Raw genomic sequence first — 57,331 nt, 5'->3', positions numbered from 1 at the left:
CGAATTCCATGATGCGTTCAACGCTGCCATTGGCCGATACGATAAAAGTTTTAAAATCGCCGACTTTGAAGTACGGACAGGTGGAGCCCAGCCGACGTTCTTGTATCAATTGAGCAAGGATCTGCTGATGCAGGGAACCATTGATACTAATGATGCCAATGTAGATGGCGTGACCCTGATGATTTTTTCGCCGAGCGGAAGCGAGGAAGAGCAACGGCGGATATTGACCGTTTTGCTTGCGACGACTGAGGCACTCAACCCTGATATCCCGGTGGAGGAAAACAAGAAAATCGTCATGGACGTGTTCCATGACTCTATTGCGAATTTCAACTCCAAGCTGGGCGTCCAGCGGATAGTCGGCGACCTGACTTACTCATCGATCACGCTTGAATACACGGGAATGTGGTTCGTTATCACAAAGAGCAACAAGAGCTGAGTGTTCACCAGCACATAAACATCCGCGACCTTTTCATCAGGAAGTCGCGGATTACCAATATCAAATTCCCCGCTATCGCAAAGCGTTTGCCTGGCACCGCCCATCCTTTATGAATGCATCCAATCGGTGTGGGTTCTGATTTTGCTTTTCTGTCGGAGCTGCGGTGTGACGATTCGACTTGCCAGCGATGGCGGCCTGACAGCCGGCCAATTTCTTGGGGTTGTACGCATCCCTGTAGGAGCTGCCGCAGGCTGCGATCTTTTGATCTTGCTTTTGAAAAATCAAAAGATCGCAGCCTGCGGCAGCTCCTGCCTTTGCGTATTTCAATTCTGGATGTTTAACGGTGTTTCGAATTCGCGGAACCTTCCCACAATGTTTTCAGGTTGTCCGTCGGACGTCCGGTCTCTAGCCTGTGTTCGTCGCTGCCAAATCAGCGACCGGGATTGGAAACCCCGACGTGAACCGAGCGCATTAGCGCTTTTCATGACGTATGCTTGCGCACCTTTATTGTGTGCACTCCGTTATGGCGGCTGTGCGCGGGAGACCTTCGGGTCAACCGGGTTCTCCGTTCCCCGGGTTTCCAGCCTGCGTACAGCTGCCACCTATTCGTTCGGAAACCGAATGGGCCAGCTCCACTTCAGGATCGGAGATTCACCATGAAAAAACCAACACCCAACCCGCCAGAATCCGAAGCCACCCCCGACACCACATCCCCCTACGCCTCAGTCGACAGCAAAAAACTCCACGAAGCCGCCGACCGCGCCCTCGATTTCTACCTCAACCCCACCGCCCACATCATGTCCAGCGCCAACGAGCCGGAACCCATGTACCTCGCCAACCCCAGGTACAACAGCGAATCCCTGCTCGCCAACGCCAGCGAAACCCTCGGTTCGGCCAGTGAAATGCTCAACAACTTCGCTGCTTTGCTGCCGCCCTCACACCGCAAGACCGCGCTCGGTATTGCACAAGTCGTGATGCTGGGTGAACTGGCCGTCAATCAAGCCCTCGATCACGTCGAGTTGAAGGATGGCTAATTCCCCGAAGATTCAAAACGATCAGGAAGTAGAAAAGCGCCGTCTGACCTTGGAAGCGTTGGCCGATGTGGATGCTGGTCGCGTTATTGATGATCAAGCAGTGCAGGACTGGGCTGAATCTTTGAGTTGCCCGGAATCACCATCCAAGAGTTCCCCATAACTCAGGAAGGATGGGAAACAAAAAACGCGATCCTCGAAAAGGTCGCGTTTTTGTCGTTAACAAAATAATTACGTTTGATCTGCCGGCATTTTTCGGTCTGCGTTATGGATATTCCTGACGCGCACGCAAAATGCTCAAAATATTTATCCGACCCACCACTTGATAAATGATCAGGTAGTTGGGGGTGCACAACCATCTCGCGAGTGCCGGGCGCTCGACCTATTCGATAGAGGTGTGGATGTTGAGCAAGGGTAACCGTAGCACCTTCGATAGCTTGGGAAAGTCTGTCAGCCGCTACTAAGTTCCGGTCACTGATGTAATCAAGGATTTTCAGGAGTTCAGCCCGAGCTTCGGGCTGCCACTCAACCTGCATCGTATTTTTTACGCTTTGCTTCCATTAGGGCACGCATCTCGACCATAACCTGATCATTTGGAATGCTCGGTCGTGGATCATTCATAGAAGCCTGCACTTTGGCGATCAACCAGCGATCATAGCTCGCAGCTTGCTCTTCAAGGTCAAGATCTGAAACGACTGGGCACAGTGGGTCGATTAAAGACGGGTCGATCATGGCACCTCCGGGTTTAATGCCTCGAAGTCTATTCGGTAAAGCATTTGCTGTCGTCGCTGGCTGGATGAATAGCACGTTGGTCAAGCTCCATGAGGATCAATTTGTCCCGAAGAATCCTAGACGCCGTACTTCCGACGGCCAACCGCCAGAAGTGGTAGGAAAACACCACCGATTTACTAAAAGCTTTCTTTTTTCTGTAGGACTCGGCTGATCTGACAAGCCTCGCGTGTGGTTACGTCAGCCTACAAAAAAACCGCGACCCCCCCCCTTAACCAGAGAATCGCGGCCCATCAACACCCAACCCTTACTGCTGCAAAACACTCGCCTGGTTAGCCGACCCAAACTGCTGAATATTCGCCGTCTGCGTAACCCCACTCTGATCGACATTGGCGATGTTCCCCATCCCCCCCTGGGTCACATACGCCACGTTCATCGTATCCGCCTGCTTAACAGTGATCATGTTGTCGCTGCCATACAGCTGCGCGGTGTACGCCTGGTTGCCAGTCCCGGATTGATCAAACTCAGCACTGTTGCCGGTGCCGTTCGACGAGCCCTGCACCAGGTTGGTAGTCCCGCGCTGGTCGGCGATGAGGATGTTGTCGCTGCCGTTCTGATCAAAATACAACTCGTTGTAGGAATCAGCCTGACTGACCGTGGTTTTGTTGCCGGTGCCAGTCTGGCTAGTGTTCATGATCTGGCCGACCCCATCCTGAGTGAAGTTGGCGATGTTGCCACTGCCGGCCTGGGTGACCGTCGCGCGTTGGGCGCTGCCGAACTGGCCACCCGATTGCGGGCCTTTCCAGTTGCTGGCGTAGACCTTGTTGTCGTTGCCAACGGAGGTGGCGGTCAGCACGTGGCTGTCGCCGTTCTGGTAGGTGAAGTGCACGTTGCCGTTGCCGACTTGATAGAGCGCCAGCGTCGAGTTGACCGACTCGAACTGGTCGGCATAGATCGCGTTGGTATTGCCGATCTGGGTGACGGCGGCGTTGTTGTTTTCGCCGAAGCTTTGGTCGACCACGGTTTCGTTGCTGTCGCCGTACTGGTTGACGGTAGCCTGGCTTGCGAGTTGCGAGTCTTGCCAGATTTCGGTGCCGTTCATGCTGCCGAATTGATTGATGGTGATGTTGCCGCCAGTGCCATTGCGCTGGTCGCCATAGGCGTAGTTGCCTTCGCCGGCCTGGTTGATGCCGATTTGCCCACCGTTGTGGAGGATTTGCTCGGCGGTGCCGTAGTTGGCGGTGCCGTATTGGGTGATCACTGAGCTGTTGCCCACGCCTTCGTAAAGTTGTTCGATGTTGGCTTCGTTGCTGTCGCCGAACTGCAAGGTTTTGCCTTCGCTGCCGTTCTGCGAGTCCTGATAGACGAACGAGAAGTTGCCGGTGCCTTGCTGCTGTTGCAGCGCCTGGTTGCCGGCGCCGAAGCCGAGCGACTGGCTGGCGTGGCTGGTGTTGAACGCTCCGACCTGTTGCTGGGTGATCACACCGTTGTTTTCGAACAGTTGCTCGGCGTAACCGGCGTTGTAGTCACCAACGGCATCTTGGGTGATGACGCTGGTGGCGTTGTCTTGCACGGCAGCGGCGTCGTTGCCTTGACCGAGCTGGGTCTGGGTGGCGGTGCTGAACGGGGCCTGTAGCTGTTTTACATCGGCGATGTTGGCGGTACCGGCCTGGTTCTGGGTGGAGAGGCTGTCGTCGGCCATGGCCTGGGCACTGATCATGACCAGGATCGCGGCGGTGAGGGGCGTCAATTTGAACATGATGATATCTCCAAGGGGTTGCAGTGCTTTAGCGGTATTGCTTGACCGAGACGCTCATGCCGTTGCCCGACTGGGTCACGGCGCTTTGCAGCCCCGCGCCGGCCTGGTCGATGCTGGCGTCGTTGTTGTTGCCGTTTTGCGAAATCTGCGCGCGGTTGTGGCTGCCGTTTTGCGTGATCGAAGCGGCGTTGCCGGAACCGTTCTGGGTGATCAAAGCCATCAGGTCGCTGCCTTGTTGCAGGATGTACGCCTCCTGGTTGCTGCCTGACTGAACGATCCGCCCAAGCAGCGACTGACCGTTCTGAGAGAGCAGGGCGACGTTGGCCTGGCCGATCTGCTCGATCAGGGCTTGCTGGCCCACGGGGGGTGGCAGTTCGCCGAGGTCGATGCTGGTGGGCGCCAGGTCATCGTTCTCCATCAAGTCGTCGGCGCGTACACCCGCACTGGCGCACAAGGCGAGCAGGCAAAGCAGGGTGGCGGTCGGCGTGTTCATGGCGTTGTCCTGTGTTGATGTGGCCGAGCCTTTGCCCCACCCACCGGAAGGTGGGCGGGGCGCAGGGTCAGAGTGTGTTTACCGAGACCGTGCGCACGGTGCCTTGGGACGAACGGATGGTTGCGGTCGGATTAGCCGATGGCACTATCAACGTGTTGGCCAGCGTCAGCCGCCAGCGTCCGGTCAACGGCACCGTGGTCGTGCCCAGCGTTACCAGCCCGGTCGGGGTGGTGACTTGCACAGTGATGGTGTTGCCAGTGGTCACTGAAGAAGTGCCGGTGAAGTCCCAGTTGAAGCGACCGCCGGAACGCGCCTGCACGGTAGAAACGGTGACCGCGAAGTTTTCCGTCGCTGGCCGTGGCGACACTTGCACCGTGACCGTGGCCGGCGTCGACAGGGCGCCTACGCTGTCCCGGGCGATGTAGGTGAAGGTCGTGGTGAACGCCGTGGTCACGGTGGCCGGTGGGGTGTAGTTGATCACCGTGCCGTCGGTGTTGACCGTGCCGCGGCCGACAGCCGGTTGGGTCAGGCTGTTCACTGCCAGTGGTACGTTGCCTTCCGGATCGCTGTCGTTGGCGAGCACGTTGATCGGGATGGCTACCCCTAAAGTGGCGATGCTGTCGGCTACGGCGGTCGGTGCCTGGTTCGGCGCGACAGTAATCGTCACGTTCGCCGGGTTGGCCGAAGCCAGGCCCTTGGCGTCCTGCGCCTTGTAGGTGAAGGTGGTGGTCAGCGGTGCATTCACTACGGCTGGCGGGGTGTAAACCACCGATGTGGTGCCATTGAGGACGACGGTGCCTTGGCCGGCCGCCGGTTGCGTCAACGCGGTGATACCCAGCGGTGTGTCGCCGTCAGGATCGCTGTCATTGGTCAGCAGATTGAGGGTGACTGGCACACCGAAACTGGTGGCGCCTGCGTCAGCGACGGTCAGCGGGGCCTGGTTTTCACCGGTGTCCGGCGCATTGCCTACGACCACGACGGCTTCGGTGTCACTGCCGCCAGCGGCGGACTTCACCGTCACGGTGGCCGGTGGCTGAGTCAGGTCGGCGACGGTGATGCGTTGCAGGGTGCCGGTTTTCGACAGGCGTCCGTAGCCCTGGGCAACCATGTCCGGGATCGCCACTTCATCGGTCGATGTCGCTTCGATCAGCAGGCTGTGGTTGGCCCAGTTGTAACGTGCAGTCTGCACTTTCACCACGTCGGTAAGTTTCGCCGACACGGCGGTTGGACGGGTCGTTCCGGTCGGGTTGGTCGCGGTCACAACCACCACCGGTGGGACTGCGCCAGTACCAAGGCGTTGGCCGAAGAACAGTCCGTTGTTGTCGCCCAACAGATTGGTCTGGCATGGCGTCAGCGGCGGACCAGGGAGCAGCGCGACGCTTTCGCGAAAGCACAGGGTCGAGCTGTTATCAGCCTTGGCAAACACTTCAGCGCGCACGCCCGCGGCGGTGCGACGATAGGTGGCGCGGTCGATTTCGACCTGGGTTTGCTGACGGTTGTCGAGCACTTTGCCGGACAGGCTGAACACTGTGGACTGGATCGTCCCGGCGGGTCCGGTGATGCGCAGGAAGTTGGTGTTGAAGGGGCTGCCGGTCACCGCTTCGTTGAGGTTCGGGTCGCCGACGAAGGTTTCCGTGGCGCCGGTGTCAGGGTTCACTTCGGTGTAAGGGCCGTTGACGCTGCGCAGGAACGGCCCGATTGCGCCACCGACGGCGCCGCTGAAATTGCCCGGCGCACCAATGCCGATGTCGCGAGTGATGTTGATCGCGCGGCGGCCCGGCGTGGTGACATTGACCGTTTCGACGCCGTACGGGTGAGTGATGGTGTAGGTGCCGGCAACCGGGACGTTCACCCGGATACGGATCCGCGCGAAGCTTTGCTGATCACCGTCCGCCGGATTTTCCGAGGCGAACGCCGCTTCGATCCCGGCCACGTAGGCGTCCACGCCATAACCGGCGCCATTGTCGGCGATGGTGGTTTCGGCGAGAAACCAGAACGCTTCCGGCGGCCAGTTATCGGGGAAGATCATCGGCTGGGCATCGTCGTAGATACCCGGCTCAGCCAGCAGAATGCACATGTACGACGGTGGATTGCTGGCCGGTACCCGCGAGCTGGCAGCGCGCGACTGGCAAAGCTCCATCGAGAGCTGGTTTTCGTCCTGATACCACATCGGGAATTTCCCGGTGGCGAAGGTGTAGGGGCCGGGGTCGACGGCGGCCAGTTGCGCGTACGCACTGCCGGTCAGTGAAAGAGCAAGCCCGAGCGCGTTGAGCGCGAAGCGTGGCCACTTGTTCATGATGCCTCCTGATACGGATCTGGGCATGTGAGCGTTCATTGCACGATGACCACTTCTTCGGTATCGCTGCCGCCGTTGGACGACGTCACCAACACCCTGGACGGTGGAATCGGCGAGATCCCGGTGGCCAGGGTTTTCACCGCGCCGTCGCCGCCCAGCGCACCGATGGCGGCGCCGCTGCCGGAGGTGGCGGTGAGTACGGGTGGCGACGTTTCGTCACTGGTCGAAGCGACCACGGTCAGTTGCCCGGAGCTCAGGCTGTACTGGGCGCTCTGGATAATCACCAGATCGGTCAGGACCATCGGCAGGGTGGTCGGCGTGCTGCTGGCGATGGCCAGGTGGTTGTCGGCGATCACTTGCAACGTGGTCGGCAAGGTCGGGTTGAGCGAAGATTGCGCGTACCAGCTGCCGGTGCTGTTGGCTTCGGTCATGTTCAGCACTGGGGTGCTGCTGGTGATTGCTGCGGTGCCGGGCGCTGGCGGTGCGAGGACAAACACGTCTTGCTGGGCCACGGGTGCGCTTTCACCGGCCTTGCGCGAATAGGTGCTGCGCTGCGGGATCATTGGCGTTGGTCGCACCACGGTCGACAGCTTGCCGGAGACGGCAAACGTGGTCGTGCGTAAATCCAGACCGTTAGGCCCTTCGATCCGTACGTAATTGGTGTTGAACGGACTGCCGGTGACCGCTTCGCTGAGGTTCGGGTCACCAACGAATTGTTCGGCGGCGCCGGTCAGCGGGTTGGTCTCGGTGTACGGCCCGTTGACGCTGCGCAGGAACGGCCCGATGTCGCCCTTGAGCGCGCCATCGTAGGTTTTCGGCGAGCCGATGCCGATGTCGCGGGTCATGTTGATCGCACGCCGGCCGGGGGTGTCGATGTTGAACACGTCGACGCCGTAGGGGTGGGTGATCACGTAGGTGCCGGCAGTGGGCACATCGACGCGAATGCGGATTCGCGCGAAGCTGACCTGATCGCCTTCGACGGGTTCTTCAGCGGCGAACGCGGCTTCGATGGCGCTCACGTAACCGAGGTCAATCCCGCGTGCCGCATCGACCAGTGCAGTTTCACCGGTGAACCAGAACGCTTCATCGGGAAAGTTGGTGGGGAAGACAATCGGCTGCGCGTCATCGAACACACCGGGGGTCGGCAGCAGCGAGCACATGTACGAAGGCGCGCCGGGTGCGCTGGGCACCCGAGAACTGAGCGCTTTGGACAGGCACAGCTCCAGCGTGCGACCGTGGGTGTCTTGATACCAACTGGCGAAACCGCCGGTGGCCGGGGCGTATGGGCCGGGGTCAACAGCAAACAAGGCGGCCTGGGCAATGCCCTGGGCCAATGCGCTCACGACCAGGACGGTCGCGGTTTTGGACAGTAAAGGGTGCATGAGTTAAGCCCTCTATCGAAGTACCTGCCCCTTGGGGGTGGGTCAGTTGCAGAGGGCCTGTACACCTTCCATGCCAAGGTCTGGCGAATAGGCTTGAAAGGCTCGGATTAGAGGGGTTTGTCAATAAGCGGTCGGGCGATACAGCATTCGGGGGATAGGGCATGAGTCCCCAGCATTGGGGCCGGTGGGGCACCCCTGTAGGAGCTGCCGAAGGCTGCGATCTTTTGATTGTGAAGATCAAAGGATCGCAGCCTCGTTTCACTCGACAGCTCCTACAGAAGGTTTTTGGTTGATCGGGAAATTGGGGCCCCCGCATCCGGGCAAACACCCAACCGTGGGCTATAACCCTATAGGGAAGTTTCGGGAAGTCGCCGCCATGAACATGCAGTCGAAATCACTTCCAGTCGATGAGAGCAGCCTGCGGCTGGGCTCGCGCAAGCAGCCGTTCAATCTGTTGCGCTGGTTTTCGTTGATCAGCATGGCGGTGATCGGCACAGTCGCCGTTGCGCTCGGTGCGGTGTCGACCCGATTTGTGATTGAGGAGAGCGTGCAGCGCGATGCGTTGCTGACGGCGCAGTTTATTCAGGCCATCGCTTCGGCCGAGGTGCGCCACGTTGCGATTCCCAATGTGCGGACCATGGGCGAATTGCTCGATCCGCGTCAGGACAAGGATTTTCCAGACGTCAATCCGCAAGCACGGGCCGATGCGCGGGGCGAGTTTCTCGATCACATCGAGCATTTGCCGGATGTGATTCTCGCCAATATTTACGCGCCCGACCGGCGAGTGATCTGGTCAACCAACCGCGAGCTGATCGGCACCAGCATTCATGCCGATGAAGACCTCGATCGGGCCTTTAACGAGAAGATTCCGGTGTCGGCCAGCTATCACGGCGTCGAAGAGGACCGCGCCGAGCAGAAATTCGTGGTTCCGCCGCAATACATCTTCATCGAGAACTACATCCCGCTGTTCGACGCCGAAGGCAAAAATGTCACGGCGATGGTCGAGATCTACAAGGAACCCAAGGACTTGATCGCCCGCATGGAGCGCGGCATGGTGCTGATCTGGCTGGCCACGGCGCTTGGCGGCGGGCTGATTTACCTGGGTTTGTTCTGGATCGTGCGGCGCGCGGCGATATTGTTGGCGGCGCAGCAAAAGCAACTGATCGCCAACGAAACCTTCGTCGCGCTGGGCGAGATGTCCTCGGCAGTAGCGCACAGTCTGCGCAATCCGTTGGCGACCATCCGCTCCAGTGCCGAGCTGGCGCTGGAGTTCGATGCCGGGCCGGCGGAGAAAAACATCAAGGACATCATCGGTCAGGTCGACCGCATGTCGCAGTGGGTGCGTGAGCTGCTGCAATCCCTGCGCCCCCTCAACGATGATCCTGAGCCGGTAAACCTGGTGGCCGCGCTGTACGAAAGTCTGGTCGCCTTCGAACAGCAGATCGCCAAAAACCAGATACACGTGGCGTTTCATCCGCAGAACACGCCGATGGTGCTCAGCCAGCCGGTGCAACTGACGCAGATCCTCAACAGCCTGCTGGCCAATGCCCTGGAAGCGATGGACAAGGGCGGCACGCTGACCATTAGCCTCGAACCGGCCGACAACCGCAGCGTCTGCGTGGTGCTCAGCGACACGGGCAAAGGCATGAACGAAGAACAACGCAGCCTGGCCTTCCGTCCGTTCTTCACCACCAAACAGGGTGGGCTCGGCGTCGGCCTGGTGCTGGTCAAACGGATCATGGAACGCTTTGGCGGCGGCGTGACCCTCGACAGCCGCGAAGGTGAGGGCACCACCGTGCGTCTGGCGTTCCAGCTCATCCATTAACGCCCATCGGGTGCCTGTCGGGTTGCCCCCGCGGATGGCGATGAAGTGGGCAGATCTGCTTTCTCGACACTTGCCCCACTATCGGGTGATCGTCCCCATTCGTCGCGTGGCGAGATAGTGGTCTGTTCCGCTAACGTCATGTTTTACAGGTAATTACCGAATTGGCGAGTTAGTTGCAAGGCGTCATTAACGCAATCTCGGCCCGGTGCGCAGCCAATAGCGGCAAAATAGAATCATCAGGCCGTGAGTCACGTTCATTGCCGCCTACACTGATCAGTGATGGCGGCAACGAACGGATTGATGCACAACCTCCAGGGCACGGCCATGCAGCGACAGGAATCACAAAAAATACCTGCGCCGAGCGCAACGGCAGCAGTGTGCACAGGCTGGCGCGGGCAGTTCAATTTGCTGCGCTGGTTTTCGCTGGGCAGTTTTCTGATCATCGCGGCCGTAGCGCTGGGGTTGGGCTATATCTCCACGCGCTTCGTGGTCACCGAAAGCGTGGAGCGCGATGCGCTGCTTACCGCGCAATTCGTCCAGGCCATCGGCGAGGCCGAAATGCGCCACGCCAAAATCAACCCGAACCGCACCATGGGCGAAATGCTCGACCCACGCGAAGACAACAGTTACCCCGACGTCGATCCGGCGGTGCACGCTTCGGCACGCATTGAGTTTCTCGACCATGTCGAACATTTGCCCGACGTTCTGTTGGCCACTGTTTATGCGCTTGATCGCACGATCATCTGGTCAACCAACCCGGAGCTGATCAACGTCAAGATTGAAGACGATGACGAGTTGCACGAGTCGTTCGAAATGAAAGTCCCGGTGTCCTCGAGCTACCACAAGATCGACGACGAGAAGCCTGAGCAGCGACTGTCGCGCGAGCCGAAATACCTGTTCATCGAGAATTACATTCCGATGTTCAATGCCGACCAAAGCAAAGTCGTCGCCATGGTCGAGATCTACAAGGAACCGTCCGATCTGGTCGACCGGATCGACCGTGGATTCGCCTCGATCTGGGCGGCGACCCTGCTCGGCGGCGCAGCGATTTATCTCGGGCTGTTCTGGATCGTGCGCCGCGCCGCAACGCTGCTGCAAAGCCAGCAACAGCAACTGATCAGCAACGAAACCTTTGTCGCGCTGGGGGAAATGTCCTCGGCGGTGGCGCACAGTTTGCGCAACCCGTTGGCAACCATTCGCTCCAGCGCCGAACTGGCTCAGGAAGTCGCCAGCGACGGCGCCCAGCGCAATATAGGCGACATCATCAGCCAGGTTGACCGCATGTCACGCTGGGTGCGCGAGTTGCTGGTGTCGTTACGGCCAATGAGTGACGACGGTGAGGCGGTGGACTTGCTCGCGACGGTCGAAGACACCCTCGGCGCGTTCGAGGCGCTGATTCGACGCAACGGAGTTGTCGTGCGATTCACCCCGCAAGATTGCCCGCCCATCGTCAGTCAGCAGGTGCTGCTCACGCAAATTCTCAACAGCCTGTTTGCCAACGCCCTCGAAGCCATGCCCAAGGGCGGCGTGTTGACCGTGGAGATCGAAACGCTGCAGCCCGATCAGGTAAGCATGATCCTGGGCGACACAGGCAAAGGCATGAGCGCGCAGCAGCAGCAACTGGTGTTCAAACCGTTTTTCACCACCAAGCAGGGCGGGCTCGGCGTAGGTCTTGCTTTGGTCAAAAGAATCATGGAACGGTTTCAGGGGTCGGTCGTCTTGACCAGCCGCGAGCAGGAGGGAACCCGCGTCAGTCTCAACTTTAAAGTGGCATCGGGAGGGGAATATGGAACACAGCATTCTGCTGGTCGAGGATGATGAACTGCTGGCCGACAATATTCAGACCTACCTGGAGCGCAAAGACTTCGAGGTGACCGTCTGCCATTCGGCCGAAGACGCGCTGGAGCAACTGGAAACGCTCATGCCGGATATCGTCCTCACCGACAACTCGTTACCGGGCATGAGTGGTCATGACCTGATCCAGAAGCTGCGCATCAGCGCGCCGGATCTTAAAGTGATCATGATGACCGGTTACGGCAACGTCGAAGATGCGGTGGTGGCGATGAAGGAGGGCGCCTTTCATTACGTCACCAAACCGGTCGCACTGCCGGAACTCAAACTGCTGCTCGACAAGGCCCTGGCCACCGAGCGAATGGAGCGCACGCTGTCGTTTTATCAGGAGCGCGAGGCGCAGAAGTCCGGGGTGCAGGCGTTGATTGGCGAATCGGCGCCGATGCAGTACCTGAAGAACACCATCGGCCAGTTGCTCGACGCCGAACGCCGCATGGCCAACACCGATCTGCCGCCGGTACTGGTGGAAGGTGAAACCGGCACCGGCAAGGAACTGGTGGCCCGTGCGTTGCACTTCGACGGCCCGCGCAGCAAAGGCCCGTTTATTGAATTCAACTGTGCGTCAATTCCGTCGAATCTGGTGGAGTCCGAGTTATTCGGTCATGAGAAAGGCGCGTTCACCGACGCCAAGGATCGCCGTGTCGGTCTGGTGGAAGCGGCGGATGGCGGCACATTGTTTCTCGATGAAGTCGGCGAAATGGACCTGCTGTTGCAGGCCAAGCTCTTGAAGCTGCTTGAAGATCGGACCATTCGCCGCGTGGGTTCGGTGAAGGAGCGCAAGGTCAATTTGCGGGTGATCAGCGCGACCAACTGCAACCTTGAGCAAATGGTGCAGCAGGGCAAATTCCGGCGCGATCTGTTCTTCCGGTTGCGGATCATTTCGATCAAGGTCCCGCGCCTGCATGCGCGGGGCGAAGACATTTTGCTGCTGGCCCGGCACTTCCTCGCCAGCCATGGCAAGCGCTATGGCAAACCGAATCTGCATTTCAGTGATCAGGCCGAAGAGTTGCTGCTCAGTTACACCTGGCCGGGCAATGTGCGCGAGCTGCGCAACATGCTTGAGCAAACCGTGCTGCTGGCGCCGAACGACACCATCGCCGCGCACCAGTTGAACGTCTGCATGAGCCTTTGTGACGAGTTGCCACCGCAACATCAGCATCAGCAGCATCAACATCAACATTACGAACCGGCGCCGCATTACGAGCCGCGTCCGGCCAGCAACATGGAATCAATGAACCTGCCGGAAGTCGAGCGCGACATGGTGCGCAAGATGCTCGACAAGACCGACTGGAACGTCACCAAGTCCGCCCGCTTGCTGGGCCTGAGCCGCGACATGCTGCGTTATCGCATTGAAAAGCTCGGCCTGGCCCGACCGGATAAACGCCAGTGGTGAGTCCAGTCTCACCGTAACTCCGCTGTGCGAACGATGGAACAATGGATACGCACCCTGTAGGAGCTGCCGCAGGCTGCGATCTTTTGATCTTTAAAAATCAACATCAAAAGATCGCAGCCTGCGGCAGCTCCTACAGGAGGTGTTCAGGGCTCGGTCTCAATGCTGCTGGCGGCTGAGGCAAGCCAACAGGCACGTCGGATCCAGCACCTCGTCATTCACATAAATCCCACGCTCGGCATCGTACGTGCGGACAAATACCCGCACCGTCGCATCCGCCACGGTCGGCAGTTGCGAATCACGAAACACGTGGCGATCCGGGATGACCACGAAATCCTGCGGCGCGGTGTCATCAAACGGCCGTGGCGGCTGCGCGGACAACGACGGCGGAGCGGGGTGGGCGAAGGGCTGGTTCGGCCCGTAGTAGATAAAATTGCTGTCCAGCGCGTGCGCCTGTGTGGCGGCGAGCAGACAACCGGTCAACAACAGCCGTTCGAACATTTGCATGGCGGCACCTGCGAGTGCGGTTTTCCCCAAGGCTATTAACTATAGCTGCCCTGCGGCAGGTCCCGCATTCAAGACGCCGATTGATTGATCACATGCCCCGGCTGTGCGCAAAGATCGATTCCAAGGGCATGGATGATCTTCAAAACCGTATCGAAACGCGGTTTTGCGCCTGGCGCGAATGCCTTGTACAGACTTTCACGACCCAATCCTGAGTTTTTGGCTATTTGCGTCATTCCGCGGGCCTTGACCACATAGCCGATTGCTCGAAGAAACTCTTCGTTATCCCCGTCCAAGAGGACTTGAGACAGGTATTCGCTGATGGCTTCGTCACTGTCCAGCAGCGCTGCCATGTCGAAACTCGTCAAGGTCTGGCTCATGGTTAAACCTCCTTTGCCATTTTTTTTGCGCGTCGGATGTCTGCGCTTTGTGAGGATTTATCGCCTCCGGCCAACAGGACGATCATTGCACCGTTACGCATTGTGAAATACACCCGGAACCCCGCGCCGATATCTACGCGCATTTCGGACACGCCATCGCCCACTGATTTAACATCGCCGAGATTACCTGTAGAGGCTCGATCAATGCGACGTGCGATGGCCACCTTGGCCCGCAGGTCGCGAATTGATCGATGCCAAGCGTGGAAGACTGCTGTCTGTTGAATAAGATAATTCATTGCCCGACTGTATCCAAGTGGATACGAATAAGAGGTCGGCCGAATCCTTTATCAATAATGGAAGCATCGGCAGCGTATGTAGGCAGAAAGCCCCAAACGTGTAGGAGCTGCCGAAGGCTCGGGCCGCGATCGGACGATCTTTTGATTTTTAAAAGCAAGATCAAAAGATCGCAGCCTGCGGTAGCTCCTACAGAGTTGGCTTACAAGTTTGCAACAACCGCAACTGGCGGTTGATCTAGACTCGGATCCGCTCAATCAGGAGCATCGTCCGGAGTGCGCCATGGAAGTGCCAAACAATAAAACCGCCATCGAAAGCAATCGTCAGGCGTGGAACGATTCTGCTCGTCATCATCAGGATTCGCCGGACTGGCAGGCATTGCTCAGCGAAGTCGCGCAGGCGGATTTTTCCTGCCTGGACGACACTTTGTGTGGCGTGCTGGAACAGGTCGGTGTCGACGGTAAAGAGGTGATTCAACTGGGTTGCAACAACGGCCGTGAGAGCCTGTCGCTGTTTGCCCTCGGTGCGCGGCAAGTGGTTGGAGTCGACCAGTCGAGCGCCTTTCTCGAACAGGCCCGCGAGCTGAACAGTCGGTCACCGCACAACGCCGAATTCATCGAAGCCGATATCCATCACCTGCCGGCGACGTTGCACAACCGCTTCGACGTCGCGCTGATCACCATCGGCGTGCTGAACTGGATGCCCGACATCGGCGAATTCTTCCGCCACGTCGCGCAGGTGCTGAAACCGGGTGGACAACTGGTGATCTACGAAACCCATCCGTTTCTGGAAATGGTCGATCCTGATGGCGAAGACCCGTATCGCCTCGCGAGCTCGTACTTCCGCGCTGAGCCGTTCGTGCAGGAAGAGCCGATCGTCTATGTCGGCAAGGTCGAACAGCAGGCGGCGAAATCCTACTGGTTCGTGCACACCCTCGGCGCGATCTTCAGCGGCGCCATCGGGGCAGGGCTGAACATCGCGCACTTCAAGGAGTATGCGCATTCGAATCGGGAAGAGGTGTATGACCAGTACCTGAATCAAGAAGCGCAGTTGCCGATGTGTTTCACCCTCATCGCCGTCCAGAACTGAGGTCTGTATTGCCCTGACTGGCCTCATCGCGAGCAGGCTCACTCCTACACTGGATCGGCGTCTACACAAAGTTTGTGCTCGCCGAAGCCCACTGTAGGAGTGAGCCTGCTCGCGATGGCGGCCCAATAGCCGCCATCAATCTCGGGACTGAATCAAGCCTGCGCCGCTGCCGTCACCACCGGTCTTTCCGGCTTGCGCAAAGCCTCCAGTCTTGAGCCGCTGTAGCGTGTTTCGCGGTAGAAACGCCAGTGCCCGAACAGGTCGTAGACGTGGGTGATACGCCCCTGTTCCTGATAGCCCAGACGCATATGCATCTTCAGGGCCTGTACATTGGCGCCGTCGCAGATATCCACCACTTTTTCGAAACCTCGGGTAGCCATGACTTGCCAAAGTGCGGTCTGTGCATCGACGGTCAAGCTACTGCCGAAATACTGCCGGGTGATTTCGGCACCGAACTGAAAGTATTCACCGGGCTTGACCGGGAACGTGCAGCGGTAGAAGTGGCGGTCGTAATAGTCGCGAGTGCTGGCCCAGACGAACCCGACGGTGTGATCGTCCTGGTCCAGGTACATGTGCCCCGTATGCCCTTCAGCGGCCAGCTCGGCCATGGTCTGCACGCGGTCACCAAAGTACTTGCTGAATGCCTTGGCGTTTTCTTCGGTGATGTCGACTCTGCGCAAACCTTCACAAGGGCGCAGTTTGTTCGGGGCAATCGGCGTGACCAGATCGCGCTCCATCCACAGCAATTCACGGTGAGCGAATACGTAACGTTTGCCCAGCGCGCCAAGGGTGCGGCGCAGGCCTCTTTCTCTGATGCGCAGAAGCAGTTTTTCGATGGCTTTCATGATGCTCTCCGAGGTGCTAGCCCAGGTGTGGTGGATGGTGTTGCCGGTTGAGTTTCGGATGTGTTCGCCGCTGTCGACTTGCCGGCACGCCGTGCGCGCCATTTTTGCAGGGACGGTTTGACGTGGTGCCAAAGGCGTAGCCCCAGGCCCAGCAGCAAGCCGCTCGGGCGCCACGAGTAGAAACTCCAGCGCCAGTGTTCCAGTTGTCCGGTCATGCGTTCGTGCAGTTGATGGCTGGAGCTTTCCAGGCTGACCCGCGACGCATCGATCCAGCGCCAGTGCTCATCCAGCCCCCAGCGAATCCATTCCTCCAGCAACACCCGGCCGCTACCGAGGTCGGCGTACTGTGGCAAAAACGCCAGGTTGTAATCGTAGAGCCGGCCCTGTTCGAGCAGGCCGAGGCGATAGCTGATGCAGCGGCCGTCCAGCTCCAGCGTCACGACCCGCACCAGGCCTTGGTCGGCGAGGGCGGTGAAGGCGCTTTCCATCCACTGACGACTGAGTTCGGTGGCGAAAATCCCGACGCCCTCGTCACCTTTCCAACTGACCGACTCGACTTCCTGCAGCGCTTCTAAAATCGTAGGCATCGACAGCGCATCGGGGGTGATTCGCCGCACTTGCGCACCGCATGCAGCAATCCGTTTGCGCGCCCGACGCAGCTTGTAGCGTGGGTCGCCGGAGACCTCGCGATGATCGGCGTCGCTGATCAGATGCACCGGCACCCGGCAACTCAGGCGTCGTTCAGCAGTGGAACTGCGTGCCATCCATTCGGTGAGCGCACTTTCTTCACCGGCAGGTTCCGACAGTTCATTGAGTTGCAGCAGCGCATGGGGCAGACGCTCACGAATCAGCACCAGCGCTTTGTGCATGTCTTCGCTGCCGAGCAACGACAGCAGGGCCAGGCGATCGGCCAGCGGATAACCCAAGTGATGCAAAACACGAAACGGCACGCCAGCGAAGCGTTCGCGGCTGGCCACCAGTGGCAGGCACAGATGCAATTGCTCTGCTTCCCAGCCGAGCAGAATGTGCAGGCGCTGATCTTCGCCCAAGGCCTGTTCTGCCGCGCACAACCAGCCAAGGTTGTTGAACGGCGTGTGGTCGGCCACACGCAGACGCAGTACCTCGTAGGCCGCTGCCGGGAAATCGGCAGCGCACAGGGACGTGCGCCATTCGAATCGCATCACCATAGGTTCAGGCCGCCGTTGCTGTGACAGGTGGACGGGAAGGTTTACGCAGTTCTTCCAGGCGCGAGCCGCTGTAGCGGGATTCGCGGTAGAAGCGCCAGCGACCGAACAGCGTGTAGATATTCATGATCCGCTGTTGTTCGGTATAGCCCATGCGCACGTGCAGCTTGAGCGCCGGGATGTTTGTCGACTCACAGACATCGACCACTTTGCTGCAGCCTTCCTCGGCCATGGCTTTCCACAGGCGCACTTGCACATCGACTGACAATTCGGTGCCCCAGTAGGCGCGGGTCATTTCGCCACCGAATTCGAAGAACTCGCCGGGTTTCACCGAGAACCGGCAACCGTAGTAATGCCGATCGAAATAATCGCGCGGCGTGCCCCAGATAAACGCCACGGCATCGCCATGCTCGTCGACATGCATATGCCCGGTGCGACCTTCATTGGCCAGCTCGGCCATGACGCCGACACGATCGCCAAAGTAACGGGTGAAGGCACTGGCGTTGTCTGCGGTGATCTTCATTACGCGCAGCGGTGGGTAGGGTTTGAGGTTGTGCGGCGGCACGGGGCTGACCAGATCACGCTCCATCCACAGCAATTGCTGATGGGCGAAAATGTACTTTCTGCGGATCTTGGCCAAGGTCGCTCGCAGGCCGTTACGACGGATATGTCCGCTGAGTTTTTGCAAAAGATCCATGGTCTCTTCTCCTGATGAAGGTAGCCACGCGCGGCATGACGCTCGCAGGGCAGAAGGGCGGCTCATGAAGCGCTCCAGCTCAGGGCAAACAGGGTTTGCCCCGGCAATTCGAAACGCACGCGCCCGTTTTCACAGACAAACGGTGCGTCCTGTCTGCGATTGTCGGCGCCGAAGTAACGCAGGGCGCCATGTTTCAGCGGGCATCTGGCACCGCTTAGTTCAACCCGTTGCAGGCGCGTGCCTTTGTTCACCCCAAGCAGTGCGCGCTGCTCGTCGCCGGCCATCGCCAGGACATCCACCTCAAAAGCGTCGTTATCCAGTTGCAGCACTTGCGGCAGCCAATGCCGCGCGATGAATTGCTGGGCAAGGCCCACCGGTTTCAATTCCAAACGACCATTGTCCAGCACCCGCACCATGCCTTTGCCGTAGGGCGGTTCATCGGCTGCCTGAAACCAGTTGAGCATGGTCAGCAGCCCATCCTGAGACGCGTTGATCACCACCGAGGCCCACCACAGCGAGGTGAAATGGGTTTCCTGATCGTAGGGGCTCAGGGCTGAGCCACTGGACAGATTGGTCTGATCCAGCAGCAACGCTTTGCGTGGTTGCCCTTTGGCGTCCAGCCCCACCAGGTCTGCTGCGCGGCGCACGCTGTCGCGGTAGACCCGGGTCGCGAGCAGGTCGCGAATCATCCATTCATGCCAGGCCAAAGCATCGACCTGATCGGCAGATTCACCGAGCAGACGCCGCGCCCAATCGATACCGCGCTTGTCCGCCGCGTTTTCGGTGAACGGCCCATTGACCAAGCGTGAGCTGGCCGGCATCGCGATGCGCACGCCAGCCTTGGCGTTGGCCGGATCGCTGCGCACCTGCCGCGCCATGCTGTTGAAGATCGCCCGGTATTGTTCGTAGCTTGAATAGTTGAGGTTAGGCTCGTCGGCGAAACCGATGTAATGCGTGCCTTTGCCACCCAGGGCACGGGTGCCGGCGAGCCAGGCGTCGAGGCCGCTGTTGCTTTGTACATCGGCGCGCAGATCGGCCTGACGCCCGGTGCCGGCGAGCAGGGTGATGTCCTGGCGAATGCCGAAGCGATTTTGGTAAAGCTGACGAAAAGCGTCTTCGAAATGCGGATTCTTCGAGGTGACGTCAACGAAGCTGTAGTAACTCGCAGCGCTGGGTTTCAAGGCATCGAGTAGGGCGTGACTGGACGGCGGCGGTACGAGGTAAGGCAGTGCGATTCCCAGATCCGGCGTGCGTCCGAGGACTTTGTCGTGCAGGGTCAGACGCGTTTGCCCCGGTTCTGACTGCAAGGGTTTGAGCTGCTGCGGATTCTGCGCAAACAGATTCGCCGTGCCATCGAGCCAGAATGCTGCTTTGCCCCTACCTTGCAGAAGCAGGCGCCAGACCTGCGGTTGTTCGCTGACGGGCAGCGCGACTTGATCGAACTGCCAATAGGCACGATAGGGTTTCAGTGCCAATGACAGTTGCTGTCCATCGCCAACCCGCTGTGCCTGCAAACCGCTGATGCCGCCATGGAACTTGCCGGCCAGCACCGCATGTTCGCCGGGTGCGACCCTGAAATACAGCTCAGTGCCGTTACGCACTTCCGCGCTGAAATGCACCTTGGCCGGGGCAAACAGCGCCACGGTTTTTTCGTCATGTTCGATCCGGTAACCGCGGAAACTGTAGCCGGGAATCTCCAGTTGATAACTCGCCGCACCAGGCGCCAGCGGCCAGCTCTGGCTGCCACGGGTTTCATTGGCCTTGATCAACCGTTCTCCCTGCAACTTGCCCTGACCGTCGAGCAGGTACAGATGCTCTTCGTTGGCCTCTGCCTGCCATGCTGGCACCCAACTGACGGTCACGGTGTCCGCGCGATCGGCCTGCAGATACAAACTGCCGTCGCGGATATCGCCCCAGCGCATCGACGCCGCGTAGGCGTCCAGCGACAGGCCGAGACCGAGCAGCAGGGCCAGGCGTTTCATGCTGCCTTCCGGCGTTGCAACATCAGCCACATCGGGGTGATGTCGCTGGGCAGAATGATCAAGGTTTGCCAGAACGGCACGCCACTCAAGCGGCAATAAAGCACCAGCATCGCCACGGTGACAGCCAGATAGGCGATTGAAGAAGCCGCCGCCGCACCGACAATCCCGTAGGCAGGAATCAACAGCAGATTCAGCGCCAGATTGAACACCGCGCCCAAGCCCATCAATAGCGACACCGTGCCGGGGCGGTCTTTGCCAATCAAGTCCAGACGCAGAATGCTCGCGTAGCACAGGCCCAGCAGGCCTGGCAGCAACGCAAGCAGCGCCGGATACGCCGGTTGATACGCCGCGCCGAACAAGGTGATGATCAACCATTCTCCGATCACCGCCATCGTGATGCAGGCGCCCAACATCACTGTGGCAGTCAGGCGCAGCGCCAGCGGGGTAACTTTGTCCATGCCTTTGTCCTGTTGCAGCAGGCGCTTCATCAACGGTGTGGTCACCGCTTCGGGGACGATCAGCAGCAGTTCGGCGGCTGCGCTGGCCATCGCGTAGTGACCCAGCGCGGTGCTGCCGAGCAGGGCGCCGATGAACAAGTAGTCGGAGCGCAGGATGACTTGCTGGAACAGCAGATCCGGATGGCTGCGTGCACTGAAGCGCAGCAGTTCGTTCTGGCTGGCGCGGTCCCATTGCAGCTGCATCGGTTGCGCGCGTTTGAGCCACATCCATCCCACCAGCACCACCAGGCTGATCCCGGCCAGCCAACTGATCAGCGCCGCTTCCAGCGCAGCACTTTTCCACATCCAGAACAGCGCAAGAAACAGCAGCAGCGGCGCCAGCGATTCGATCAGGCGCAGCACGTTGAACGCGACCACGCCGCCAGAGGCGTTGTGCAATGTCAGCAGGCCGCTTTTGAGTACGGTCAGCGGCACCGCCAACAGCAACAGCCAGGCCAGCAGACCGAGTTGCATCGTTATATCCAGTTCGCCGCCGAACTCACGCACCAACGCAACCACCAGCAAGGTCAGCAGCCCCGCCAGCAGACAGCCGAACACCAGCACCTGAGCGAGTAGCAAACCCATCGGCCGCTGCTTGGCCGCTTGATAGCCGACCGCTGAATTCAGCCCGCCACTGGTGGCGGCGCTGATCAAGTCCGGCAGGGTGCTGAGCAAAGCAAACAAGCCGCGTTCACTCGGGCCCAGAATCCGCGCGAGCAACACGTTGCGCAGCAGACGCAAGGCGATCATCGCCAGTTTGGTGCCCATGCTCAGGGCCAGATGCTTGAGGTAGTTGCCTCGGCTCATGTGCGTGCCCCCCGAAAGATGCGTAACGACAGCAGTTCGGGATTGCGTGCGGTGCGTTGACTGACGCCGAAGCGCGGCAGGTTCAAAGGGTCGCCGGCCCCACGATAGAGACCGGTAGCGGTGCCGAGGGCAAACGGATAATCGTGATTGGCGAGCTGCTCGCGCACGCGCTCATCGTTATCGCCGTTGGGGTAGCAATACACCGGTAACGGCCGATTGCAGCCGTTGTTCAAGGCGTCGCGACTGCGGCTGATTTCCTGGGTCAGGCGCGCACTATCAAGGCCTGTAAGAATCGCGTGGCTGGCGCCGTGCGGGCCGAACCGAATCAGCCCCGAAGCTTCCATTGCGCGCACCTGATGCCAGTCCAGGGCCTGCGGCAGAGAATCCTGCGGGCACTCGACGGTGAGCCGTTCCAGCACCTGCGGGTCGAGATCTTTCAAACTTTGCAGATAATGCAAAAGGGCCAGACTGCGCCGCTGCACATCGATGTCATCGACCAGCACCGGCAATGGCTTACCGATCGAACGCAGGTATTCGATCAAATGCATCCGCGCCTTGTCGCCATGGCTGCCCCACAGCGTTTCGCCCAGGCTTTCCCACCAGAATCGTTGACGACTGCCAATGAAATCGGTGGAGAGAAAAATACTCGCCGGCACCTGATGTTTTTGCAGCAGCGGGAAGGCGTTGACGGCGTTGTCGCGCCAGCCGTCATCGAAGGTCAGCGCCACTTGCGGGCGCTCGGTGCGCAGCGAATTTGGCTGAAGGATTTCCATCAGCGGCACGCAATCGAAATGCTTGCGCAGCCACACCAGCAAATGCTCGAAGGCCTGGGGCCCGACGCACAGTTCATTGCGGTGCGGCAGATCGGCGGCGCGGTCGTTGGCCAGCACCCGATGCAGCATCAGGATCACCCCGGCGCCATGCAACTGATTGCGGCCCACGGACGAGTTGAGATAGAGCCAGCCACTGGTGCGTTTTAGAAGTTGTTTGATCGCCATGGCCTCAGTCCTTTTTTATCGGTTCTGTTCCGGATTCCACTGGGCATACCGCTGGCCGCGCAGAAACTGCCACAGGCCGAGGCTCATGCCCGCCAGGGTGACCAGCAAAAACGCCGCCAGACGGAATGGTTTGGGCAAACGGTGTTGCGAATCGAGCAGGCCGGCGATGGCGATCGTGTAGCCGATCAACTGCGCGATCAGGCTCAAGCGATAAAAGCCGTGTTCTTGCCACAGCCAGAAGTTGCTCAGCAGCAACGGCAGCAACAACACCGGCGCCAGTCGGCGGACCAATTTGTGGCTGATCAAGGCGATCGAATACAGGCCGTGCTTGAACGGATTGAGCAGCTCGCTGCGTTGCGCCAGGCTTTGCAAGCCGCCAACGGTGACGCGCTGACGCCGGCGGAATTGTTTGCCCGCCTCATCGACGCCATGGTCGATCACTTGCGCTTCAGGCACGTAGACGATGCGTTTGCGTGCCACCGGAGCACAGGTGCTGATAAAGAAATCGTCGTTGACCTCGGCCGGCACGTTCTGGAACAACTCGCGGCGCAGAGCGAGCAGGGCGCCATCGGCGGAAACCATGCAACCGGTGCGATTCTCCACGCGGCGCAGCCAGCCTTCGTAGTGCCGGTACAGGCTGTCACCGACGCTCAGGCCCCCGCCGGTGACCGGAATCACCATGTGCCCGGCACAGGCGCCAACTTGCGGATCGCTCAACGGCGCGAGCAAGTGGCCGAGGGTGTCGCGTGACCATTGATTGTCGGCATCGGTGAACACCAGAATGTCGCCGGTACTCAGCGCTGCGCCGGCATTCAGCGTAGCGGCTTTGCCCTGGCGGGGCAGGTCGAGCACGGTAATGCGCGGATCAACCACTTTGTGCGCGCAGGCCACGGTGTCATCCGTCGAGCCGTCGCTGGCGAGAATGATCTGCAGCGTCGCCGGCTGATAATCCTGAGCCAGCAGCGTGCGCAACTTGTGCTCGATGTGTCGCGCCTCGTTATGCGCGGCAATCACGATACTGATGTTCAGCGGCGGCGCCGGCGTATGGCGCCAGGCCGGGAACAGCGGCGCCAGCAAGGTCAGCAGCAGCGGATAACCGACGTAGGCGTACACCGGCAGCAGCAGGCACATCCAGAAAATGAATTCAGCCACGGGCAGGCCTCCTGGCGTTCCAATGACACAGACTGAGAACAAGTGCCGCGCTGGGCAGGTGCAGGCGTAACCAGTGCAGACCCCACAGTTGCAAGGTGAGGCGAACGTTGTGGTGCTTGATACTCTGCCGCACGCTGAGCACCAGACTCGGCAGCAGGGTCAGCACTAGCAGGATCACCGCGAGCTGCGCGAGGCCGGCGAGCAAGGCAACGATCAGGAGAAAATCCGTCACCCAGACCAGCAACGACAGCAGCGGAAAACGCAGCAGGCGCAGGCTCATGCCGTGGGTGCGCAGCAACTGCAGGTGACTGCCCTGACGCCACAGTTCCTTGCCCATCCACTCGCGCCAGTTCATTTCGTAGCCCCAATGCAGGGCGATGCTGGTATTGATCGACAGCAGCCGTGCGCCCTGTTTGCTCAGGCGCAGGGTGTATTCCTTGTCCTCACCGGTGCGCAGGGTTTCGTTGAAACCGCCGACGACATCGAACCAGCGTTTGCGCATCAGCAGGTTGGCGCTGGGCAGCCAGTCCACGGTGCGGCTGGCGTGCGCTGATGGCCGCAGCATGCGCCGTTGCCAGGCGGTCGCGTACCACGGCGCGGCGGCGGGGGTGTGCAGGTCCAGGCCGAAGATGTCGCCCTGAGCGTCTGCTTCGAGGGCGAACAATTGGCTCAGCCAGTCTTCGGGCATTTCAATGTCGGCATCGATGAACGCCAGCCATTCACCACTGGCAACCGTTGCGCCACGATTGCGCAAGGCGCCGATCAGCAGGCCGGGCAACACCAGAACCTGTGCGCCGAATGCGCGGGCGATCTGTGGCCCGTCATCAATGGAGCCGTTGTCGACGACAATCAGTTCACAGTCGATGTCGGCGGCGTTCGCGGCTTTGCGAGCGGCCAGGAGGGTGCGGCCGATGTGCCGTGCCTCGTTGTACATCGGAATGACGATGCTGATCCGGCTCATGTCCTGGCCTCCGTCAGCGGTGCTTGCTCGGCTTTCAGGCGCAGCACCCAGGTCAGGGCAAGCATGATCCACAGGTATTTCAGGTTCGGCGCGCTGAGAAACATCAGAAACAACGTCAATGACAGAAAACTCATTCCAAGATGAGTCACCACGTCCGCGTGCTGCCACTCGCGCCGTTGCAGCCACGCGCGTCGTGCGCGGATCAGGTTGTAGAAACCCTGCACGAGCATGCCGACAAACAGCAGGCCGGCCGGAATCCCCAGTTCGCTGAAAATCTCCAGGTAAGTGTTGTGCGCCCGGCGATACAGGTCACCGATCTTGCGGTTGGCCGAGAATGCCTTGGCGTAACCGGTGGTCGCGTAGTGCAGCGGGAAGGTCCCGGGGCCGGAGCCGAGCAGCGGATGTTCGCGGATGATCTGGCTGCCGACGACAATGTAGGAGGCGCGACGGCCGAGTGATTCGTCCTGAGCCTTGGCCCCGGCGCTCAAGATACTCAGCGACTGGATGCGTGCCAGATAACCGGCAGGCATCGCATAAATCGCCAAGGGCAGCACGATGGCGGCGCCGAGCATGGCAAAGCCGAAATGCCGGGGACGGATGCGGGTGAGGTGCTGGCGGTAATGCCAGACACCGATCGCCAGACTCAAGGCCAGTACCACCAGCCCCGAGCGCGATTCTGTCTTGGTCATGCCGCCGAGCAGCAAAAGGCAGCAGCCAGCCCAGAACAAACGCTGCAAAAGGTTCGGACTGCGAATCACCAGCAGCAGGCCCAGCGGCACGGCGAAGGCGATCAGCAGAGCAAAGGCATTGGGGTCATCGAGCAGGCCGGCGGCGCGGCCCTTGTCCTGGAATCTGCTGGAAAACATCGCCATGGCGCAGGTGGCGCTGACGCTGAGCGTGACCAGCCGGGCGAACAGATCAAGGTTCAGCTCGCGGCCGATCAACAAAGTGATCACGAACAGAATCAGGCCCACGCTCAGTTCACGCAGATGACTCTGAGACATGCCCAGGTTGTCGGTGGCGAGCAGGCTCAGCAGATACAGCGCCATGAAACCGATCAGGTAGCGCCACAGATTGCTGCGCAAGCGCTGCGATGGAATCTGGTGCAATGCCAGTTGCAGCATCAGGATCAGCGCCAGCGAAGCACCGAGGAATTTGCTCCCGGAAAACATGCTGTCCTTGAAGAACCCTTCAAACGGCACCAGCGCGGCAATGCCAAGCAGGCCCCAGGACGGTTTGCGGTACAGCACCGTGAAACCCAGCAGCCCCAGCACTGCCCCCGGCGCCAGATAAGGATAAGGACTGACCAGCAAAGCCATGCAGACCAGTGCCAGCAGACTGACGATCGAGAGCGGGAAAATCATGCGCGTGCCTCCCGTGCGGTGCGGATGTACAGCTGCGACCAGTGTTCGGCCAAGGCCTTGAGGTCGTAGCGATCCTGTTGCGTGCGTTTCGCGTTGTCGCGCAGTTGCCGGGCCAGGCCCGGTTGCATCAGCAACGTCTCGAGCTGGCGGGCGAGGGCTGCGCTGTCGGTGGGCGCGGCGAGCAGGCCGTTATGCCGGTCTTCCAGCACATCGGGAATCCCGCCGACCGCGAAGGCCACCACCGGCACCCCGGCCTGCATGGCCTCCAGCAAAATCATCGGCGTGCCCTCGGTGCGCGAGCTGATCACCAGCGCATCGAGTTGCTGCCACCAGCGGCGCATGTCGGTCTGATAACCCGGCAAACGAATGCGCTGCTGTAAACCGGCGGCATCAATGCGCGCCTGCAACACCTCGCGTTCCGGGCCATCGCCGAGCATCACCGCGTCCAGTTGCGGGTGTTGCACGCACAGCGCAATCAGCGCGTCGAGGAACAGATCCGGGCCTTTCTCGCTGCTCAGGCGTCCGACGTAACCGGCGAGCCAGCGCTGGCGATCAGCATTGGGAATCATCTCGGCGTGAGCCGGCAAACCGTTGGGAATCACTTGCAGCTTGTCGGCCCGCACGCTGGCCAGGCGGTGAATGGCCGCGATGCTTTCGGCCACGCACACCACCCGATCAACCGATGCGGTGCGGCACAGTTGCAGGCTCAGCCAGGTGTAGAACTTTTGTTTGCGGCTGCGCGGGGTGAAACCGTGTTGGGTGATGACCAGCGGCAGGCGCAACAGCGTCGCGCCGAGCCAACCGAATAACAGCCCTTTGAAATTGTGCGTATTGATCAGCGGCCGTTCGCTGCGGCGTTGACGCAAGTGCCGCAGCAAGGTGCCCAGGCCAGTGCAACCTTGCGCGTCGACCCCGGCCTCACGAAAGCGCGCGATCAGTTCCGGCGGCGCGTCGAGGAACAGCACTTGATGCTGCCCCGGCGTCGCCAGGCAATGATCGAGCAACATGCGCTCGGCGCCATAGAAGCCACCGCTGCTGAGCAAATGAATGATCGGCAGGGCGGCGTTCGGCGGGGTCGACAGGTTCAATTGCGCACCCAGTGCACAAAGCCTGGCACCGACCAGTTTCTGTGCGGATTGCCCGGCAGCGCGTCTTGCTCGTTGATCACCAACAGCACCGGCAGCCCCAGTTCATGGCTGATTTGCGCCGGATGTTTGAAGCGATGATCAAAGAACTCCCGCACATAGACGAACGCGATCGCCAGCAGCAGGCCGGTGAGCATGCCGAACGGAATTATCAACATCGGTTTTGGGAACGCTGCTTCAGTCGGCTCGAACGGCGGACTCAACACCCGGGCGTTGGACAGGTCGTTGTCCAGCGAGCGCGTGGTGCTGCTTTCGGCAAAGCGCTGCGCGTAGGTCGAGAACGCGGCGTGCAGGGCGCCTATCTCCGTGTCCATCTGCCGCAGCTTGCTCTGGGTTTGCTGCAACTGGTGGATACGCTCCTTGAACTCGGCAATGCGCGCGGTTTTCTGCTCGATCACCTGGCTGACCACCGACAGATCGATCGTGCGCTCCTGGATGCGGTTATTGACCACTTTGAGGAACTGCTGGCGAGTGCGGGCAATTTGCTCGCGGGTCAGCAACATCGGCTCGCTACCGGGCTGGAACACCGCCAGATCATTCATGTAGCGGCTGACCTGAGTGGTCAGCGCCTCGCCCATCTGTCTGATCTCGCGGTCTTCGAACGCGATGTTGTCCACCGTGGTGGTGAAGGTGAACGGAAAGGTGTAGTCGTTGAGTTTGTTGGTGTTGGCAGCGGCCAGACTGGTTTTCAAGTAATCGAGCCAGCGCTGGCTTTGCAGCAAGCGATCGCGGTACAGATTGAGTGCCTGCTCCTCGGTGTTGATTGCATTGAGGCGAAAGGTGATTTCCTCCTTCGGGTCGGACGAACCGACACCTTCAAGCAAACTCAGCCGAGCACCTTCCAGTCCGTCGAGGCGCACCTGGTATTGATGCTTTTTGGTTTCATAAAACGAATGCGGCAGTTCGATCGATTGCAGCGCCTGACGGCTGACCAGATAGTTTTGCAGCAAGGCTGCGACAAACGTTGTGCCCTGGGCTGGATCCGGGAAGCTGTAGACAATCGAAATCACATTGGAACCCGGCAGGGTTTCGATCTTCAGATTGTCGATGGCTTCTTGCGTCAAGCCGTCGAGTACCGTGTCGCGCACGGGATCGGTTTCCAGGCCCAGCGTGCTGCGCAGCGGGTTGACCACGTATTCGCGCAACGGCGAGCTGACGTAGCGTTTGAACGGTTCACCGAGCAGCTTGCTGAGCATGCCTGGCGCTGGGGTGTACTCGCCGTTGTCGCGCAGCTCGCTGATGGTCTGACGAATCAGCGCCGGCGAACGCAGGATATTGCTTTCGGTTTCCATGTCCGCCAGCGACGGCGGAATGAACGTGGCGTTGTCCTGGGTCAGCGAGGTGGTCGCATCGCCCTGGGAAAGTTTTTTCGACTGCACGATCACCTGCGCGGTGATATCGAAGCTCTGCTTGAGCAACAGCGGCAGCACCAGCGCGATCACTGCAAAGATCAGGAAGACACGCTTCACCAGTTGTTTGTTGGCGAAGAAAATCCTGAAGAACTCGTGCAGGTAATTTTCTTTTGGGTTCATGTCGTTCACCTGAGAGTCAGTTGTCACTGCCTTTGTTGTCGACGCGGTAGCCGAAGCTGAACCCCACGCCCTGGAACAGCACCACGTCGGCCAGTTGGCGGGCGAGTTCGCCGGCGCTGGCAAGCTTGGTTTTTGGCACGTAGAGCATGTCGTCCGGTTGCAGGTAGGCGATCTGCGGAGCCTCGCCTGACAACGCCTTTTCGACGTCGTAATTCATCGCCTGCACCTGATTGCCATTGCGCCGCATGATCACCACCGAATCGAGGCGCGCCTTGACGTTGGTGCCGCGGGCGAGGGTCAGGGCTTCAAGCACCGATACCGGACGGCGGATCGGGTAGGAGCCAGGCTGGGCCACTTCGCCCAAGACGTAGATCTCGTTGCCAGCCGTGGATTTGAGCAGCACATCGACGCTCATCCGCCCTGGCAATTGCGCGTATTTTTTGTTGAGGAAGGCTTCCAGTTGATTGACGGTCATGCCTTGCATTGGCACGGCACCGATTTCCGGGAAGCTCGCGTAGCCGTCAGTCCCCACGGTGATCTCGCGGCTCATGCCGGTGGCGGGGTGGTTGAGGGCACTTTTGAGGTTCTGTTCGTTGCTCAACGGGCTGAGGACTTGCACGCTCAGCTGATTGCGGTTGGGCTGGAACAGTTGTTTGCGTTGATAAACCCGCTGGATTTCCTGGCGCGCTTCCTCGCTGGTCAGCCCGGCGATTTTCACCGAGGTGTTGGCGCCCGGCAGTTCGATGGTGCCGTCGGGCAGCACCAGTTGCGTGCCGTTGAGCTGGCTGGCGGCGGTGAAGTTCAGGCCGATCTGGTCACCCGACTGGACGCGGTAAGCGTCCGAGCCGCTGGTGCTGATGTGGAAAATCACATCCAGCACGTCTTTCGGGCGCAGGGTCTGCTCGACCCTCGGCATATCGGTTGCCTGGGCGTTGGCCGGTGCGGCGGTGAGGATATTCACCGGCATGTTGCGGGTATCGGTATTGCTGGAGCAGCCCGCAAGCGGCAGCAACAGCAGGACAAGCATTTTGGCGTTCATGGCGTCATCCTTTGCGTTCGCTTACAGGTTTTTGTAAAGCCACTTGGGCATGTAGTACTTGCGCCGGTTGAACACGCTACCGACCACTTTTGCCCCAGCCTGGGTCAGCCGTTGCACGGCAGCCTGGGCGACTTCCCAACGGGTATCTTCGGCGCGAACCACGAACACCACGCCATCGACCTGGGTGCTGATCACCAGCGTGTCGGCGGCGGAATACACCGCGTCACCGTCGATCACCACGAAGCGGTACTGGCTGCCCAACTGGTCGAGCAACGGGCTCAGGCGTTCGGCGGTCAGGTGTTCCATGGTGCGGATCGGCCGGCCGTTTGGCAGCACATCGAAGGGCAGGCTCGAGACCTGCACGACGCAGTCCTGCAACAGCGGCGGGTTGTCCGGGTTGAACAGCAGGTCGCGCAGGCCGCGCTCCTTGCTCAGGTTCATCTGCTGGGTAAGGTTGCTCGCCGACTGGCTGGCGTCGACCAGCAGCACCTGGCCGCTGCTCATTTGTGCCAGTTGACTGGCCAGTGCCAGCGCGCTGGTGGTGGTGCCGGCGCCGGGGTTGGCGGCGGTCAGGAACAGAATCCGCAGATCCAGATCCAGCACGGTCGATGTCAGGTTCGATTCGCTGGGGTTGGCGATGCTCAGGCTTTTATTGGTTGAACCGTCCATTAGCTTGCTCCGTGGCCGCTGAATACTTTGAAGGGGGTTTTCAACAGGATCTTCAGATCAAGCAAAAGGCTCTGCTCGGCGATATAGCTGAGGTCCAACTCAACGCGCTGGTCGAAGTCGATATTGCTGCGCCCGGAGATCTGCCACACGCCGGTCATGCCGGGGTAGATGCTCAGGCGTGCGAGGTGACTGTCCTTGTAGCGATAGGCGTTGAAGGAGGTCGGACGCGGGCCGACCAGGCGCATATCGCCGCTGATCACATTGATCAGGTTGGGCAGTTCGTCGAGGCTGGTCCGGCGCAGGAAACCGCCGATACCGGTGATCCGTGGGTCTTTGTCGATCTTGAAATCAATGGCATCGACACCGTGTTTGTTCAGGTGGCGCAACGATTCCTTGAGGTCTTCGGCGTTGGCGACCATGGTGCGGAACTTGTACATGCCGAATTTGCGCCCGCGATAGCCGGTGCGTTTCTGCACGAACATCACCGGCCCTGGACTGGTGAACTTGACGGCCAGCGCCAGACCGATCAACAGCGGCGAAAACACCAGCAGAATGACCAGCGCGCCAAAGCAGGCGACCACTCGATTGGTGCGCGACAGCTGCCATGGTCGGCCACCGTCACGGCCAGTCATCCAGCCGCGGCCCTGGCGATGAATCGCGGCATCGAGGCGCATGCGGTGCTCGGGATCAATGCGCTTGTCACGGCGCAGTTCCTGCATCGGTATTGTTTTTTCATGTCCAGTCATAAAGACCTCCACTGATGGTCAGCCGCGTGCGGCGCGTGGGCGATAGGCAGTTGGGTAGTAGTCGCGGAACCAGGCGATGAAGCGCCCAAGTCCTTCATCCAGCTCTATCCGGGGCTGAAAACCGGTGGCCTGGGCCAGATCGCTGGCCTCGGCACAGGTGTTGAGTACGTCGCCCGGCTGCAAGGGCAGCAGCTCGACCAAGGCTTTTTGACCGAGGTGTTTTTCGATCAGCGCCAGGTAGGTTTTCAGTTCCACCGGATGTTGGCCGCCGATGTTGAACAGCCGCCACGGCGCCATGCTGCTGGCGGGGTCGGGCTGCTCGCGGTTCCACTCGGGGTTGGCTTTTGGCGGTTGCGGGATGAGGCGGGCAATGCTTTCGATGATGTCGTCGATGTAGGTGAAATCGCGCTGATGCTCGCCATAGTTGAACAGCTTCAGCGGTTGCCCCTCGCTGATCGCCTTGGCGAACTGGATTGGCGACATGTCCGGCCGGCCCCACGGCCCGTACACGGTGAAAAAGCGCAGCCCGGTGCAGGGGATGCCAAACAAGTGGCTGTAGCTGTGGGCCATCAGCTCATTGGCTTTCTTGGTCGCGGCGTACAGCGACAGCGGATGATTGACGCCGTCCTTCACCGAGTACGGCGTGGTCTGGTTGGCGCCATACACTGAACTCGACGAGGCGTAGATCAGGTGCTCGACCGGATGCTGCCGGCAGCTTTCCAGAATATTCAGGAAACCCTGCAGATTGCTGTCCAGATACGCCCGCGGATTCTCCAGCGAATAACGCACCCCGGCCTGCGCCGCGAGGTGGATGACTACTTGCGGACATTCCCGGACGAACAGCGCTTCGATGGCCGACGCATCGGCCAGGTCAACCGTAGCGAGCTGGAAATCGCCGACCTGCTCGCGCACCCATTGCACGCGATCGTGCTTGAGCTGCGGATCGTAATAGGCGTTGAAATTATCCAGGCCGACCACTGTGTGTCCGTCGCGCATCAGCCGCAATACGCAATGGGCACCAATGAAGCCGGCCGCGCCTGTGACCAGAATTTTCATGGCCGTAGCCCTTCGGGGGCGATGTGGCGCAGGCCGATGCCGCTGTAATGCAGGCCAGCGGCGGCCAGATGTTCCGGGTTGTAGAGGTTGCGACCGTCAATCACCACCCGCGAACGCAACTTGCTGGCCAGCCATTCAAAATCCACCACGCGGAAGTTTTTCCACTCGGTGCAGATCACCAGTGCATCGGCATCTTCCAGCGTGTCGTCGCGGGTGGCGCACAGGTGCAAGTCGTTACGGTAACCATAGAGGCGCCGGCACTCGGACATGGCTTCCGGGTCGTAGGCCTGCACGCTCGCGCCTTCGGCCCACAGCGCATCCATCAGGTAACGGCTGGGGGCTTCACGCATGTCGTCAGTGTTTGGCTTGAACGCCAGGCCCCAGATCGCGATGGACTTGCCGGCCAGGCCCTGGGGGAACTGCGCTTTCAGTTTGCTGAAGAGGATGTGCCGCTGACTGTCGTTGACGTCGGTGACGCTGCGCAGCAGTTTCAACGGCATGCCGTTGTGTTCGGCGGTGTGCAGCAGGGCGCGCAGATCCTTGGGAAAACACGAGCCACCGAAGCCGCAGCCCGGATAGATAAAGTGATAACCGATGCGCGGGTCGGAACCGATGCCCTTGCGCACTGATTCGATGTCGGCGCCAAGCAATTCAGTGAGGTTGGCCAGCTCGTTCATGAAGCTGATGCGCGTGGCGAGCATCGCATTGGCCGCGTATTTGGTCAGCTCGGCGCTGCGGTTGTCCATGAACATCAGTTTTTCGTGGTTGCGGCAGAACGGTGCGTACAGCTCGCTCATCTGCTCGCGGGCCTCGTCATCGCGGGTGCCGACGATAATCCGGTCGGGGCGCATGCAATCGGCCAGAGCGCTACCTTCCTTGAGGAATTCGGGGTTGGACACCACGCGCACTTTCAGGTCAGTCCTGGCGCGGCGCAGCAATTCGCTGTTGGAAGTGGCGAGGACTTGATCGGCGGTCCCGACCGGCACCGTGGATTTGATGATCAGGGTACGATCGGCCTCCATTAAACCGGCGATCTGCCGGGCAACGTTGAGCACGTGGCTGAGGTCAGCGGAGCCGTCTTCATCGGCCGGGGTGCCGACCGCGATGAAAATCAGCTCGGCGTGTTCGACCGCATCGCTGGCCTGGGTGCTGAACAGCAGACGCCCAGCCTTGATGTTTTCTTCAAGTGCGCTGGACAGTCCTGGTTCGCTGATGGGCGGCACGGCTTGTTGCAGTTGTTTAATCTTCTTCGGGTCTATATCAACGCATAAAACCCGATGTCCGACATCTGCAAGTGCGGCAGCTTGTATAAGTCCAACATAGCCCGTGCCAAATACGCTCACGTCCATCTGCGCACCCTCGATAGAGCGAAAAGAAGAAGTTCTTGAGAAGACCGTAGAAGGGGTATAGCGCAGGGTTTGAAAAGCGTGTCAGCAAAATGACATGTTGCATCTGTATAACACTTGAGCGCTTTTTGGCGATTGGCCATCAAGTCATTGCTGCGATTGGATTTGTTGATTTTTTGCAGATTTGTTCAGAATTAAAATAAGCGATAGACGGTTGTAAGTCTTTAATTTAAAGGCTTTCAGCGCATGGCGTGTGTCAGATTTGAGTCACCGTTTTTTTGACGCATTATAAAAAAAACAGTCAATTCTTGCGCTTTGAGGGCCGGGTGCTAGTGTCAGGTTTTGACCGACAAACCTTTGACTTTCTGCCTTTTGCACCAGCGGAATCGCCATGTTCAAATATGCAAAAGAACTGCTTTTAATTACTTATCTGCTCCTTTATTCCGAATATTACATTGAGCGGTTAAATGCTATCGGCCTCGGTTTTTCTGTACTTCTTTTTGGCGCGATGTTTTTGGCGCTCACTTTGGCGTTATATCTAACGGCGTATATAAGACAAACACTCGTTCGCCATTTATTCGCATTGGCGATGTTTGTTTCGGCGGTGTTTTTCGACATCTATACCCGGGTCACCGCGGATTACCTGAGCTACAGCAATTTCGTCTCGCTGGTGTATTCCGGCGGCTTCATTCAGGAAGCGGCGTACCAGTACCGTGACGCAATCATTCGCGGTGCGCTCAGTGGCCTGCTGCTGTTGTTTGCCATAGGTCTCAAACCGCGCCATTCGCTCATCGTACCGAACACGTTGCGCGTGGCGGCGCCGTTGTGTGGCGTGTTGCTGCTCAGCGCGGTGCTGTTTTTGCGCGCAGGCGAGGGTGCCCGCGGTTTGCCGATCATGTACACGCCGTTGGCCTATCTGAACCTGTTTGCCTATGAGGCGCTTCATAACACGGTGGGCCCACGTGAACCGGTCACGCTGGCGCGCACTTCGCAGGCGGTGGGGCATGACATCGTGCTGATCATCGACGAGAGCATCTCCGGCAATTATCTGGATATCAACGCGCCATTTGGCGTGCACAGCAACCTCAAACAGCCGCACGCAGGCGTCGACATTTTCAATTACGGCTATGCCGCCTCCATCGCCAATTGCAGCGCCGACACCAACATCACCCTGCGCTACGGTGGCACCCGCGCCGACTACATGCGCATCAACAGCACGCTGCCGTCGATCTGGCAGTACGCGAAAAAGGCTGGAATGCGCACGGTGTACATCGACGCCCAGCGTACTGGCGGCAATCTGCAGAACCTGATGAACGACGCCGAGAAAAAGGACATCGACGAGTTTGTCCAATTCGACCGCACCAGCGTGCGCGACCGCGATATGGCCGCGGCGGCGAAGCTGATCGAACTGCTCAACGACGACAAGCCCGAGCTGATCCTGATCAACAAGGTCGGCGCGCATTTCCCGGTGCACGACAAATACCCGGATGCCTTCATGGCTTACCGCCCGACCTTGCCGCGCGGGCAGTTCACGGAAGTCGCCGATACCGGTGAACGCAATGGTTTCAATGGTCAGGTGGATGACTGGGTGCTGTATCGCAACGCCTACAAAAACACGGTTTTATGGAACGTCGGCGAGTTTTTTGCGCGGGTGTTGGCCAAGGGCAATCTGAACAATGCACTGCTGATCTATACCTCCGATCACGGGCAGGATCTGCACGAACGCGGTAACCCGGGGCTTAACACCCACTGCGGCGGGGATCCGGTGGAGGAGGAGGGCCTGGTGCCGCTGGTGGTGATTCAGGGCCGCGATCTGAAAACGCTCGACTGGTCGGCTCAGTTGGCGGCGAACAAGGATCGCTCCAGTCACTACAACATTTTCCCGACTTTGTTGCAGTTGATGGGGTATGACCTGGCGGCGATCGAGTCGGCGTACGGCAAGCCGCTGTCGGTACCAACGGTGGATGAATTCACCTTCAACTATCGCTTCAATGCGCGGTTGGGGGCCAAGCCTGAGTGGAAGCATATTGATCTGGGCAGCATCGTGACGCCGACCCAGGCGCCGGCGAGTGTGGCGGCGGGGCAGTAGGTTTGTATAGGCAGGACTGGCCTCATCGCTGGCAAGCCAGCTCCCACAGGGATTTCGGTAGTTTCGGGATATTGGACTCACCAACAAACATTGTGGGAGCTGGCTTGCCAGCGATGAGGCCGGGTCAATCACTATCCCTTTCAGATCTTGACCCACTGCGCCCGATACACCCCCGGCGCACACCCCAACCACCTCAAACACGCGCGGTTAAAACTCTGCACATCGCTATAGCCCAAACGATCAGAGACCTCGACCAACTCCAGCTCACTTGCCTGCAACAGATCCTCGGCCCGGTAGCGCCGATACTCGTCCAGTAACTCGGAAAAACGCCAGCCCAACGCCTTCAACCGCCGAGCCGCTGTGCGTTCGATCAAATGCCGGGCGGCACAAAACTGCTTCCAGTCGGCCGCTGCCAGGTCTGCAATCAAATAGTCGCTGAGCTGCTCCAGCAAGGTCGACTCGCTGTTGCGGCGGGTCTGCTCCAGCAATTCCACCAGCGTTTGTTCGAGCGACTGATTGCCCGGCGTCAACGGCGCCACAAACAACTGCGGATCCAGGCGAATCGCCGGATACGCCTGCCCACCCTGCACGGGCGCACGGAAGGCGCGCTCATGTTCTGCGCTGCTGGCCGAAACCAGCGCCACACTCGACACAGGATCACGCCCAAGACCACTGGCGAGCAACTTGCGCCGCAACATGCTGCACAGGCTGATAAGGATGTAATCGGTAGTCGCGGCACACGCTCGCAAGCTGCCGGCATCCAGCAAACGCAGTTCGACAGCATCGCCGTCGCGGACGATCTGCGCGCGGTAATGGCCGTTGAAGAAAGGGAAGAACCGCTCGAAATAATCGCAGGCACTTTGCAGCGACACCGCGACATCGAACAGATACGTCAGGCCATTAGTGGCCGTGGAAACAAAGCGCCGGCCTGCCGCCAGACCGATCTGCGGATCGCCGGTCTGCTCGATGGCAAACGCCCAGAACCGCCGCGACAGCACCAGCGGAATGCGCATGAAGGGCGTGCGCAAATCGAACAGACTGCGGTGAAACTGCGCCTCGATGGCGTCTTGCGCGATACCGCGCGCAAGCAACTCTTCGATGGCCGGCAACAGACTCGGTGCGTAAAAAGCGTTGGCGGGCGGCTGATCGATTTTTGTCATATAGGGCTCACCGCTTGTTTCGGAACACGGCTCACTCCTACAGTTGAACGCATTCCAACTGAATAAATACGGTCACCTGTAGGAGCTGCCGAAGGCTGCGATCTTTTGATCTTGCTTGTAAATATCACAATCAAAAGATCGCAGCCTTCGGCAGCTCCTACAAGGCTCAGTGGTTGGCCGCGAGCAGGCGTTGATCGACGGTCAGAATCGCTTCCACCATCGCCCGCGCCGCCGGGGTCATGGAGTAGCCGACGCGGGTGACGATGCCGTAGCTCAGTTGCAGAGCCGGATCGTCTTTGGGTATGTCGATGAATTCGAGCAAGTGGATCACGCCTTGATCGACCTGCTCACGCAGTGCCTCCAGCGTCGCCAGGCCCACTGCGTCGGAGCGCAGCACCACGCGCTGGATCGCGTCGAACTGGGCGCATTCGACGCTGGGGGTGAAATCGGGTTCGCCCAATACATCGGCAAGGATTTTGCGGATCATCGGCGGAATGCGTGTGCCCACCACCGGGTAGTCGAGCAGGGCACGCAGCTTCAAGTCAGGCTGACTGGCGAGCGGGTGACCCGCGCGGCAGAAAAACCGCCCCGGTCGGGTACGCAGCAGTTGCACGTGGTACTGCGGATCGCCAACGAAATAACGCGCATCCGCCACCAGAAATTCGATCTGCTGCTCACGCAACCACAACGACAATTGCTGCCAGTCGCCCTGATGAAAACGCGTGCGGATCGCCGGATGGGCCTGAATGAATTGCGCCAAGGCTTCCGGCACCAACACTTGCGCCGGATAAGGGCCACAACCGAATTGCAACTCACCGCTGGTGAGGCCGTTGTATTGCGTCAGTTCGTTGTGCAATGCCTGACTGCCGGCGAGCAGGCGCCGAGCATGTTGCAACACCAGTTCACCTTGGCCGGTGAGGCGAAATTCCCGGCTGCTGCGCTCGACCAGTTCACAGTCCAGATCGCGTTCCAGCGTCTGGATACTGCGGCTGAATGCCGGTTGACTGAGGTTGATCGCCTCGGCTGCGCGGCCAAAGTTGCGGTAGTCAGCGAGGGCGACCAAGTGGCGAAGCTGTCGCAAATCCATCATGCGTCTCCTGCATTCTGCGGATACTTTTAATGCATTGGATCGATATCACGTTGGCTGGCATAAGTACACGCCTGTCTCTTGGTAGCCGTTGCCATGTCCCACCTCCTGTTCGCCTCCAGCGCCTTCACCCGGACCATTCTCGGCCACGCCGAGCAGTCCGGTCTGTGCCCGCAGACCTTGCTGGCGCGCGCCGGAATCAGCCACGCGGCACTGCAGGATCAGGCTCGGCAGATTCCGGCCCACGCGGTGGAGCAACTGTGGCGTGAATGTGAACAGGCCGGTGTCGCCCCGACGTTCGGCTGCGAGCTGGTCAACTCAATGGCGACCACTTGCCTGCAAGGCTTGAACATTCTGCTCGACTCCGCGCCCACCCTGCGCGCCAGCCTTGAATGCTTCGTGATGTTCGTCCCGCGAGTGGCCAATTACGTGGCTGTCGAACTGCAGGAGATCGGCCTGTTCGCTCATTTGCATTTGCGCCCGGTGCTGGGCCATGCGCATCACTTCGGCCTTGATGCTGCAACGCTCACTTTGGTGCGCAATATCGCCGGGCGACTGGGCAAGGCGCCCGAGGAAGTGTTTGTCAGCGTCAGTCTGTGCCCGCCACAAGCGGCCGGAAACTGGCTACGCGGCGCCGGCATTAATGTTGAGCAGGGCGAGCATCCGCGCCTGACGCTGCGCCGTGCAAGTCTTGACGATGCGCTGCTGGGCGCCAATGCGTTCCTGCACCAGAGCATGCTCCGTCACTGGCAGGCTGAATCATCCGCCCCCAGCCGTAACGACAGTCTGCAAATGGCCCGTCATTGGCTGACCGCCGGCGATCAACCGATCGAGCGCATCGCCGCGCGCCTCGGTTACCGCCAGCCGAGCAACTTCATCCGCGCGTTCCGCAAACAGTTCGGCATCACGCCGAAGCAGTTCCGGCTCAATCCTTTGTAACTTCGGCGTTGATCGTTTTTTTGTCGCTCGCTCTCACATTTAGCCGGGGGCGCGGTTTCAATGTGGGAGCGAGCCTGCTCGCGAAGAGGGCGACGCGATTACGGCGTGACGATGTTGAACTGCGGCCCGAACGTATCCAGGCTGCCCATCAACTCACCCAGTTTCTTGCCGTTACCCTGCAACTTGATCAAGCCTTTTTGCATCGCCGTCGGGAAGTCCAGTTGCTTGAGGCTGATCTGCTCCAGTGTGTCCTTGCTCAGGCTGACACTGGCATCTGCCGCCGGATTGAGCCCGGCGCGGTGGGTGAGGACGCCATTGCGCAAGGTCAGATTGAAGTCCTTGTGCTGATCCTCGAATGTCCAGTTCAGCGTCAGGTCATGGCCGACCGCCTTGTCACTGTCCAGGCGCACCGCCAGATAATCAAAGAACATTTCCGGGCTCATCGCCCGCACCATGTCTATCGACACCGAAGTCCCGGCGTGCGGTGGCACACCATTGCGCAGCTCCATCGCGCCGGTCAGGTACATGTTGCGCCAGGTGGCGTTTTCACTTTGATAACCCATTTGCTCCAGTGTCTCGGCCTGGGCCTTTTTCGCGTCGACGTTGTCCGGCTCGGCGAACAACAACTGATTACCCAACTGCGCAGCCCAGCGATAGTCACCGCTGGCCATGGCTTTGCGCATTTTCTCCAGCACCGCAGCGCCACCGCCCATGGCCTCGACCGTGCGTTTGGCGGTGTCCACCGGCGGCAGCGGATTGAGGTTGGCCGGGTTGCCGTCATAGAAACCCATGTAGCGCTGATACACCGCGCGGACGTTGAAACTCAGCGAGCCGTAATAGCTGCGGGTGTACCACTTCTGGTCCAGCGAGCCCGGCAGCTTCTTGACCGCATCGGCGATTTCCAGCGGTGTCAGGCCCTTGTTGAGCAGGTGCAGCGTGCGGTCGTTGAGGAACGCGTACATGTCGCGCTGGTCGGCGAGGAGCGTGCGAATCCGCTCGCCACCCCAGGTCGGCCAGTTGTGCTGGGCGAACAGCACGTCGGCCTTGTCGCCGTAGCGCACCAGGCTGGCGTCCAGATATTGTGACCACGCCTTGGCGTCGCGTACCTGGGCGCCACGCGGCGTGAGCACGTTGTGCATCATTTGCGTGGCGTTTTCTGCCATGCACAGGGCTTTGAGCTCGGGCAGATAGAGGTTCATCTCGGCCGGGGCTTCGGTGCCCGGCGTGAGTTGAAACTCGACCTGCACACCGGCGATGGTGCGGGTTTCCAGTTCCTTGGTGATCAGGTCGGTGGGTGGAATCAGCGTGATAGTGCCGCCACTGGGCGTGCTCTTGCCCAGGCCGGCGTCGACCTGACCCTGTTCACCGCGCGGCAGCAAACTGCCGAACTGGTACTGCGCGCGGCGGCTCATGGCGTTGCCGGCGTAAACGTTCTCGCTCATCACGTGTTCCATGAACCCGGCCGGGGCGAACACCTTGACCTTGCCGGCCTTGACATCGGCCTCGTCGATCACGCCGCGCACGCCGCCGAAATGGTCGGCGTGAGTGTGGCTATAGACCACCGCGACCACCGGTTTGTGCGGACGGTTCGCATAGTACAGGTCCAGCGCAGCCTTGGCGGTTTCGGCCATGGTTAGCGGGTCGATGATGATCAACCCGGCGTCGCCTTCAATGATGGTCATGTTGGCCAGATCGAGGCCGCGCACCTGATACAGCTTGGGGCTGACTTCGAACAGGCCGGCATGGGCGCTGAGTTGAGCGAGCCGCCACAGGCTCGGATTGACCGATTCCGGGGCCTGATCCTTGGCGAGGAAGTCGTAGGCCTGCACATCCCAGATGACCTTGCCGGCGGCGTCCTTGACCTGGCCCTTGAACGGCGCGATCAGGCCTTTGCTGACCGATTCGAAGTCGGTGCGATCACTGAACGGCAATTGTTGCAGGACGGCGGCGTTGCTGGCGGACGTCTGGGCGCTGGCGGCAACGGCTGCGTCGGCGGCGATGACTGTTTGACTCAGGCATGCGGTGATCAGGCAGGCCAGCAGGCCACGGGGGCTCAAAGTAAAACGGGGCATGGATTCTCCAATTATTATCGTTATGGCTGGATCAGGGTTTGAGGGTAGGGCGCAGCGAAGGCACGGCGATGATCATCCGCGGACAAAAACCATTCAGCACCGCTATCCTTGGCTCACGTCCATCGATCAGGTTTGCCCATGCTTGAGGTTCGCAACGTCTTCAAAAACTACGCCACCCCCCAAGGCCCGTTACCCGTGCTGCAAGGCGTCGACCTGACGCTGGAACCCGGCAGCAGTCTGGCGTTGATGGGCGAATCCGGCAGTGGCAAAAGCACCTTGCTGCACTTGATCGCCGGTCTCGACAAGGTCGACAGCGGCAGCATTCGCAGCGGCGAGCATCGGCTCGAGAGCATGAACGAAGCGCAACTGGCCAACTGGCGGCGCACGGAAATCGGTCTGGTGTTCCAGCAGTTCAACCTGATTGGCAGTTTGCGCGTCGAGGACAATCTGGCGTTTCAGGCGCGCCTGGCCGGGCGTCACGATCCGCGTTGGCAAGCGCATCTGGTGCAACGTCTGGGCCTGGGTGATTTGCTCAAGCGCTATCCCGAGCAGCTCTCGGGCGGTCAGCAGCAGCGCGTCGCGTTGGGTCGGGCGCTGGCCTCGCAGCCGAAACTGCTGTTGGCCGACGAACCCACCGGCAGCCTCGATGAAGCGACCAGCGACGAAGTGCTGCGATTGTTGCTGGAGCTGCTCGACGACACGCCGACGACCTTGCTGATGGTCACTCACAGCCCTCGTGTGGCGGCGCGGTTGTCGCAGCGGGTGGTGCTGTCCAGCGGACGTCTGACGTGATCGTTTTCCGGCAAACCCTGCGTGCGCTGCTCAGCCATTGGCGGCGGCATCCGGTGCAGTTTTTCAGTGTGCTGACCGGGTTGTGGCTGGCTACCAGCCTGTTGACTGGCGTCGAGGCGCTGAACAGTCAGGCTCGCGACAGCTACGCTCGCGCCAGCCAATTGATCGGCGGCGAACCGCAGGCCAGCCTCAGTACGCCGAACGGTGCGACGTTCCCCCAGCAATGGTTCATCGACCTGCGGCGCCAGGGCTGGCCGGTGTCGCCGCTGTTGCAGGGGCGCTTGATCCTCAAGGATCACGACAATCAACGCCTGCAACTGATGGGCATCGAACCGGTGTCGCTGCCAGCCGATTCCGCTGTGGCAGGGCAGGCGATGCCGATCGAGCGTGTCGTCGAATTCTTCACGCCGCCGGGCAGTACGTGGATTTCCCCGGAAACCTTGCGGGCCCTGAACCTGAGCGAAGGTGCTACGCCGCAAACGGTCAGTGGCCAGACGTTGCCGCCGTTGCTGGCACAAAAGGACATGGCGCCGGGCGTGTTATTGGTCGATATCGGTGTCGCGCAAACCCTGCTCGAACAACCCGGACAACTCTCGCGTTTGTTGCTGCCCAAGGATTTTCACGGTGAGTTGCCGACCACGCTCAAAGGCCAGTTGCAGCTCAAAAGCAGTGGCGAGGAAAACAATCTCGCGCGCCTGACCGAGAGCTTTCATCTCAATCTGGATGCCTTGGGTTTTCTCTCGTTCGTTGTCGGTTTATTCATCGTGCATGCAGCCATCGGCCTGGCGCTGGAGCAACGCCGTGGCTTGCTGCGCACATTGCGTGCCTGTGGGGTCAGTGCGCGGATGTTGATGGGTTGCCTGATTTTCGAATTGGGTTCGCTGGCGCTGATCGGCGGAGTGTTCGGCGTGATCAGCGGTTATTGGCTGGCCAGTGTGCTGCTGCCGGACGTCGCCGCCAGCCTGCGCGGGTTGTACGGCGCAGAAGTGGCGGGGCAGTTGCGCCTGAGCCCTTGGTGGTGGGTCAGCGGGATCGGTTTGAGCCTGCTCGGCGCCTTGCTGGCCGGGGCAAACAGCCTGCTTCGCGCTGCCCGTTTGCCACTGCTGGCGGTGGCGGATCCGCAAGCCTGGCATCAGCAATACACGCGCTGGTTGCGGCGTCAGGGCTGGCTGGCCTTGGTGCTGGGCGTGATTGCGCTGGTGGCGTTGATTTGGGGCGACAGCCTGGCCAGCGGTTTTGTGCTGATGGCGGGGTTGCTGCTCGGCGCCGCGCTGGCCTTGCCGGTGCTGTTGAGTGGCGTGTTGAATCAACTGCTCGGGCGCAGTCGTTCGGTGCTCGGCCAATGGTTTCTCGCCGACTGCCGCCAACAATTGCCGGCACTGAGCCTGGCGCTGATGGCGTTGCTTCTGGCGCTGGCGGCCAACATCGGCGCCGGCAGCATGACCGCCGGTTTTCGCCAGACCTTCAACGACTGGCTCGAACAACGCTTGAGCGCCGAGCTTTACATCAACCCGAGCAACCCGGCCCAGGCCCGCGAGATGTCCACTTGGCTGAAACAGCAGCCACTGGTGACGGCGGTGCTGCCCAACTGGCAGGTATCGATCACGTTGCAAGGCTGGCCGGCGGATGTCTATGGGGTGATTGATCATCCTTATTATCGTCAGCATTGGCCATTGCTCGATGCCAGTGGCGGTGATCCGTGGGCGCATCTGGCGACGGATGATGCGGTGATGCTCAGCGAGCAACTCGCCCGCCGCCTGCAGGTGCGCGCCGGTGATCGCCTGACGATACCTGCTCCGAATGGCGCGTGGTCGCCGCGAATCGTTGGCATTTATGCCGATTACGGCAATCCCAAGGGCCACTTGCTGGTCAATAGCAACCATCTGCTGCGTGGCTGGCCACAGTTGACGCCGAACCGTTTCAATCTGCGCATCGATCCGCAAAACATTGCGGAATTTTCGCGTGCATTGCAGGCGCGTTTTCAGCTGGATGACAGCCGCATCGTCGATCAGGCGCGGCTCAAGGGCTGGTCGGTTGAAGTTTTCGAACGCACCTTTGCCGCCACGGCGGCTTTGAACACCTTGACCCTGGCGGTGGCGGGCGTGGCGCTGTTTATCAGCTTGTTGACCCAGAGCCAAAGCCGTCTCGGCCAACTCGCGCCGCTGTGGGCGCTGGGCGTGACACGACGCCAATTGATGCTGCTCAATCTTGGTCAGACCTGGCTGCTGGCGGTGCTGACGCTGGTATTGGCGTTGCCGCTGGGGATCGCGCTGGCGTGGTGTCTGGATGCGGTGATCAACGTGCAGGCGTTTGGCTGGCGTCTGCCGTTGCGCGTGTTCCCTTGGCAGCTTTTGCAACTGATGGGGTTGGCGTTGCTGGCCACATTGCTGGCGTCGGCGTGGCCGTTGTATTCGCTGTACCGTACGCAACCGGCGGATTTGCTGAGGACGTTTGCCCATGAGGACTAACTTCGTTGTGCTGATGGTTCTGCTGTTGCTCGGCGGCTGCGATCAGTCAGTGCCCGAGCAAAAGGGCTTCGCCGGAATGGGCGATCAGGCACAGGCATTTACCCCGGTGGTGCCGGGTCGGGTGTTCAGCTTTCCGGCGGATCACGGCGCCCATGAGGGGTTTCGCATCGAGTGGTGGTACGTCACCGCCAATCTCAAGGATCAGCAGGGCAACGATTTCGGCGTGCAATGGACGCTGTTTCGCAGCGCCCTCAAACCGGTGCCGGAGCAGGCAGGTTGGGGCAGTCAAACGATCTGGCTGGGGCATGCCGCGGTGACTTCGGCAACGGCGCATCATGCCGCCGAGCGTTATGCCCGTGGCGGCGTTGGTCAGGCCGGCGTGCGTTTGGCGCCGTTCGAGGCGTGGATCGATGATTGGCAGTTCAGCAGTCAGGCGGTCGATCCCCTAAGTGACCTGCAACTCAGCGCCCGCGATAGATCATTCGCCTATCAACTGCATCTCACGTCCAGCCGTCCGTTGGTGCTGCAAGGCGACAAGGGTTTCAGCCAGAAATCCGAACAAGGGCAGGCATCGTATTACTACAGTCAGCCGTTTTTTCAGGCCAGCGGCACGCTGCAAATCGATGGCAAGACTTACACCGTCAGCGGCCCGGCGTGGCTCGACCGCGAGTGGAGCAGCCAGCCGCTGACCGCCAGCCAGACTGGCTGGGACTGGTTCTCCCTGCACCTGGACAGCGGCGAACACCTGATGCTTTATCGCATGCGCCAGAAGGAGGGCGCGCCGTACCTGACCGGCACCTGGATCGGCGCCGACGGCCAGACGCAAACGCTGCGTAGCGAGCAGATCAAACTCGTCCCGCAAGACACCGCCAAAGTCGCCGGCCGGGCGATGCCGGTGCGCTGGTCAATCAGCATTCCAGACAAGCACCTCGATATCAGTCTCTCGGCGCTCAACCCCAACGCGTGGATGGACCTGCGCATTCCCTATTGGGAAGGTCCAGTACGCGTCAGTGGTAGTCATGGCGGCAACGGCTACCTGGAAATGACCGGGTACTGATGCTCAAAATCCTGGAATGACTCATCACGCGCTACCGACATAAAACCCCGGGGGATATGGCTCATCTCAATCTGCCGACACACATCCCTGTAGGAGCTGCCGAAGGCTGCGATCTTTTGACGGTGGTCTTTGAACGCAAGATCAAAAGATCGCAGCCTTCGGCAGCTCCCCAGGGATCGGGTTGAACTCCGGTTGCTCGCTGAACCTCTACAAAAGTAATACCTGTCGAGGATGAGCCATGAGCGACGACCTGCAACCCCAAGACCTCACCACTTGGCAACGTCTGTTCGACGACGACACTTTGTGGCAGCAGTCCCCCGACGCTCACTTCTTAGACCTGCAACGCATCGCCGATGACATGCTCGGTCAGGGCGCCATCGACCTTGAGCAATGGCAGATCCTGCGTGCCAAGGCCGATGACCTGCACAAGGATTCCCCCGCCGTAAACGTCGCCCGCGAACTTGACGACCCCGAAGCCTGAGGACAACACCGATGAAACCTGAATCTGAAAACCAGCATCCTGACGAGCCCCGGCCACCGGGGGAAACCGAGCGCGACAATGATGCTCTGCGTCCGACCGATCCGAAGCAGCGTGAGAAGAGCGGCAAAGGCACGGCCAGTGGCGAATCGACCGCACAGGAAACTGCCGCGCCACAAACCAAAGCCAAGCCCTGAACAGCGTCTATGCTCAGTGACACACCCCACGTCTGAAATGATTCCGGCGTCGGGTGCTGCCAATCATTGACAGGGAAAGTACGCTTATGAAGCTTCATGCACTCGCCAAGTCCATCGCCCTCGCGTCGCTGCTGTCCGCCTCCAGTCTCACTGCGTTTGCCGCCGACATACCGCTGTCGGCAACGGTTGAAGCCGACAAAGTCACCACCAAAGTGCTAGCGGTTGACGCGGATAAACACCAGGTTGTGCTGGAAGGCGCCGAAGGCCAGCAGGTTCACGTACAGCTCACGGAGAAAGCGAAAAACCTCGCCAATCTGAAGGTCGGCGACCAGGTCAACGTGGAAGTCATGCGTTCCGTCGCGGCCTACCTCGACACCGATGTGGATAAAGGTCTGCCTGGCACCACCGAGCGAACCGGCGAACTGCGCAACGCTCCGGGCAGCAGCAACCCCGGCGGCGAAGCTTACCGTCAGGTTCAGGTGCAATTGAAAATCACCAAAATTGATTTGAAAACAAATCAGGTAACTCTGCAAAACCCTGCCGGTGTATCGAAAACCCTCAACGTCGAACGGCCTGATATTCAGGACAAACTGAAGAACCTCAAAGTCGGGCAGAGCGTTGTTGTCACTTATACCGATGTATTAAAAGTGACCAGTCAGCACGAAAGTTGAGTTTTAGCTCTACAGGATGACTACTCTTGTACAGTTTTTGTATTAGAGTAGTCATACTATTAGTTGCTTGTAGGGTTTCTGAAAGTTTCGTGAAAGGTTCGTGAAGGGTTTCATCGATAAATATCTATTAACTTTCTTGTACATAATATTTACATTGAAGTATGGCGACATATCCGCCAACTTCTATTAAAATCCTTCGCGTTCGCCCAGTGTCAGGGCTCTTTACCGGTGCATGGATTGCCAGGCCATTACACTGGGCGAACACCTCCGTTGGAGCAAATGTATACAATTTCAGTTAAAAAAAGGGTGACTTTTAAAGTCACCCTTTTTGTTGCCATGAGTTAAACCGATGTTTGTATCCCGGGTTTGCCTCGCTGTCCCTGGAAGCGCTCGATAGTCGCTTGGTACATTTTCGTACGGCGGTGATTTTTCCCGTAGGTGCCCGCCGCGGCGACCGTTCCTGCCTGGATGTGATCGAGATAACGGAAAATCGTGCGTGGCGAAAGCAGCTTGATGCCGTATCCAAGGCTCACCATTCGATCCTGCAGCGTGTAACCGGGTACGCGATCATCCATGCAGAAGTGCAGGCCTTGAGACTTCATCAGTCGCACGTTCCACAACGTACAGAAACTTTTCAGGTGAGTTTCCTTATATGGTCTTGGCGGTTTGGATTTCATACCCAGACGAACTTTTGCCTGGCGAACATAATGCTTGCAAAAGCGTGAAGTTAAACGCCAGGTATCCCGCACAATCCCCCGATTGATCTGCTCGACACAACCAACTGCGGCGATATCCGCACTTTTTGTGCACTCGCGCAGCATCATTGCAAACACTTCTTTGTCATAGACGAAGGTGTCGGTGTGGAGCAAAAACAAATAATCGGTTTCAACCTTTTCCAGCGCCAGATCAAGTGCCTTGCCATGGGCAATATGGCCTGCTTCCTTGCACGGAGAAGGCCGCTCGATCAAGTTGATCCAGTCGAGCGAACGCAGGTAGTCCAGACTTTCATCCGCTGAATCGTTGTCCATCACCCAGACTGGAATGCGCTGTTCCTTGACATGCTGGTGCAATAATTCCAGGCACATCCGGGTAATGTCCGCGGTCTTGTAATTGACCAGGACAAGGCTGAAGTTCGGCTGTGGTTGGGTTGGCAGATTAAACGCACTCATAACAGAAAGACTCATCCACGGGTCAATGACGACAGGGTTTATGAGCCGGGAGGGTAGCGAGCCAACCTTAGGCGAAGCTTAATTTGCAGGTCTGGCAGCGCTTCAGAATGTGTCGAAGTGAGACCGGAAAAGGCGCTTTGTTTATTTGGCGCGGGCCGGTTACAGGCTAAAATACGCGCCCAATTCACGGTTCAAGGAAGAAACGGCGTTCGCCGTTGCATCACGGATGAAACCACTTTCCCTCTACCACCCGGCCTTGTACTGGCTGCGCGTGTGGCAAAAAAGACTGTTCCGGCACATCGCCTGGCACTGCTCCAGCAAGCGTTACACACGACCCGTTGCGTTGACCGGACGCCTGCCATTTCGCTACCTCAAACACACCTCGAAACTCATCCGTAAACTCGGCGACTCTGATCTTGCCCTGCAACACAACAAAGTCATCAACCTCAAACTCGCCGTCGCCGCCATCGACGGCGTCATCATCGCCCCTGGCGAACACTTCTCCTTCTGCCGCCTCGTCGGCCGCCCAACGCGTAAACGTGGCTACGTGGAAGGGATGGAACTGTCCTTCGGCGAGGCCCGCACCGGGGTGGGTGGCGGGATATGCCAACTGAGCAATCTGATTCACTGGATGGCCATACATTCACCGCTGGTAGTGGTTGAACGCTCCAATCACAGCTTCGATCCGTTTCCGGATGAGGGACGCTTACTGCCGTTTGGCTCCGGTGCGGCGATTTTCTATAACTACATTGACCTGGTGCTGCATAACCCGACGGATCGGTGTTTTCAGCTGAAGTTGAATGTCGGGCAGACGCAACTGGAAGGGGAGTTGTTATGTGATCAGGTGCGGGCGTATCGGTATCACGTGTTTCAGGAAGGGCATCGGTTTGCGCGCGAAGGGGAGCGGGTCTATCGGGAGAATGAGATCTGGCGGGAAGTTCGGGAAAAGGGGCAGGTGGGGACATTGGTAATGCGGGAGAGACTTTATCGCAATCGTGTAGTGGTCAAGTATGCGGTGGCGGACGAGCTGATCGGATAGGGCACGCGCAAATATGCTTCGCTGAACAAGGCGCGCCGCGTCTGATCAGTTTCTGAAATAAAGCTCGTCGAGCTGACGTCTGCGTATCGACAAATATTCATCCCATACCTTGGGGAAGTCCTCATCCCTCGTCAGCGGAAAGGTCAGATAAATGTATCTTCCGACAACACTGATGTATTGCCGCGCACGTTTGAAAGCCGGCTGCTCGAAAAGCGCGACGCTCTCATCGTAGGCGTCATGGTGATGACGGATGCTCACTCGGTGCGGCGCGATCATGCCCCGCGCAAAATCGATTACCCAGCAATTATCAACGGCTGTGCTCAGGTACCCGTAAACACCATCGCTCGACAAACGAATACATGAATTGGCCTGAGTACCGTCTTCATCGTTGACCAAAACAATCTGGTCTGCGAAATACTGGATCATCCTGTTATCGGGCCCTTGCAGGAGCAAGCTCCAACCTTCTGCCCCCATGTGGAATTCACCGTTGTTTTCAAAGGTGGCGGTCCAGCCGTTGGCGAGTGTGATTTGGCGGGTGTTCACGTGAGTTCCAGATTCAATGGTTCGAGGCTAAAGCGATTCGAGTTCGAGTGTGCAACCAAGGCTACGCAGTCTCTGAAGCTCTTGAGCGAACGAGTATTTCGAAGTGCCAGCATTTTCCTTGTCGTAGGATATTCGGAGCAGCCTGAACAACACGCCTGCTTTATTTCGGCTGGTTTTACCAAGGGCGGCGGTAAGGTCATAACCCGCCCCGGATAGAAACGGGTTCTTCTTCCTCAGGATGTAATAGGCCCTCAGGTTCGAAAGCAATCCGTCCGAGTCGATGTAGTTTTCCTCGAGGCTTTGAACGTACTCCTCAAAGATCCGGGTCAGTTGTACTTGCGCTGAGTCCTGGTGCCTCAACACGGCACACATCCCTTGCCAGTTGTTTATGTGCAAGTGGTCGCCCCAGTCACAGCCTTTGGCGAAGTAGAACCCGTTGCCTTTGAAGAAATCAGGGATTTCATGTTGGTCTAAAGCGTTTTGGAAGGTAGCCGTCACTGGCGTACTCATGTGTTGTCCTCAGGTAACGGCGCACGGCTCCCCCTTAAGCCAATTACTGTAGTGGTTGCTCGGCCATTTCTGTCTCACGCTTGGCGATGGCTGCTGCCAACTCAGGAGAGCGTTTGGCCCATTGCTCGGGAGGAAGGGGTTTGGACCATTCGACGATGGCGGGATCAGTCAGATCAGGTGGTGGTGCGAGTTTCCAATTTTGCAATTTTTCGGCCCAGTATGTTCCTAGGAAAATAACAAAAAACAACCCGTGCAAAACGTCCAGAATGTCGCCTTTGAAAAGGCTGGTAACGATGGAACCGATCTGTGTTTCGGCGTAAGGTTTTCTACCCAATCGGCTATCTGGGATCGCGTCTGGCCCCTTCTCCATGTAGCTGCGCATGCACTCCCAGAGGCTCATAGCCGTTTCACCACCGCCGCAGTTGAACCCTAGACTGAAGTCGCGCTCCTTTTCTGGCGCGTCAGGATCGGGATTACGAAAGCCCACTATCAATAGACCTTGAGTGGTTTTTCCGTGCTGACCCACCGAGTCCATCGCCACTGCTTGGGCAGTAACCTGCTCCCAAGGCACGATCCAGTATCGGCCATCTTTGAATGGCACACATACTTCGCGGCGTTGACGGTTGAAGCGGATTGGAGGCGGTACGGGACTCATTAAACCTTTCAGTACTAGGAGAATGGGAATGCCAACTATGAAAAGCGAAAGGGCCAATGCTTCCCAGAAAATTACGGAATTGCGCTCGTGATGAATAAGCCAGATACAGAAAAGCAGTACCGGCCAAATGACCATCACTGCCGAGCCAATACTGTAAGAACCGATGTCAAGGCAAACGTCGTTCTTGCGCCAGATGGTGTTTAGGACATCCTTTGGCGTTTGCCCTGTAGGAACGGCCAGTGGTGCCAAGTAGTCCTCTCGCGAGAGCGGTCCTTTGCGGCTGCCGGATGTGGCTGAGGTCATGCCTTGTCCTTGGGTTTCAAATAGCTGGAGTTCTGTTGCGGACCTAGGCGGTGAATGCTGGCCCGATCAAGTTCTGGGGTTGGTTCGCCGGAGCGCAAGGTGACGATTTCACCATCCGGGCTCAATAATCCGCCATTGGGTAACAGGGTGTAGGCCAAGCCTTTTGCGCCGCCAATAGTAGCACCGACTCCGGCCAGCAACGCCACCGGGCTGAGGTAAGACAGGCGTAAAGTCAGGCGGGTCAGCGGTTGGGGGAAACTACCGCTCAAACGCAGGCCTTGACCCTCATCGACCGGGATCCAGGTGCATTGGCTGGCATTCAACCAAGTAGATCCGAGGTCAGTTGGCGTGCCGCGGGTACCGGTGCCGAAGCCGGCGGAAAAGGGAGTTAAGTTGCCACTCATGGCTAAATCAATTTGTGCGGCACCCGGCGCCGCTCCAGGCAAGTCAATCGTAAGTTGGTTGATGCCGTCCTGAGTAATCGTGTCACCCATTGAACCACTGATGCGTACTTCCCGCGTTTCCATAGCCAGACGAGGCTGGTAGAGGAGCATCATCAGTTCGTTGATTTCATCCAGCTGTGCCTGAGGTGCGATGAAGTTGTGAGTATCGGCTCGGCGGTGGGACCAACAGCAGTTAGCCAGGTAGCTTTGCAGAGGGTTGGCCTGGCGGAACCATGCAAACAGGTACAAACCTCCCAGACCCAGAAGCAAAAGATTGAGCGGGCCCATGCCAAGTCGAAAGCGCTTTATTGCGAGAGGAGTCGAGATTTTGTTCGACAAGCGCATCCCAGTGAGGCTAAGACCTAGTAGTGCCTGCGCTCCGTATACTGCGATCTGTCCGGTAACGGCCAATTGCTTGATTTTCAGCCAAGGATCGATTGAGCTTTGAGCGCTATCTATTTGAATTTTTAACGATGCGAACTCTTGGAGGGCTGCTGCTGCTGACACTACCCCTACTACTCCTCCAAACAGGGTGAGTGTAGGAGCTACTACAGCCCCACGACCTAGCTCTTGAACTCCCTTCCCCAAAATAACCCAATTCTGAATCACCGCCCCCAACGCGGCCCCTGCGTACAAATACGCTGACATGCTATCCGCCTGCCGTTGCGCATCGCTGCCTTCCAGCGCCGCTGCCTGTCCGGCATAGGTGCCGGCGTTGAGAATGTTGACCACCAGCGCCGCCAGCGGCAGTAGGCCACCCGAGGCTTTGATCGAGGGTGCGTTGACGATGCCGTTGACGCGACCGAGGCTGATGGCCTGAGCGGTGCTTCGGGTCCATTGGCTGAGGGCTTCAGCGTTCTGGCCGACTAAGCGCCAGACTTTGATACCGTTCTCTACGCCCTGCACAAGGCGGGTGTTATCGCCGAGGCGGATGACCAGGAATAATCCCATTGCCATCGCCGTGCCTTTGCTTGCATGAATCAAAGACGCGCCGAGGCGGGTCATGGTCGCCGTCCAGGCACCTTCCAGATTGCTCGCTAACCGCTCGATATTGCGCAGGGTGTCAGCGTCCAGAAGCTTGAGCGCGGCTGCGCGGGAATCGGCAAGGTTTTCCAGACTGAGCGCCGTGACCAGTTCGTTGAGGCGTGAAGTGTTGTTCACCGCCGCTTCCAGGCTCGGACTCCACGCCTGGAACACCAGACGCAGCAAGCCGGGGTCATCGCTGCTCACGTAATCGGCAAACTGTTTGGCGCCTTCGCTACGGCTGCACTGAGCACTAAGGCAGGCGACCGTCAAACTTTCAAGCCAAGTGAGGTGTTCTTCGCTGCTCTGGTCGACAAACCAAGTACCACTGTCGTTGCGTGGGAGGTAGGTTTCGCGATCGGCGTACAGCAATTGATGGCGTTTTTCGACCTGTTTGAAGTGCTGCGGCGCTTCCTGATCCAGCCAATGGTCCATGCTCGCCAAGTCGATGTATTCACCAACCTTGGTTCCGCCGCCACCTTCCAGATTGCTGACTTTTTCCTGGCGATAATCCCGCACAACCTGTTGCGCTTCCTGATGCAATTCGCTCGGGATGAAGCTGCGCACCTTGTTCAGCACGGCTTCTTCACGGGATCGAACCTCAGCCAACAGGCCATCCGCTTGAGCATGCCCATACTGTCGGCCGCGTTGTTGGTTGATGCGTGTTTCTTCCAGCATCAGGGTGTTCAGCTGCTTCTGACTGTCGATCAGGGTGTCGCCCTGTTCCGGTGTCAGTTGCAGGTTATGTTCGCGATACCGGTAGTTGAGCAGGTTGGCAACTTCGCCACCGTCTTCGGTAACCATGTTGCGGATAAAGCTGCCGATGGTCTGGCGCAAGCTATTGTCGGCTACCCACTCTTCGTGTTCTGCCTCGACCTTGTTCTGTTCGTGGTCGATATCCCGCAACACCCCCAGATCATCATCCAGCGCAGCAAACACCGCATATAGCGGAGCCGACTCGCTCTTGGCTTTGTCCAGCCAGGCTTGCGTAGGTGCCAGTTCCCAAGGGCTGGCGCTCCAAGTCCCGGGCTCGACCACGGGCTCGCCCGGTGGTTGCATGCCGGCCGCCTGTTCGCGTTCGCGCAGAGATTCCGAGCTAGCGGAGTAGGCTTTGATATTTTCTTGAGTCGGCGCGGCTTGCGCTGTTTTGCGTTGTTCTTTCACGCCTTCGCGGTCAGTCGCGCCGTTCTTCTGATGTTCATGCGCAAGGGTTTTTTCGCGCACTTTCGGCATGAGTTCGGCGACAAGTGTCGGGGCTTTTTCGAGCGGTAGGCAGTGTTTGGCCGACAGGCGTTTGGCTACGTCGGTAAGGGCGATCTGACGCATGCGCTTGCGTCGTTCACCGGTCTTTTTCAGGCGCTCGCAGGCGTCTTTGCCCAATGGCACTTCGCTGTAGAGCATCCACGCGTCGGTGCTTTTGTTCAATGCGATTCCGGCGTTTTCACCGGTCGTCAGAGCAGAGTGGGGTTGCGTCAGCGGTTGTTCAACCAGCAAACCATCAGACGCCACCGCGTAGCGTTTCAATGGTCCTTCGGCATGCCAAAGATAGGCGTAGCCCGCGCGCAAGCGACGCAAGGCCATCGGGTGGCTTTTGGTCGGGCTGGATGGCGCGAAATCGGCGTGTTCGGCGGCCTGTTCGGCCATTGCGTAGCGGCTGGGAACCACGAAGATTTCGGGTTGGCGCGCAGGGCAGGTGGTAGCCGGGCTGGACAACTCTTCGTCGCCGAACTGGCATTGTGCAGCCTGATCTGCAGCGGCCAGGTTGCGGTTTTTATCGAGCGGTGCGGTGGTCATGCATTGGACTCCTTGTCAGTCAGCAGCCAATGGCGATGCAGTTCTACCAACAAGGCATCCAGGCGTTGTGTGGCGTTGAGCATCGGCTGTTGAAGAATCTCGCGGTAGGCCTGATGTTCAGGCGCTTGGGGGAACTCGGTCCCGTGCTCGGCAACCAGAGCAGACCAGCGTGCCACTTCGTTGGGCGCCGAGTAACCGTGGCTGGCGGCGCCTTCACGGCAAAGGACCGCCCATTGCTGCTGTTCGACGGCCGAGCGCTGAGCCAGGCAGTCGGGAAAGTAGGTACGAACGTGCGCCAGCAACTGTTGATCAAACATTTCCAGCTTGCCTTGATTGAGCCGTTGCAACTGTTGCTCATCGAGGTGAAGCCACGGACGCTCAGCATATTGCTGGGCGCTTTGGCGATCCTGCTCACGAACGATCCACTGTTCTTCCTGGCCTTCTCGCGCTGGCAGGCGTACGCGTCTGATCGGGCCCATCACGTGATCTTTTTCCCCGGGGTTCAGGGCCGGCAGCCAATGGCGCATGACTCGCGGGTCGTAGTAGCGAAACAGCATTGAGGCATCACCGGTCACCCGCGCGTGGATGAGGCTGCGCAGATGTTCAGTCAATTGCTGTAGAGGCGCATCGCTTTCGATGATGAGGCCAGCATCGTTTTGCCAGTCATCAGTGAAGGCCTTTTCAAGTGCGCTGTTGGCGCGCAAGACGACCAGCGCAGGGCCAACATCAAATAGCTCTCGATAGGGCGTTGCGTGATACAGCCATTCGACAACAGGGTTGTCGTCCAGGCTGTACAGGCGGGCCGGAAGTTTTTCGATCTTTGCTCCGTCCAGAAGCAGATAACGCGTGGCACCGGGGATCATTTCATCGCCTTCAGTTGTTGGCATATCTCGCAGACTGGCTGAGCCGTCGTGGCTGCTCGTTGCAGGGTTTGACGCAAGGCGGGCACCAACAACGCCCCAGCCTTATCCGCATCCGCCTGCTTCAACGGCCCCGGCAACAACGGTGCAGCCCCCGTGCCGCTACCCGGTCCACCGCCGGAGTTCATGTTGATCACCGGCCCGCTCATGGTCACGCCGCCAGCATCGATTTTGATGAAGCTCCCACCGCCAATGAGCGTCAGTTCCGCCCCCGCTTCAAGCACGACTTTCATGCCGCTGCTGAGGTGGATTTCCTGCCCCGCATCGATGAACTGCCCAGTCCCAATCTTTATGTGCTGATTGACGCCCACGGTGAGGTGATCATTTGCCCGCGCCTCAACTTTGCGATCGGCATAAACCGTGTGGTGTTCTTCGGCCTTGAACTCGCTGTAGCTGTTCTTTTCAACGGTGTCGTGACGCTCGTTGCCGACCCTAATCTTCTGGTCATGCTCGACGTTCTCGTCCCAGTCACGCTGGGCGTGGAGATAAATCTGTTCCTGACCTTTTTTGTCTTCGATGCGCAGTTCGTTGTAGCCGCCGCCACCCATTGAGCTCAGGGTTTTGAAGGTGCTGCGGGTTTTGTTCGCCGGCAGCGCGTACGGGACGGTGTTTTCCTTGTGGTACAGGCAGCCGCTGATCAGCGGTTGATCAGGGTCGCCTTCGAGGAAGGTGACAAGCACTTCCATGCCGATGCGCGGGATGGCGATGCCGCCGTATTGGGCGCCGGCCCAGGCGCTGGAGACGCGGAGCCAGCAGCTGGTTTTGTCGTCGGCCTGGCCTTCGCGGTCCCAGTGGAACTGGACTTTGACGCGGCCGTATTGGTCGCAGTGGATTTCTTCGCCTTTGGGACCCGTGACCACGGCGCTTTGGCTGCCGAGAATGCGCGGTTTCGGGTGGCGCAGGGGCGGGCGATTCGGCACGTCCCACGGGGTGGCCTGGAAGCGGTTGCGGTAGCCCTGATGGAAATCGTCTTTGAGCGCGGTGGTGTCGCTGGTCACGGACTCTTCCAGCACTTGCGGCTGTTTGCCTTCGTGGAGGACTTCGGTGAGCAGCCAGAGGTCGTTCCATTTGGCTTTCGGGTGCGCGGTCAGCGCGAGGAAATGGCCGCTGACCAGCAACGGCTGATCGCTTTTGCCTTCAGCCAGTTGGAAGTCGCTGCGGTGACGTTCGAGGGCGCGTTTGGCCAGGTGTTTGCCGCGCTCGCGGTCGATGAAACGGCCCGGGTAATCGTAGTCTTCGAGGTCGGGCAGGGCGTCGCCACGGTTTTCGCTTTCCAGCGTCAGGCGTGGTTTTTCGAAGTCGTAATCGCGGCGCGTGGTGCGGCTGGTGCGGGTTTCCAGGCGCAGGTCGAAGCGCTTGATCACCGGGTCGCTGGCGACCATGCCGGAGTCTTGCTGATAGGCCACAGGCTTGAGTTTCGGGAACACCGTCTGGTCATCGCCGAACACCAGTTTGTGCGCCGTGGCGCTGTGCTGGAAGTGGTAGTGGATACCTTCTTCCTCGCACAGGCGCTGGATGAAATGCAGGTCGGATTCGTCGTATTGCACGCAGTAGATGCGCTCGGGGTAGATCGAACCGGTCTTGAATTCGTAAGCGTTGCTCTGGATGCCGTGCTCTTCCAGCACTTGGCCGATGATTTTCGGCACTGTGAGGTTCTGGAAGATGCGCTGGTTGACGCGGTGCGCCAGGTACGACAGTTGCGGGCGCAGGGTCACCGAATAACGGGTCAGGCGTTTGCCCGAGTCACCTTGCGCGGCGCGATAGATCTGGCCGTGGATGCCGCTGCCGTCGGGCGACAGTTGCAGGAAGGCCGGTTTGTGCAGCAGGGTTTCGAGGTCCAGCGACGGCTGCTCACTGACCAGCTCCACCTCAAAGACAAACGGCTGGCTGATGGCTTCCCGGCCGGTGAGGGTAAACACCTGAAAATCGGCGGAAAGCCCTTCGATGGTCAGGGCAAAGTGGGTTTCATTGGCCGGCGCGAACATCCCTTGTTCCTCGTGCTGTGCAGCGGCGCTCGTCGACGCCCGCAAAAGCGGGTCAACGTACGCTAAATTCTGGAGGGGCGTAAACAACATCGACCAGCAGAGCTGGCCGATGCTTGTAACGATCAGCCGTAATTAAACGACTGGAGCACGCCAGTCATCGGAACCCGAAGTACCGGATACTTCGTGGGTCCAGGTGATTTTGCGGTAGGTGAACTGCACTTCTTCCAGGTGGGTGAAGTGCGAGTTGCCTGGATCCTGGCAGTTGTGCATTTTGTTGTTGATGGCGACGATGATCGCGTCTTCCAGTTTGGTGGTGTAGTAGTGCTCTTGAGTACCTTGAGCCGAAGTACGGAACCACTGGATAACGATTTCGCTCATGCGCTCGCCGGAAGTCAGAGCGGCTTGCAGCAGAGGCGAAGCCTTGTCGTAGACCTTGGTGATCACAACTGGCTTGTGAA

Annotated in this window: 51 protein-coding genes and 1 pseudogene (1 of these 52 cut by a window edge); 16 read left to right on the top strand and 36 right to left on the bottom strand. The window is 59.3% G+C overall.

Annotated features, from left to right (window positions below):
* From ICA15_RS00260 to ICA15_RS00250, 3 genes are all read left to right on the top strand, one after another.
* Positions 1-436 carry the 3' portion of a hypothetical protein gene (locus tag ICA15_RS00260; protein ID WP_150616540.1) on the top strand. Its footprint begins 281 nt before the window's first position, so only the last 436 of its 717 coding nucleotides appear in the window; its start codon lies off the left edge, out of view; it ends in the stop codon at positions 434-436.
* 656 nt (positions 437-1,092) lie between these two features.
* A complete protein-coding gene (locus tag ICA15_RS00255; protein WP_210555533.1) occupies positions 1,093-1,470 on the top strand; it encodes a DUF6124 family protein in 378 nt (125 codons plus the stop codon).
* The gene (locus ICA15_RS00250; RefSeq protein ID WP_191626420.1) at positions 1,463-1,630 is read left to right on the top strand and encodes a hypothetical protein; all 168 of its coding nucleotides are present in this window, start codon (positions 1,463-1,465) and stop codon (positions 1,628-1,630) included. The genes ICA15_RS00255 and ICA15_RS00250 overlap by 8 nt, the downstream gene beginning before the upstream one ends.
* Before the next feature lie 102 nt (positions 1,631-1,732).
* On the opposite strand, the pseudogene ICA15_RS00245 reads toward ICA15_RS00250, so the two are convergent.
* The 6 genes and pseudogenes from ICA15_RS00245 to ICA15_RS00220 form a co-directional block, all read right to left on the bottom strand.
* Positions 1,733-2,003, bottom strand: a pseudogene (locus ICA15_RS00245) (type II toxin-antitoxin system RelE/ParE family toxin).
* Positions 1,993-2,199, bottom strand: coding sequence for an antitoxin (locus ICA15_RS00240; RefSeq protein ID WP_150594836.1), 207 nt, complete (start codon positions 2,197-2,199; stop codon positions 1,993-1,995). The pseudogene ICA15_RS00245 and the gene ICA15_RS00240 overlap by 11 nt, the downstream one beginning before the upstream one ends.
* A gap of 304 nt (positions 2,200-2,503) precedes the next feature.
* Positions 2,504-3,955 (bottom strand): curlin, encoded by a 1,452-nt coding sequence (locus tag ICA15_RS00235; RefSeq protein ID WP_210555534.1) that lies wholly within the window; start codon positions 3,953-3,955, stop codon positions 2,504-2,506.
* Positions 3,956-3,983: 28 nt separating this feature from the next.
* Positions 3,984-4,448: a curlin gene (locus ICA15_RS00230; RefSeq protein WP_150616537.1), complete on the bottom strand. Its 465-nt coding sequence runs from the start codon at positions 4,446-4,448 to the stop codon at positions 3,984-3,986.
* A gap of 67 nt (positions 4,449-4,515) precedes the next feature.
* Positions 4,516-6,744, bottom strand: coding sequence for an Ig-like domain-containing protein (locus ICA15_RS00225; RefSeq protein ID WP_210555535.1), 2,229 nt, complete (start codon positions 6,742-6,744; stop codon positions 4,516-4,518).
* A gap of 35 nt (positions 6,745-6,779) precedes the next feature.
* On the bottom strand, positions 6,780-8,126 hold the full coding sequence (locus ICA15_RS00220; RefSeq protein WP_210555536.1) for a hypothetical protein: 1,347 nt from the start codon (positions 8,124-8,126) through the stop codon (positions 6,780-6,782).
* A gap of 376 nt (positions 8,127-8,502) precedes the next feature.
* Between ICA15_RS00220 and ICA15_RS00215 the strand changes: the two genes are divergently transcribed.
* From ICA15_RS00215 to ICA15_RS00205, 3 genes are all read left to right on the top strand, one after another.
* Complete coding sequence (locus ICA15_RS00215) at positions 8,503-9,951, top strand: sensor histidine kinase (RefSeq protein WP_210555537.1); 1,449 nt, start codon at positions 8,503-8,505, stop codon at positions 9,949-9,951.
* A gap of 324 nt (positions 9,952-10,275) precedes the next feature.
* On the top strand, positions 10,276-11,769 hold the full coding sequence (locus ICA15_RS00210; RefSeq protein WP_150602495.1) for a sensor histidine kinase: 1,494 nt from the start codon (positions 10,276-10,278) through the stop codon (positions 11,767-11,769).
* Positions 11,738-13,195: a sigma-54-dependent transcriptional regulator gene (locus tag ICA15_RS00205; RefSeq protein ID WP_210555538.1), complete on the top strand. Its 1,458-nt coding sequence runs from the start codon at positions 11,738-11,740 to the stop codon at positions 13,193-13,195. Before ICA15_RS00210 ends, ICA15_RS00205 begins: the two co-directional genes overlap by 32 nt.
* A gap of 156 nt (positions 13,196-13,351) precedes the next feature.
* On the opposite strand, the gene ICA15_RS00200 is transcribed toward ICA15_RS00205, so the two are convergent.
* The 3 genes from ICA15_RS00200 to ICA15_RS00190 all read right to left on the bottom strand — a co-directional run bounded on the left by ICA15_RS00200 (position 13,352) and on the right by ICA15_RS00190 (position 14,372).
* A complete protein-coding gene (locus ICA15_RS00200; RefSeq protein WP_210555539.1) occupies positions 13,352-13,699 on the bottom strand; it encodes a hypothetical protein in 348 nt (115 codons plus the stop codon).
* A 68-nt stretch (positions 13,700-13,767) separates the two neighbouring features.
* Positions 13,768-14,076, bottom strand: a complete 309-nt coding sequence (locus tag ICA15_RS00195; RefSeq protein ID WP_150602284.1) for an addiction module antidote protein — start codon at positions 14,074-14,076, stop codon at positions 13,768-13,770.
* Positions 14,077-14,078: 2 nt separating this feature from the next.
* A complete protein-coding gene (locus tag ICA15_RS00190; protein WP_150602283.1) occupies positions 14,079-14,372 on the bottom strand; it encodes a type II toxin-antitoxin system RelE/ParE family toxin in 294 nt (97 codons plus the stop codon).
* 280 nt (positions 14,373-14,652) lie between these two features.
* Between ICA15_RS00190 and ICA15_RS00185 the strand changes: the two genes are divergently transcribed.
* Positions 14,653-15,459 carry a class I SAM-dependent methyltransferase gene (locus ICA15_RS00185; protein ID WP_210555540.1) on the top strand — a complete coding sequence of 269 codons (807 nt, stop codon included), beginning with the start codon at positions 14,653-14,655 and terminating at the stop codon, positions 15,457-15,459.
* Positions 15,460-15,611: 152 nt separating this feature from the next.
* Here ICA15_RS00185 and ICA15_RS00180 read toward each other — a convergent pair whose 3' ends face one another.
* The 16 genes from ICA15_RS00180 to ICA15_RS00105 form a co-directional block, all read right to left on the bottom strand.
* A complete protein-coding gene (locus tag ICA15_RS00180) occupies positions 15,612-16,304 on the bottom strand; it encodes an N-acetyltransferase (protein WP_150602281.1) in 693 nt (230 codons plus the stop codon).
* Positions 16,301-17,491 (bottom strand): GNAT family N-acetyltransferase, encoded by a 1,191-nt coding sequence (locus ICA15_RS00175; protein ID WP_210555541.1) that lies wholly within the window; start codon positions 17,489-17,491, stop codon positions 16,301-16,303. Before ICA15_RS00175 ends, ICA15_RS00180 begins: the two co-directional genes overlap by 4 nt.
* Positions 17,492-17,495: 4 nt before the next feature.
* Positions 17,496-18,185: an N-acetyltransferase gene (locus tag ICA15_RS00170; protein WP_150616529.1), complete on the bottom strand. Its 690-nt coding sequence runs from the start codon at positions 18,183-18,185 to the stop codon at positions 17,496-17,498.
* A 62-nt stretch (positions 18,186-18,247) separates the two neighbouring features.
* Positions 18,248-20,167, bottom strand: coding sequence for a hypothetical protein (locus ICA15_RS00165; protein ID WP_210555542.1), 1,920 nt, complete (start codon positions 20,165-20,167; stop codon positions 18,248-18,250).
* Entirely contained in the window at positions 20,164-21,471 is a 1,308-nt protein-coding gene (locus ICA15_RS00160; RefSeq protein ID WP_150602277.1) for an oligosaccharide flippase family protein, read from the bottom strand. The genes ICA15_RS00165 and ICA15_RS00160 overlap by 4 nt, the downstream gene beginning before the upstream one ends.
* Complete coding sequence (locus tag ICA15_RS00155; RefSeq protein WP_210555543.1) at positions 21,468-22,469, bottom strand: polysaccharide deacetylase family protein; 1,002 nt, start codon at positions 22,467-22,469, stop codon at positions 21,468-21,470. Before ICA15_RS00155 ends, ICA15_RS00160 begins: the two co-directional genes overlap by 4 nt.
* 15 nt (positions 22,470-22,484) lie before the next feature.
* Positions 22,485-23,621 (bottom strand): glycosyltransferase, encoded by a 1,137-nt coding sequence (locus ICA15_RS00150; RefSeq protein WP_100845612.1) that lies wholly within the window; start codon positions 23,619-23,621, stop codon positions 22,485-22,487.
* Complete coding sequence (locus ICA15_RS00145) at positions 23,614-24,582, bottom strand: glycosyltransferase (RefSeq protein ID WP_210555544.1); 969 nt, start codon at positions 24,580-24,582, stop codon at positions 23,614-23,616. Before ICA15_RS00145 ends, ICA15_RS00150 begins: the two co-directional genes overlap by 8 nt.
* The gene (locus tag ICA15_RS00140; protein ID WP_210555545.1) at positions 24,579-25,946 is read right to left on the bottom strand and encodes an O-antigen ligase family protein; all 1,368 of its coding nucleotides are present in this window, start codon (positions 25,944-25,946) and stop codon (positions 24,579-24,581) included. Before ICA15_RS00140 ends, ICA15_RS00145 begins: the two co-directional genes overlap by 4 nt.
* Entirely contained in the window at positions 25,943-27,046 is a 1,104-nt protein-coding gene (locus tag ICA15_RS00135) for a glycosyltransferase family 4 protein (protein ID WP_411959646.1), read from the bottom strand. Before ICA15_RS00135 ends, ICA15_RS00140 begins: the two co-directional genes overlap by 4 nt.
* A complete protein-coding gene (locus ICA15_RS00130) occupies positions 27,031-28,623 on the bottom strand; it encodes a GumC family protein (RefSeq protein WP_210555547.1) in 1,593 nt (530 codons plus the stop codon). Before ICA15_RS00130 ends, ICA15_RS00135 begins: the two co-directional genes overlap by 16 nt.
* Positions 28,624-28,639: 16 nt before the next feature.
* The gene (locus ICA15_RS00125; RefSeq protein WP_150616521.1) at positions 28,640-29,662 is read right to left on the bottom strand and encodes a polysaccharide biosynthesis/export family protein; all 1,023 of its coding nucleotides are present in this window, start codon (positions 29,660-29,662) and stop codon (positions 28,640-28,642) included.
* Between the two features lie 21 nt (positions 29,663-29,683).
* Positions 29,684-30,331: a CpsD/CapB family tyrosine-protein kinase gene (locus ICA15_RS00120; protein WP_150594859.1), complete on the bottom strand. Its 648-nt coding sequence runs from the start codon at positions 30,329-30,331 to the stop codon at positions 29,684-29,686.
* A complete protein-coding gene (locus ICA15_RS00115) occupies positions 30,331-31,077 on the bottom strand; it encodes a sugar transferase (protein ID WP_150602269.1) in 747 nt (248 codons plus the stop codon). The genes ICA15_RS00120 and ICA15_RS00115 overlap by 1 nt, the downstream gene beginning before the upstream one ends.
* An 18-nt stretch (positions 31,078-31,095) precedes the next feature.
* The gene (locus tag ICA15_RS00110; RefSeq protein WP_210555548.1) at positions 31,096-32,133 is read right to left on the bottom strand and encodes an NAD-dependent epimerase; all 1,038 of its coding nucleotides are present in this window, start codon (positions 32,131-32,133) and stop codon (positions 31,096-31,098) included.
* Positions 32,130-33,482: a UDP-glucose dehydrogenase family protein gene (locus ICA15_RS00105; RefSeq protein ID WP_150602267.1), complete on the bottom strand. Its 1,353-nt coding sequence runs from the start codon at positions 33,480-33,482 to the stop codon at positions 32,130-32,132. Before ICA15_RS00105 ends, ICA15_RS00110 begins: the two co-directional genes overlap by 4 nt.
* A gap of 388 nt (positions 33,483-33,870) precedes the next feature.
* Between ICA15_RS00105 and ICA15_RS00100 the strand changes: the two genes are divergently transcribed.
* The gene (locus ICA15_RS00100; protein ID WP_210555549.1) at positions 33,871-35,568 is read left to right on the top strand and encodes a sulfatase-like hydrolase/transferase; all 1,698 of its coding nucleotides are present in this window, start codon (positions 33,871-33,873) and stop codon (positions 35,566-35,568) included.
* A 140-nt stretch (positions 35,569-35,708) separates the two neighbouring features.
* Here ICA15_RS00100 and ICA15_RS00095 read toward each other — a convergent pair whose 3' ends face one another.
* Both ICA15_RS00095 and ICA15_RS00090 read right to left on the bottom strand, forming a co-directional pair.
* Entirely contained in the window at positions 35,709-36,728 is a 1,020-nt protein-coding gene (locus ICA15_RS00095; RefSeq protein WP_210555550.1) for a helix-turn-helix domain-containing protein, read from the bottom strand.
* A gap of 166 nt (positions 36,729-36,894) precedes the next feature.
* On the bottom strand, positions 36,895-37,815 hold the full coding sequence (locus ICA15_RS00090; RefSeq protein ID WP_210555551.1) for a LysR family transcriptional regulator: 921 nt from the start codon (positions 37,813-37,815) through the stop codon (positions 36,895-36,897).
* Between the two features lie 96 nt (positions 37,816-37,911).
* On the opposite strand from ICA15_RS00090, the gene ICA15_RS00085 reads away from it, so the two are divergent.
* Positions 37,912-38,754, top strand: a complete 843-nt coding sequence (locus ICA15_RS00085) for an AraC family transcriptional regulator (RefSeq protein ID WP_210555552.1) — start codon at positions 37,912-37,914, stop codon at positions 38,752-38,754.
* 98 nt (positions 38,755-38,852) lie between these two features.
* Here the strand turns inward: ICA15_RS00085 and ICA15_RS00080 are convergent, their stop codons facing one another.
* Positions 38,853-40,826 (bottom strand): alkyl/aryl-sulfatase, encoded by a 1,974-nt coding sequence (locus tag ICA15_RS00080; protein ID WP_210555553.1) that lies wholly within the window; start codon positions 40,824-40,826, stop codon positions 38,853-38,855.
* Between the two features lie 138 nt (positions 40,827-40,964).
* Here ICA15_RS00080 and ICA15_RS00075 point away from each other — a divergent pair, with 138 nt between their 5' ends.
* From ICA15_RS00075 to ICA15_RS00050, 6 genes are all read left to right on the top strand, one after another.
* On the top strand, positions 40,965-41,618 hold the full coding sequence (locus tag ICA15_RS00075) for an ABC transporter ATP-binding protein (RefSeq protein ID WP_210555554.1): 654 nt from the start codon (positions 40,965-40,967) through the stop codon (positions 41,616-41,618).
* A complete protein-coding gene (locus tag ICA15_RS00070; RefSeq protein WP_210555555.1) occupies positions 41,615-44,086 on the top strand; it encodes an FtsX-like permease family protein in 2,472 nt (823 codons plus the stop codon). Before ICA15_RS00075 ends, ICA15_RS00070 begins: the two co-directional genes overlap by 4 nt.
* On the top strand, positions 44,076-45,143 hold the full coding sequence (locus ICA15_RS00065; RefSeq protein ID WP_210555556.1) for a lipocalin-like domain-containing protein: 1,068 nt from the start codon (positions 44,076-44,078) through the stop codon (positions 45,141-45,143). The genes ICA15_RS00070 and ICA15_RS00065 overlap by 11 nt, the downstream gene beginning before the upstream one ends.
* A 238-nt stretch (positions 45,144-45,381) precedes the next feature.
* Complete coding sequence (locus tag ICA15_RS00060) at positions 45,382-45,624, top strand: hypothetical protein (RefSeq protein WP_150616511.1); 243 nt, start codon at positions 45,382-45,384, stop codon at positions 45,622-45,624.
* Positions 45,625-45,635: 11 nt separating this feature from the next.
* Positions 45,636-45,818 (top strand): hypothetical protein, encoded by a 183-nt coding sequence (locus ICA15_RS00055; RefSeq protein ID WP_150602257.1) that lies wholly within the window; start codon positions 45,636-45,638, stop codon positions 45,816-45,818.
* Positions 45,819-45,904: 86 nt separating this feature from the next.
* On the top strand, positions 45,905-46,489 hold the full coding sequence (locus ICA15_RS00050) for a hypothetical protein (RefSeq protein ID WP_150602256.1): 585 nt from the start codon (positions 45,905-45,907) through the stop codon (positions 46,487-46,489).
* 341 nt (positions 46,490-46,830) lie between these two features.
* On the opposite strand, the gene ICA15_RS00045 is transcribed toward ICA15_RS00050, so the two are convergent.
* Positions 46,831-47,658, bottom strand: coding sequence for a glycosyltransferase family 2 protein (locus ICA15_RS00045; protein ID WP_210555557.1), 828 nt, complete (start codon positions 47,656-47,658; stop codon positions 46,831-46,833).
* Between the two features lie 226 nt (positions 47,659-47,884).
* Between ICA15_RS00045 and ICA15_RS00040 the strand changes: the two genes are divergently transcribed.
* Complete coding sequence (locus ICA15_RS00040) at positions 47,885-48,697, top strand: VanW family protein (protein ID WP_210555558.1); 813 nt, start codon at positions 47,885-47,887, stop codon at positions 48,695-48,697.
* A gap of 45 nt (positions 48,698-48,742) precedes the next feature.
* Here the strand turns inward: ICA15_RS00040 and ICA15_RS00035 are convergent, their stop codons facing one another.
* The 7 genes from ICA15_RS00035 to tssD all read right to left on the bottom strand — a co-directional run.
* Entirely contained in the window at positions 48,743-49,240 is a 498-nt protein-coding gene (locus tag ICA15_RS00035) for a hypothetical protein (protein WP_210555559.1), read from the bottom strand.
* A 27-nt stretch (positions 49,241-49,267) separates the two neighbouring features.
* Entirely contained in the window at positions 49,268-49,750 is a 483-nt protein-coding gene (locus tag ICA15_RS00030) for a hypothetical protein (RefSeq protein ID WP_215731540.1), read from the bottom strand.
* Positions 49,751-49,793: 43 nt separating this feature from the next.
* The gene (locus tag ICA15_RS00025; RefSeq protein WP_210555560.1) at positions 49,794-50,708 is read right to left on the bottom strand and encodes a DUF6708 domain-containing protein; all 915 of its coding nucleotides are present in this window, start codon (positions 50,706-50,708) and stop codon (positions 49,794-49,796) included.
* Positions 50,705-53,968: a toxin VasX gene (locus ICA15_RS00020; protein WP_210555561.1), complete on the bottom strand. Its 3,264-nt coding sequence runs from the start codon at positions 53,966-53,968 to the stop codon at positions 50,705-50,707. The genes ICA15_RS00025 and ICA15_RS00020 overlap by 4 nt, the downstream gene beginning before the upstream one ends.
* Positions 53,965-54,831, bottom strand: a complete 867-nt coding sequence (locus tag ICA15_RS00015; protein WP_210555562.1) for a DUF4123 domain-containing protein — start codon at positions 54,829-54,831, stop codon at positions 53,965-53,967. The genes ICA15_RS00020 and ICA15_RS00015 overlap by 4 nt, the downstream gene beginning before the upstream one ends.
* Positions 54,828-56,873 (bottom strand): type VI secretion system tip protein TssI/VgrG, encoded by a 2,046-nt coding sequence (gene tssI / locus ICA15_RS00010; protein WP_210555563.1) that lies wholly within the window; start codon positions 56,871-56,873, stop codon positions 54,828-54,830. Before tssI ends, ICA15_RS00015 begins: the two co-directional genes overlap by 4 nt.
* Positions 56,874-57,005: 132 nt before the next feature.
* Positions 57,006-57,331: type VI secretion system tube protein TssD (gene tssD / locus ICA15_RS00005; protein ID WP_210554595.1), on the bottom strand; the 326-nt coding region annotated here is incomplete at its 5' end.

This window comes from Pseudomonas sp. P116, from assembly GCF_020149425.1.
Lineage (GTDB): Bacteria > Pseudomonadota > Gammaproteobacteria > Pseudomonadales > Pseudomonadaceae > Aquipseudomonas > Aquipseudomonas anatoliensis.
Note: the sequence above shows the minus strand (reverse complement) of the source record. Positions and strands in the feature narration are given on the sequence as shown.

Coding starts and splice junctions, on each gene's coding strand:
- ICA15_RS00130 (WP_210555547.1), bottom strand. CDS start 28,623: ATGAACCCAAAAGAAAATTACCTGCACGAGTTCTTCAGGATTTTCTTC.
- ICA15_RS00240 (WP_150594836.1), bottom strand. CDS start 2,199: ATGATCGACCCGTCTTTAATCGACCCACTGTGCCCAGTCGTTTCAGAT.
- ICA15_RS00085 (WP_210555552.1), top strand. CDS start 37,912: ATGTCCCACCTCCTGTTCGCCTCCAGCGCCTTCACCCGGACCATTCTC.
- ICA15_RS00105 (WP_150602267.1), bottom strand. CDS start 33,482: ATGGACGTGAGCGTATTTGGCACGGGCTATGTTGGACTTATACAAGCT.
- ICA15_RS00065 (WP_210555556.1), top strand. CDS start 44,076: ATGAGGACTAACTTCGTTGTGCTGATGGTTCTGCTGTTGCTCGGCGGC.
- ICA15_RS00090 (WP_210555551.1), bottom strand. CDS start 37,815: ATGGATTTGCGACAGCTTCGCCACTTGGTCGCCCTCGCTGACTACCGC.
- ICA15_RS00020 (WP_210555561.1), bottom strand. CDS start 53,968: ATGACCACCGCACCGCTCGATAAAAACCGCAACCTGGCCGCTGCAGAT.
- ICA15_RS00140 (WP_210555545.1), bottom strand. CDS start 25,946: ATGATTTTCCCGCTCTCGATCGTCAGTCTGCTGGCACTGGTCTGCATG.
- ICA15_RS00115 (WP_150602269.1), bottom strand. CDS start 31,077: ATGACTGGACATGAAAAAACAATACCGATGCAGGAACTGCGCCGTGAC.
- ICA15_RS00100 (WP_210555549.1), top strand. CDS start 33,871: ATGTTCAAATATGCAAAAGAACTGCTTTTAATTACTTATCTGCTCCTT.
- ICA15_RS00075 (WP_210555554.1), top strand. CDS start 40,965: ATGCTTGAGGTTCGCAACGTCTTCAAAAACTACGCCACCCCCCAAGGC.
- ICA15_RS00095 (WP_210555550.1), bottom strand. CDS start 36,728: ATGACAAAAATCGATCAGCCGCCCGCCAACGCTTTTTACGCACCGAGT.
- ICA15_RS00230 (WP_150616537.1), bottom strand. CDS start 4,448: ATGAACACGCCGACCGCCACCCTGCTTTGCCTGCTCGCCTTGTGCGCC.
- ICA15_RS00045 (WP_210555557.1), bottom strand. CDS start 47,658: ATGAGTGCGTTTAATCTGCCAACCCAACCACAGCCGAACTTCAGCCTT.
- ICA15_RS00250 (WP_191626420.1), top strand. CDS start 1,463: ATGGCTAATTCCCCGAAGATTCAAAACGATCAGGAAGTAGAAAAGCGC.
- ICA15_RS00015 (WP_210555562.1), bottom strand. CDS start 54,831: ATGATCCCCGGTGCCACGCGTTATCTGCTTCTGGACGGAGCAAAGATC.
- ICA15_RS00205 (WP_210555538.1), top strand. CDS start 11,738: ATGGAACACAGCATTCTGCTGGTCGAGGATGATGAACTGCTGGCCGAC.
- ICA15_RS00200 (WP_210555539.1), bottom strand. CDS start 13,699: ATGCAAATGTTCGAACGGCTGTTGTTGACCGGTTGTCTGCTCGCCGCC.
- ICA15_RS00125 (WP_150616521.1), bottom strand. CDS start 29,662: ATGAACGCCAAAATGCTTGTCCTGCTGTTGCTGCCGCTTGCGGGCTGC.
- ICA15_RS00225 (WP_210555535.1), bottom strand. CDS start 6,744: ATGAACAAGTGGCCACGCTTCGCGCTCAACGCGCTCGGGCTTGCTCTT.
- ICA15_RS00030 (WP_215731540.1), bottom strand. CDS start 49,750: ATGAGTACGCCAGTGACGGCTACCTTCCAAAACGCTTTAGACCAACAT.
- ICA15_RS00255 (WP_210555533.1), top strand. CDS start 1,093: ATGAAAAAACCAACACCCAACCCGCCAGAATCCGAAGCCACCCCCGAC.
- ICA15_RS00110 (WP_210555548.1), bottom strand. CDS start 32,133: ATGAAAATTCTGGTCACAGGCGCGGCCGGCTTCATTGGTGCCCATTGC.
- ICA15_RS00080 (WP_210555553.1), bottom strand. CDS start 40,826: ATGCCCCGTTTTACTTTGAGCCCCCGTGGCCTGCTGGCCTGCCTGATC.
- ICA15_RS00220 (WP_210555536.1), bottom strand. CDS start 8,126: ATGCACCCTTTACTGTCCAAAACCGCGACCGTCCTGGTCGTGAGCGCA.
- ICA15_RS00165 (WP_210555542.1), bottom strand. CDS start 20,167: ATGAAACGCCTGGCCCTGCTGCTCGGTCTCGGCCTGTCGCTGGACGCC.
- ICA15_RS00170 (WP_150616529.1), bottom strand. CDS start 18,185: ATGGATCTTTTGCAAAAACTCAGCGGACATATCCGTCGTAACGGCCTG.
- ICA15_RS00060 (WP_150616511.1), top strand. CDS start 45,382: ATGAGCGACGACCTGCAACCCCAAGACCTCACCACTTGGCAACGTCTG.
- tssI (WP_210555563.1), bottom strand. CDS start 56,873: ATGTTCGCGCCGGCCAATGAAACCCACTTTGCCCTGACCATCGAAGGG.
- ICA15_RS00145 (WP_210555544.1), bottom strand. CDS start 24,582: ATGAGCCGGATCAGCATCGTCATTCCGATGTACAACGAGGCACGGCAC.
- ICA15_RS00050 (WP_150602256.1), top strand. CDS start 45,905: ATGAAGCTTCATGCACTCGCCAAGTCCATCGCCCTCGCGTCGCTGCTG.
- ICA15_RS00055 (WP_150602257.1), top strand. CDS start 45,636: ATGAAACCTGAATCTGAAAACCAGCATCCTGACGAGCCCCGGCCACCG.
- ICA15_RS00180 (WP_150602281.1), bottom strand. CDS start 16,304: ATGAAAGCCATCGAAAAACTGCTTCTGCGCATCAGAGAAAGAGGCCTG.
- ICA15_RS00195 (WP_150602284.1), bottom strand. CDS start 14,076: ATGAGCCAGACCTTGACGAGTTTCGACATGGCAGCGCTGCTGGACAGT.
- ICA15_RS00215 (WP_210555537.1), top strand. CDS start 8,503: ATGAACATGCAGTCGAAATCACTTCCAGTCGATGAGAGCAGCCTGCGG.
- ICA15_RS00190 (WP_150602283.1), bottom strand. CDS start 14,372: ATGAATTATCTTATTCAACAGACAGCAGTCTTCCACGCTTGGCATCGA.
- ICA15_RS00235 (WP_210555534.1), bottom strand. CDS start 3,955: ATGTTCAAATTGACGCCCCTCACCGCCGCGATCCTGGTCATGATCAGT.
- ICA15_RS00175 (WP_210555541.1), bottom strand. CDS start 17,491: ATGGTGATGCGATTCGAATGGCGCACGTCCCTGTGCGCTGCCGATTTC.
- ICA15_RS00120 (WP_150594859.1), bottom strand. CDS start 30,331: ATGGACGGTTCAACCAATAAAAGCCTGAGCATCGCCAACCCCAGCGAA.
- ICA15_RS00155 (WP_210555543.1), bottom strand. CDS start 22,469: ATGGCGATCAAACAACTTCTAAAACGCACCAGTGGCTGGCTCTATCTC.
- ICA15_RS00185 (WP_210555540.1), top strand. CDS start 14,653: ATGGAAGTGCCAAACAATAAAACCGCCATCGAAAGCAATCGTCAGGCG.
- ICA15_RS00160 (WP_150602277.1), bottom strand. CDS start 21,471: ATGAGCCGAGGCAACTACCTCAAGCATCTGGCCCTGAGCATGGGCACC.
- ICA15_RS00210 (WP_150602495.1), top strand. CDS start 10,276: ATGCAGCGACAGGAATCACAAAAAATACCTGCGCCGAGCGCAACGGCA.
- ICA15_RS00025 (WP_210555560.1), bottom strand. CDS start 50,708: ATGACCTCAGCCACATCCGGCAGCCGCAAAGGACCGCTCTCGCGAGAG.
- ICA15_RS00040 (WP_210555558.1), top strand. CDS start 47,885: ATGAAACCACTTTCCCTCTACCACCCGGCCTTGTACTGGCTGCGCGTG.